Origin of the sequence: Bradyrhizobium sp. WSM1743, assembly GCF_000473065.1 — a bacterium.
GTDB lineage: Bacteria > Pseudomonadota > Alphaproteobacteria > Rhizobiales > Xanthobacteraceae > Bradyrhizobium.
Window position 1 is genome coordinate 1 of record NZ_AXAZ01000055.1, and the last position, 56,381, is coordinate 56,381.

At 61.0% G+C, this 56,381-nt stretch carries 51 protein-coding genes and 6 pseudogenes; 35 read left to right on the top strand and 22 right to left on the bottom strand.

Annotation, left to right across the window (positions count from 1 at the left end; translation table 11 throughout):
* Window positions 1–273 (top strand): annotated as a pseudogene (locus tag YU9_RS46235) (transposase); the annotation flags it as partial.
* 135 nt (window positions 274–408) lie between these two features.
* Here YU9_RS46235 and YU9_RS0127250 read toward each other — a convergent pair.
* The gene (locus tag YU9_RS0127250) at window positions 409–1,059 is read right to left on the bottom strand and encodes a uridine kinase (RefSeq protein ID WP_027575642.1); all 651 of its coding nucleotides are present in this window, start codon (window positions 1,057–1,059) and stop codon (window positions 409–411) included.
* Window positions 1,060–1,347: 288 nt separating this feature from the next.
* Here YU9_RS0127250 and YU9_RS51165 point away from each other — a divergent pair, with 288 nt between their 5' ends.
* The 4 genes and pseudogenes from YU9_RS51165 to YU9_RS42635 all read left to right on the top strand — a co-directional run bounded on the left by YU9_RS51165 (window position 1,348) and on the right by YU9_RS42635 (window position 3,591).
* Window positions 1,348–1,824, top strand: a complete 477-nt coding sequence (locus tag YU9_RS51165) for a 2'-5' RNA ligase family protein (RefSeq protein ID WP_371259206.1) — start codon at window positions 1,348–1,350, stop codon at window positions 1,822–1,824.
* 199 nt (window positions 1,825–2,023) lie between these two features.
* A complete protein-coding gene (locus YU9_RS0127260; RefSeq protein ID WP_245266541.1) occupies window positions 2,024–2,437 on the top strand; it encodes an N-acetyltransferase in 414 nt (137 codons plus the stop codon).
* Window positions 2,438–2,486: 49 nt separating this feature from the next.
* On the top strand, window positions 2,487–2,936 hold the full coding sequence (locus YU9_RS0127265; RefSeq protein ID WP_027575645.1) for a GNAT family N-acetyltransferase: 450 nt from the start codon (window positions 2,487–2,489) through the stop codon (window positions 2,934–2,936).
* Between the two features lie 285 nt (window positions 2,937–3,221).
* Window positions 3,222–3,591, top strand: a pseudogene (locus tag YU9_RS42635) (NUDIX hydrolase).
* Between the two features lie 171 nt (window positions 3,592–3,762).
* Here YU9_RS42635 and YU9_RS0127275 read toward each other — a convergent pair.
* Together YU9_RS0127275 and YU9_RS42640 are read right to left on the bottom strand one after the other, a co-directional pair.
* On the bottom strand, window positions 3,763–4,455 hold the full coding sequence (locus tag YU9_RS0127275) for an MgtC/SapB family protein (RefSeq protein ID WP_027575646.1): 693 nt from the start codon (window positions 4,453–4,455) through the stop codon (window positions 3,763–3,765).
* An 83-nt stretch (window positions 4,456–4,538) separates the two neighbouring features.
* Window positions 4,539–4,748, bottom strand: coding sequence for a hypothetical protein (locus tag YU9_RS42640; protein ID WP_027575647.1), 210 nt, complete (start codon window positions 4,746–4,748; stop codon window positions 4,539–4,541).
* Here YU9_RS42640 and YU9_RS50200 point away from each other — a divergent pair.
* From YU9_RS50200 to YU9_RS51175, 10 genes and pseudogenes are all read left to right on the top strand, one after another.
* Entirely contained in the window at window positions 4,729–5,184 is a 456-nt protein-coding gene (locus YU9_RS50200) for a hypothetical protein (RefSeq protein WP_245266542.1), read from the top strand. The genes YU9_RS42640 and YU9_RS50200 overlap by 20 nt on opposite strands.
* Window positions 5,185–5,212: 28 nt before the next feature.
* Window positions 5,213–5,473 carry a PepSY domain-containing protein gene (locus YU9_RS0127290; RefSeq protein ID WP_027575649.1) on the top strand — a complete coding sequence of 87 codons (261 nt, stop codon included), beginning with the start codon at window positions 5,213–5,215 and terminating at the stop codon, window positions 5,471–5,473.
* A gap of 734 nt (window positions 5,474–6,207) precedes the next feature.
* Window positions 6,208–6,521, top strand: a pseudogene (locus YU9_RS50205) (YbaK/EbsC family protein); the annotation flags it as partial.
* 222 nt (window positions 6,522–6,743) lie between these two features.
* A complete protein-coding gene (locus YU9_RS0127300; protein ID WP_027575650.1) occupies window positions 6,744–7,580 on the top strand; it encodes an N-acyl homoserine lactonase family protein in 837 nt (278 codons plus the stop codon).
* A gap of 110 nt (window positions 7,581–7,690) precedes the next feature.
* The gene (locus YU9_RS0127305) at window positions 7,691–8,635 is read left to right on the top strand and encodes an ABC transporter ATP-binding protein (RefSeq protein ID WP_027575651.1); all 945 of its coding nucleotides are present in this window, start codon (window positions 7,691–7,693) and stop codon (window positions 8,633–8,635) included.
* The gene (locus YU9_RS0127310) at window positions 8,632–9,333 is read left to right on the top strand and encodes an ABC transporter permease (RefSeq protein WP_027575652.1); all 702 of its coding nucleotides are present in this window, start codon (window positions 8,632–8,634) and stop codon (window positions 9,331–9,333) included. Before YU9_RS0127305 ends, YU9_RS0127310 begins: the two co-directional genes overlap by 4 nt.
* A gap of 11 nt (window positions 9,334–9,344) precedes the next feature.
* Window positions 9,345–10,943 carry a Gldg family protein gene (locus tag YU9_RS0127315; protein WP_156952150.1) on the top strand — a complete coding sequence of 533 codons (1,599 nt, stop codon included), beginning with the start codon at window positions 9,345–9,347 and terminating at the stop codon, window positions 10,941–10,943.
* Between the two features lie 31 nt (window positions 10,944–10,974).
* Window positions 10,975–12,000, top strand: a complete 1,026-nt coding sequence (locus YU9_RS0127320) for a DUF4340 domain-containing protein (protein ID WP_027575654.1) — start codon at window positions 10,975–10,977, stop codon at window positions 11,998–12,000.
* Window positions 11,997–13,355, top strand: coding sequence for a HupE/UreJ family protein (locus tag YU9_RS51170; RefSeq protein ID WP_084299080.1), 1,359 nt, complete (start codon window positions 11,997–11,999; stop codon window positions 13,353–13,355). Before YU9_RS0127320 ends, YU9_RS51170 begins: the two co-directional genes overlap by 4 nt.
* Window positions 13,352–13,935 (top strand): annotated as a pseudogene (locus YU9_RS51175) (ABC transporter permease). Before YU9_RS51170 ends, YU9_RS51175 begins: the two are co-directional and overlap by 4 nt.
* Before the next feature lie 107 nt (window positions 13,936–14,042).
* On the opposite strand, the gene YU9_RS48175 reads toward YU9_RS51175, so the two are convergent.
* A complete protein-coding gene (locus YU9_RS48175; RefSeq protein ID WP_027575656.1) occupies window positions 14,043–14,288 on the bottom strand; it encodes a hypothetical protein in 246 nt (81 codons plus the stop codon).
* A gap of 565 nt (window positions 14,289–14,853) precedes the next feature.
* Here YU9_RS48175 and YU9_RS0127340 point away from each other — a divergent pair.
* The 6 genes from YU9_RS0127340 to YU9_RS49215 all read left to right on the top strand — a co-directional run bounded on the left by YU9_RS0127340 (window position 14,854) and on the right by YU9_RS49215 (window position 21,677).
* Window positions 14,854–15,678, top strand: a complete 825-nt coding sequence (locus YU9_RS0127340) for a metallophosphoesterase (RefSeq protein ID WP_027575657.1) — start codon at window positions 14,854–14,856, stop codon at window positions 15,676–15,678.
* Between the two features lie 6 nt (window positions 15,679–15,684).
* Window positions 15,685–16,851 carry an ABC transporter ATP-binding protein gene (locus YU9_RS0127345; protein ID WP_027575658.1) on the top strand — a complete coding sequence of 389 codons (1,167 nt, stop codon included), beginning with the start codon at window positions 15,685–15,687 and terminating at the stop codon, window positions 16,849–16,851.
* A complete protein-coding gene (locus YU9_RS0127350; protein ID WP_051380541.1) occupies window positions 16,848–17,777 on the top strand; it encodes a carbohydrate ABC transporter permease in 930 nt (309 codons plus the stop codon). The genes YU9_RS0127345 and YU9_RS0127350 overlap by 4 nt, the downstream gene beginning before the upstream one ends.
* Complete coding sequence (locus YU9_RS0127355) at window positions 17,777–18,652, top strand: carbohydrate ABC transporter permease (protein ID WP_371259203.1); 876 nt, start codon at window positions 17,777–17,779, stop codon at window positions 18,650–18,652. The genes YU9_RS0127350 and YU9_RS0127355 overlap by 1 nt, the downstream gene beginning before the upstream one ends.
* 29 nt (window positions 18,653–18,681) lie before the next feature.
* The gene (locus YU9_RS0127360) at window positions 18,682–19,986 is read left to right on the top strand and encodes an ABC transporter substrate-binding protein (RefSeq protein WP_084299081.1); all 1,305 of its coding nucleotides are present in this window, start codon (window positions 18,682–18,684) and stop codon (window positions 19,984–19,986) included.
* A 71-nt stretch (window positions 19,987–20,057) separates the two neighbouring features.
* On the top strand, window positions 20,058–21,677 hold the full coding sequence (locus YU9_RS49215; protein ID WP_063623755.1) for an inositol monophosphatase family protein: 1,620 nt from the start codon (window positions 20,058–20,060) through the stop codon (window positions 21,675–21,677).
* A 61-nt stretch (window positions 21,678–21,738) separates the two neighbouring features.
* On the opposite strand, the gene YU9_RS0127370 is transcribed toward YU9_RS49215, so the two are convergent.
* The 13 genes and pseudogenes from YU9_RS0127370 to YU9_RS0127445 all read right to left on the bottom strand — a co-directional run bounded on the left by YU9_RS0127370 (window position 21,739) and on the right by YU9_RS0127445 (window position 35,792).
* Window positions 21,739–22,128 (bottom strand): NUDIX hydrolase, encoded by a 390-nt coding sequence (locus tag YU9_RS0127370; protein WP_027575662.1) that lies wholly within the window; start codon window positions 22,126–22,128, stop codon window positions 21,739–21,741.
* A gap of 62 nt (window positions 22,129–22,190) precedes the next feature.
* Window positions 22,191–23,210 (bottom strand): zinc-binding dehydrogenase, encoded by a 1,020-nt coding sequence (locus YU9_RS0127375; protein ID WP_027575663.1) that lies wholly within the window; start codon window positions 23,208–23,210, stop codon window positions 22,191–22,193.
* 138 nt (window positions 23,211–23,348) lie between these two features.
* The gene (locus tag YU9_RS0127380) at window positions 23,349–24,296 is read right to left on the bottom strand and encodes a sugar-binding transcriptional regulator (RefSeq protein ID WP_198028308.1); all 948 of its coding nucleotides are present in this window, start codon (window positions 24,294–24,296) and stop codon (window positions 23,349–23,351) included.
* 97 nt (window positions 24,297–24,393) lie between these two features.
* A complete protein-coding gene (locus YU9_RS0127385; protein ID WP_027575665.1) occupies window positions 24,394–25,923 on the bottom strand; it encodes an alkaline phosphatase in 1,530 nt (509 codons plus the stop codon).
* Window positions 25,920–26,681 carry a glycerophosphodiester phosphodiesterase family protein gene (locus YU9_RS0127390; RefSeq protein ID WP_027575666.1) on the bottom strand — a complete coding sequence of 254 codons (762 nt, stop codon included), beginning with the start codon at window positions 26,679–26,681 and terminating at the stop codon, window positions 25,920–25,922. Before YU9_RS0127390 ends, YU9_RS0127385 begins: the two co-directional genes overlap by 4 nt.
* Before the next feature lie 9 nt (window positions 26,682–26,690).
* Window positions 26,691–27,611 (bottom strand): ABC transporter permease subunit, encoded by a 921-nt coding sequence (locus tag YU9_RS0127395; protein ID WP_027575667.1) that lies wholly within the window; start codon window positions 27,609–27,611, stop codon window positions 26,691–26,693.
* 4 nt (window positions 27,612–27,615) lie between these two features.
* Window positions 27,616–28,653 (bottom strand): ABC transporter permease subunit, encoded by a 1,038-nt coding sequence (locus YU9_RS0127400; RefSeq protein ID WP_084299083.1) that lies wholly within the window; start codon window positions 28,651–28,653, stop codon window positions 27,616–27,618.
* The gene (locus tag YU9_RS0127405; RefSeq protein ID WP_063623757.1) at window positions 28,650–29,981 is read right to left on the bottom strand and encodes an extracellular solute-binding protein; all 1,332 of its coding nucleotides are present in this window, start codon (window positions 29,979–29,981) and stop codon (window positions 28,650–28,652) included. Before YU9_RS0127405 ends, YU9_RS0127400 begins: the two co-directional genes overlap by 4 nt.
* Before the next feature lie 160 nt (window positions 29,982–30,141).
* A pseudogene (locus tag YU9_RS42660) lies at window positions 30,142–31,746 on the bottom strand (FGGY-family carbohydrate kinase).
* A 22-nt stretch (window positions 31,747–31,768) separates the two neighbouring features.
* Window positions 31,769–32,497 carry an SDR family oxidoreductase gene (locus YU9_RS0127425; RefSeq protein WP_027575673.1) on the bottom strand — a complete coding sequence of 243 codons (729 nt, stop codon included), beginning with the start codon at window positions 32,495–32,497 and terminating at the stop codon, window positions 31,769–31,771.
* 25 nt (window positions 32,498–32,522) lie between these two features.
* Window positions 32,523–33,034 (bottom strand): annotated as a pseudogene (locus YU9_RS42665) (sugar ABC transporter permease); the annotation flags it as partial.
* A 333-nt stretch (window positions 33,035–33,367) separates the two neighbouring features.
* Window positions 33,368–34,129 (bottom strand): Crp/Fnr family transcriptional regulator, encoded by a 762-nt coding sequence (locus YU9_RS42670; protein ID WP_051380542.1) that lies wholly within the window; start codon window positions 34,127–34,129, stop codon window positions 33,368–33,370.
* Window positions 34,130–35,036: 907 nt separating this feature from the next.
* Window positions 35,037–35,792 carry a ThuA domain-containing protein gene (locus YU9_RS0127445; protein ID WP_027575676.1) on the bottom strand — a complete coding sequence of 252 codons (756 nt, stop codon included), beginning with the start codon at window positions 35,790–35,792 and terminating at the stop codon, window positions 35,037–35,039.
* 560 nt (window positions 35,793–36,352) lie between these two features.
* On the opposite strand from YU9_RS0127445, the gene YU9_RS51180 reads away from it, so the two are divergent.
* The 7 genes from YU9_RS51180 to YU9_RS42680 all read left to right on the top strand — a co-directional run bounded on the left by YU9_RS51180 (window position 36,353) and on the right by YU9_RS42680 (window position 46,274).
* Complete coding sequence (locus YU9_RS51180; RefSeq protein ID WP_371259204.1) at window positions 36,353–36,763, top strand: hypothetical protein; 411 nt, start codon at window positions 36,353–36,355, stop codon at window positions 36,761–36,763.
* A gap of 351 nt (window positions 36,764–37,114) precedes the next feature.
* A complete protein-coding gene (locus YU9_RS0127455; RefSeq protein WP_027575677.1) occupies window positions 37,115–38,257 on the top strand; it encodes an MBL fold metallo-hydrolase in 1,143 nt (380 codons plus the stop codon).
* A gap of 358 nt (window positions 38,258–38,615) precedes the next feature.
* The gene (locus YU9_RS0127460; protein WP_027575678.1) at window positions 38,616–39,002 is read left to right on the top strand and encodes a cupin domain-containing protein; all 387 of its coding nucleotides are present in this window, start codon (window positions 38,616–38,618) and stop codon (window positions 39,000–39,002) included.
* A 273-nt stretch (window positions 39,003–39,275) separates the two neighbouring features.
* Window positions 39,276–39,728, top strand: coding sequence for an SgcJ/EcaC family oxidoreductase (locus YU9_RS0127470; protein ID WP_027575680.1), 453 nt, complete (start codon window positions 39,276–39,278; stop codon window positions 39,726–39,728).
* Window positions 39,729–40,176: 448 nt separating this feature from the next.
* Complete coding sequence (locus YU9_RS0127475) at window positions 40,177–41,502, top strand: ABC transporter substrate-binding protein (protein ID WP_027575681.1); 1,326 nt, start codon at window positions 40,177–40,179, stop codon at window positions 41,500–41,502.
* 210 nt (window positions 41,503–41,712) lie between these two features.
* Window positions 41,713–42,681 (top strand): ABC transporter substrate-binding protein, encoded by a 969-nt coding sequence (locus tag YU9_RS0127480; protein WP_027575682.1) that lies wholly within the window; start codon window positions 41,713–41,715, stop codon window positions 42,679–42,681.
* A 242-nt stretch (window positions 42,682–42,923) separates the two neighbouring features.
* Window positions 42,924–46,274: an adenylate/guanylate cyclase domain-containing protein gene (locus tag YU9_RS42680; protein WP_051380543.1), complete on the top strand. Its 3,351-nt coding sequence runs from the start codon at window positions 42,924–42,926 to the stop codon at window positions 46,272–46,274.
* Between the two features lie 275 nt (window positions 46,275–46,549).
* Here YU9_RS42680 and YU9_RS50815 read toward each other — a convergent pair whose 3' ends face one another.
* Window positions 46,550–47,137 (bottom strand): very short patch repair endonuclease, encoded by a 588-nt coding sequence (locus YU9_RS50815; protein WP_084299085.1) that lies wholly within the window; start codon window positions 47,135–47,137, stop codon window positions 46,550–46,552.
* Window positions 47,138–47,846: 709 nt separating this feature from the next.
* Here YU9_RS50815 and YU9_RS0127490 point away from each other — a divergent pair.
* Window positions 47,847–48,026, top strand: coding sequence for a hypothetical protein (locus YU9_RS0127490; RefSeq protein ID WP_027575683.1), 180 nt, complete (start codon window positions 47,847–47,849; stop codon window positions 48,024–48,026).
* A 507-nt stretch (window positions 48,027–48,533) separates the two neighbouring features.
* Here YU9_RS0127490 and YU9_RS0127495 read toward each other — a convergent pair.
* Both YU9_RS0127495 and YU9_RS48180 read right to left on the bottom strand, forming a co-directional pair.
* Entirely contained in the window at window positions 48,534–49,052 is a 519-nt protein-coding gene (locus YU9_RS0127495) for a hypothetical protein (RefSeq protein WP_036018265.1), read from the bottom strand.
* Between the two features lie 490 nt (window positions 49,053–49,542).
* Window positions 49,543–49,755 carry a hypothetical protein gene (locus YU9_RS48180; RefSeq protein ID WP_156952151.1) on the bottom strand — a complete coding sequence of 71 codons (213 nt, stop codon included), beginning with the start codon at window positions 49,753–49,755 and terminating at the stop codon, window positions 49,543–49,545.
* A 110-nt stretch (window positions 49,756–49,865) separates the two neighbouring features.
* Between YU9_RS48180 and YU9_RS0127505 the strand changes: the two genes are divergently transcribed.
* On the top strand, window positions 49,866–50,354 hold the full coding sequence (locus YU9_RS0127505; protein ID WP_027575686.1) for a hypothetical protein: 489 nt from the start codon (window positions 49,866–49,868) through the stop codon (window positions 50,352–50,354).
* 1,483 nt (window positions 50,355–51,837) lie between these two features.
* On the opposite strand, the gene YU9_RS0127510 is transcribed toward YU9_RS0127505, so the two are convergent.
* Complete coding sequence (locus tag YU9_RS0127510; protein WP_027575687.1) at window positions 51,838–52,029, bottom strand: CsbD family protein; 192 nt, start codon at window positions 52,027–52,029, stop codon at window positions 51,838–51,840.
* 362 nt (window positions 52,030–52,391) lie between these two features.
* Here YU9_RS0127510 and YU9_RS50220 point away from each other — a divergent pair, with 362 nt between their 5' ends.
* From YU9_RS50220 to YU9_RS42700, 5 genes are all read left to right on the top strand, one after another.
* Window positions 52,392–52,592 (top strand): hypothetical protein, encoded by a 201-nt coding sequence (locus YU9_RS50220; protein WP_036018267.1) that lies wholly within the window; start codon window positions 52,392–52,394, stop codon window positions 52,590–52,592.
* 1,383 nt (window positions 52,593–53,975) lie between these two features.
* A complete protein-coding gene (locus tag YU9_RS0127515; protein WP_156952152.1) occupies window positions 53,976–54,284 on the top strand; it encodes a hypothetical protein in 309 nt (102 codons plus the stop codon).
* A gap of 186 nt (window positions 54,285–54,470) precedes the next feature.
* The gene (locus YU9_RS0127520; protein WP_156952153.1) at window positions 54,471–54,851 is read left to right on the top strand and encodes a hypothetical protein; all 381 of its coding nucleotides are present in this window, start codon (window positions 54,471–54,473) and stop codon (window positions 54,849–54,851) included.
* 226 nt (window positions 54,852–55,077) lie between these two features.
* On the top strand, window positions 55,078–55,296 hold the full coding sequence (locus YU9_RS42695; RefSeq protein WP_036018271.1) for a hypothetical protein: 219 nt from the start codon (window positions 55,078–55,080) through the stop codon (window positions 55,294–55,296).
* 134 nt (window positions 55,297–55,430) lie between these two features.
* The gene (locus YU9_RS42700; protein WP_245266543.1) at window positions 55,431–55,793 is read left to right on the top strand and encodes a hypothetical protein; all 363 of its coding nucleotides are present in this window, start codon (window positions 55,431–55,433) and stop codon (window positions 55,791–55,793) included.
* Between the two features lie 228 nt (window positions 55,794–56,021).
* On the opposite strand, the gene YU9_RS0127535 is transcribed toward YU9_RS42700, so the two are convergent.
* Window positions 56,022–56,381 (bottom strand): ABC transporter substrate binding protein (locus tag YU9_RS0127535; protein WP_027575690.1); only part of this gene is annotated, 360 nt, incomplete at its 5' end.

Genomic DNA, 56,381 nt, shown 5'->3' on the forward strand with positions numbered 1-56,381 from the left:
GTGCCCGGCATTGGCCCGATCATCTCGAGCGCAATGGTGGCCGCGATCGGCACTGGAGATGTGTTCTCGAAGGGCCGCGACTTCGGCGCCTGGCTTGGACTGGTGCCGAAGCAGATATCGACCGGCGACCGCACGATCCTCGGCAGCATCTCAAGGCGCGGCAATCGCTACCTGCGCGCGCTGTTCGTGCAAGCCGCGTGGGTTGTGCTGGTCAAGGTCAGGTGTTGGCAGCGCTATGGCCTCAACGCCTGGATCGAAGATCGCCGTGATCGGCATCGATATCGGCAAGAACTCGTTCCACGTCGTGGGGCGCGATCAGCGCGGTGCGATCGTGCTGCGGCAGAAATGGTCGCGTGGGCCGGAGCACGGCCGGACCATCCCATTAGCCGACCTTGTCGTTTGAACTGCTCACGTCACAATCGAGGGGATCGCAAGGTCGTTGTAATCGAGTACGATCGTGGCCTTCGATTCGGGCTGGCAACTTCGAAGATAGAGCCGCTGTCCCTCAACGTACCGTCGGTTCGATTGAGCCGCAGGGTCGGGCGACGAACCATCCCGCGAAGCGCACCGCGCAACGGATACAGTAAAATCTGTTCGGAGGAAGATCGAAGCGTCCCAGTACGTGAGCAATTCGGGCCGATGCAGAAAGATGCCGTCTATCAGCAAAATGGAAGACGGCGGTGCCTCCAGATCATTGGCAGGTACGATGTCATCGGTCACGTGATCAAAAAATGCTCGACGATACCTGCGGGAACCACCGGGGCTTAGCGGGTCTAGCAGGTATTGCTTCAAAGCCGGGTAATTGTACGAGTCCTCGAAAAAGCCTTCTGGCGAGTGTCGCCCACGCTGATATCTGACCGCCTTGGGATTATGAAATCCGTCCACCGACGCTCGAATGATGGGCCGCCCCTTAGTCGCAACAACGCTTCCGAGTTCGTCGGCGAATGTAGTCTTTCCGGCCCCGTCTACACCGTCGATAGCGACGCGGACGATCCGGTCTGGTGCCGTCATAACAAGCCGATCGGCCAACTCAGACAGCAATTGCTTTCTCTTTTCCATCGGGATTCAGATTCGCTGAGGCCAAGTCAACTTTGAGCCTACAACCGAGCGGTCCTTTTCTGCAATTGGCCCTTAGCGTCGAAGATCAGTTGCTCGCCTTGGTGTCGGCTCTTTGGGGTAAACCCGGCCGTGGCCTCATAGTCAAATCTTGACCCGGAGCTGCGATTCAGACCGTTCGGTGAGCACTGAGTGAGTTGCTGTAAGTGGGGCGGCATTGTTAGTATCGCGCCTATGCCGTTCGCGATTACACTCCGCTTAGATCCCATCAGCGCTGTTCCTGTCGAAGCCATGTGGCGCAAGCTTGCTGCCGATGGAATCGACGCCGATCGCTGCCAACTTGGCTACGCTCCGCATATCACCCTGGCGATCTACCCCGACGAAGCACCCCTTAACAGGCTACGCAACGCGCTTGAGGAGACATGCCGAAACTGGGAGGCCCTTCCTGTTTGCTTGAGTGGATTAGGTGCTTTCCCGGGAGATGGCGCCGTTCTATGGGCGGTGCCCGTTGTGACGGCCGAGTTGCTTGCCCGGCATCAGGCCATACAAACTGCACTTCCCGATCTTAAGGTTCATGCGCATTATCGACCGGGAGCTTGGGTGCCTCACGTGACGTTGTCGGGTGCCTTGCCTGACCCGGGGCTGGCATTCATGGCTCTCCTACCAAATTGGGAGCCAATCACCGGCTTTCTCGACCGGGTCGAGTTGGTACGCTTCCGTCCCGTCGAAGTGCTGCACAGCGCGGCGTGCAGTCGAAGCGATTCATAACTCTGGAAACTTCGCATCGGATCAGGCGGTTCCGTTCGATGATCTGCCCGGGAGATTATTATGACGGTCAGCCGCAAGATGAGCTAATTTTGCAACCTTTCGTAGAAATGGCTATTGTCACGTCATCACCGAAATCCCTATGATTTGCGGTATCGTGGTAGAACCTAACAGGCAAAACTAGATGCGACCAAAGCTCACGATGACCGACGCTCCCGAGGCCGGCATGCGGGAGGCAATCGTGGGTCCTTTGATTGCATTCAACAACAGCCGCGCCAGTCAGCTGGAAAATCATAGGCCCTTGGTAATTATTCTATCTGATCAAGACAGCAGCGAAATCATAGGCGGTCTGTGGGGAGCGACGAATTTTTCATTCATGCACGTCGGTCTCCTGTTCGTGCCAGACAGCCTGCGCGGCATCGGCTTTGGTAGACGAATAATGCTCCAAGCGGAGCAGGAGGCGATTGCCCGGGGCTGTCGTGGGGCGTGGTTGGATACGTACAGCTTTCAAGCACGCGCATTTTACGAGCGGCTTGGCTACAGCGCGTTTGGCATACTCGACGACTACCCACCCGGGCAGCATCGAATATTTATGCAGAAAGCGCTGTCCGGCTAATCAAGGCCTTCCCCGCAATGCCAACCCCTATCGGTCGGTGGATTATTGAATGAACGAAATCATTGTCCGTTCAGCGACGCAACGCGATCTGCCTGACGTGTTGACGCTTTACCAGCATCTTCATCCGCACGAACCTAAACTAGAGGCGGCCACAGCCGAACGCGTTTGGACGACCTTGCTTACATCCGACTTCATGACGGTGATCGTCGCGCAAACAGCAGAACTGCTTGTGTCTTCATGCACTCTCGCGATTGTGCCGAACCTGTCTCGCGGTGGTAGATCGTATGGGGTGATTGAAAATGTGGTCACCCACGCAGAATACCGAAAGCTTGGGCTAGGCCGACGGGTTCTTGCCCGCGCTCTTGATATCGCCGCGCGGGCAGATTGCTACAAGGTACATTTGGCGACAGGTTCGAAGCGTGAGATAACCCTGCGCTTCTATGAAGGGGCGGGCTTCGAACGCGGAGGCAAAACATACTTCGAAGTACGCCGCGCTTAACGGAAGGCAAACGGACGTGACCAATGAGCGGCACGGCAGCGCGGGCGCCCCCAGGCTTTCGCCGTCAAAACTGCCTATTGATGTGTACCCTTCTTGTGGTAGCTTTGGCGCGGGGGTACGCGCTGGCCAGCGAGTACCTCCCTCTGACTTAAACCCCGTCTCCTCTTAGAGGCGGGGTTTTTCCGTGGCTCTTCTGGACCAGGTACGGACTATCGCAGGCCGCGTCGTTGAAGCTCGACAATGGTGAAGTACAATGACGCCGCAACCATTTTGAGTCGAGCCTGGATGGCCAAATCGTCAAAACTAGTCGCCGCGAGGAAAGGGCGCGTGCTCCTTGTCAGGCGCCGGCGCGACAAGCTCTGGATGTTTCCCGGTGGCCGCAAACGCTTGGGTGAAAGCGAGAGGAAATGCCTACGCCGCGAGATCGGGGAAGAGCCGCCCAAGCTCAAACTCGGCGCTGTGAAGCTCTGGAAAGAAGTGAAGGCCAAGAACCGCCGGTCGGGGCGCAGGATGACTGATGCCATCGAAGAAGGTCTCCGGCCCGTTGAAGATTGGCGACAAGCGCGAGATCGACAAGGCGGTGTGGCGCAAGCCGCGTGGCATCAGGCTGACGCCAACATCGCGCTACATTCGTGACAAGCTATTTCCGAAATAACCCGCGCCGCACTTATCACACCCGCGAGATCGACTCAGGCCCCTTGAAAAGAAACCCGCTCCCAAGGGGGAAACGAAGGTGGGAGCGGGATTGAGTCATCGGGAGAATACCGTTGCTCGGTACCCTCAGCGCTGTGGATATCACCCTAGGTAGCGATAAGCCACTCAGGAACTAGTCCCCGGTTGGCGTAATGCGAAACTCAACTACCTCGGGCAAGCCGCGCAAATGCTTGGCAAGTCTTTCCGCATTAGCCCTGTCGCGGCTCTTTATCGTCATCCGGTATTCGAACTGCTGCCCGCCTTCACTGAGGCGGGATGACAGGTTGGCGATCGTAAAGCCGTGAGCCCCGATCATCTTGTGGATTTCGCTTTCGCCCATAACATTGTCGCGGGTGAAGCGCAGCATGTGGTGGGCGTAGAACTCACTGGGCAATCGAGCCTCGATGACTCTGAATAACGCGAGCACCATCAGGGTCGCAACGGCGCCGACGAACGCCGCGAACCAGAATCCGATTCCAACCAGAATACCGATAGCTGCCGTGACCCAGATGGACGCGGCCGTTGTCAGTCCCCGGACAGTCAGCCCCTCCTTGAAGATGACGCCGGCGCCTAGAAAACCGATGCCGGTCATAATTCCCTGCGCCATGCGGGTTGGGTCAGTCCGGATGGCGTCGTGTTCAAGCAATGTCATCCACTGGTGCTGATACACCGTGACGATCATCAGTATGGCTGAGGCGATGCAGACCAGCGAGTGGGTTCTAAAGCCAGCTGGCCTGCCGTGAAACGAACGCTCAAATCCAATCATCGCGCCGATCAGGAGGGCACCAGCCACTCTGACGATAATCACAAGTTCGTCGTGGCCCATGGCCCACCTCTACTTGACGCTTGGCCGCGCTGGGAGCGCACTAGCGCAAGGGCGGTTTTGCCCCTTTCGCCAGTGTGCGTGCCTCACCTCAATGAGGCGGGCTGGGAGGCTTCAGACGGAAGTAGTCTGGTCTGGCGGATCCCTGCCCGTTCGCGCATCATCAGTTCGAAGAACCCGGCAGCCACGGCGGCCAAAGCCAAGCCAAACAGCCACGCCTCAGTGGAAGGCAGAGGCTGGGCGAAGCGATTAAGGTAGCTTTCACGGTCGAGCGTCGTGGCGAAGGAATACGCCAAGAAACTTATCCAGCTTATCCAGCTTGTAATTCGCAAAACCACCCACGCCCCAACTGCTGCGTTCTTCATGACCGGCGTTCCTGCTAAGCGCGGCGCCTGCTTGCCAAAGCTGACAAAATGGCAGGCTACACCTCCGGAAAATTATCCTCAATTCCCATTCGGCCCGTCCTGGTGTTATGATTTCTGCGGCATCGGGCCATTGGTCCCGGCCTCGAACAAACTTTCTCGCACTCTGCGAGGGGCGGAGCGTGCGATGGCGAAGGAAGCCAGGTTTTTCCGGAAACAGGCAGAAACGGCTGAGCGTATGGCGCGGACCTACTCTGATGCCGAACTCTCGCAGAACTTCCTAGCTATGGCCAAGGCTTATCGCAGCCAAGCGGACGCGCTCAAGGCTAAGGAAAAGTCGAAAGCCAAGAAAAAATCGGACAAGAAGTGAGGCTCGGTAAGATAACAGGAGTTTTGCCATGAATAGAGCGACTGCTATTTTCGCCATGTCCCTTTCAGTCGGTGCGCTGGACTTAGCGAGAGCCGATCAGCCGGGGCCAGACTGGATGCCGGCTCAGGAAGTGATCGAGAAGGTTCTTAAGTCGGGCTACACGCAGGTGACCAAAATAGAAGCCGACGACGGCCGATGGGAAGGTGAAGGCGTCAAGAATGGCCAGAGGATGGAATTTCGCGCCGACGCCAAGACCGGCGCGATCACGTCGGAAAAGCTCGATGACTAGCGAGCGCGTCGGGACTAGGGGTTCAAGACCCGCTATCGTTGCACAACATGCTCGACTTCTTCGACATCCTGCAGGAGTCCAAGTTCTGGGCTGCGTTGGCCTTTGGACTGGCTCCGATGGCAATGGGCATCCTCATTTTGTGGTTACGCCGATGAAGTTCGCCGGGCAAGGAGAGATTCTCCCGGCGGCGGTGTGAATGTCGCCCATTGGCCCATCAGCACAGTTGAGACACCTACCGCTGGGGTCCGCCTAGCTGGTCGGTACGGACCTTGATTGCTCAGGCCAAGTTTTTCGCATTCCACGGTGACGTCGCGCGCGACGCGTATTCCGACCTGATCACTGCTGTCGTCTCCTTTTGCGTGCCAGTCGCGATTCGGCGCGGCTGCGTGAATTCGACATTTCGGTCGAGGACCTGCCGGTCGGCGATTAGCAACAAGCCCTTCCGGCGCTGTCTGCATGTCAGCTATTGGTCGATTCCACTGAAAAAGACGGCCGTAACCCGATGTATCGGCGCCAGCGCCGATGTTGCGCTGCCAGGCAAGGTGATAGGACATTACCGGGACCTTGTTGGCCGCTACATCCACATCGTCCTCGCTTCGCTCCTTGCAACGACTGTGCTAGACATGCGCATGTCCAACGCCACCCCGCGCAACGCACGCGCTCGCGGTCGCCGGCGTTGTCTTCGCCGTTCACACCGACGACTACGATCCCGTTGCGCGTATTGGAGACTCTAGGCGGTGGTTGACAGGAAGCCGGTCCGAGTCATCGTCCCGTCCGACAAGGAATTCTGAAGAAGCTCGCCGCTGCCGGCGGTGGCAAGTCGGCGTAGATGATGAAGCCGCCCAAGGCGGAACGCGTTGCCGGCTTCAAGATCGGCGGGATCAGCCCTTTCCGGGCATCGAAGACTCGTGCGCACCGTGGTCGAGCAGAGCGCGCCTGGGCAGGAGCAGGTCTATAGCAATGGCGGTCAACGTGGCTTGCAGGTTGGCTCAAAACAGCCGACGTGCGCGACGTTCTCAAGGTAGTCGTGGCCGGCGTGGTCGCCTGAGCAGGAGGGGTCATCAGCGGGACAATTGCACCGCACAAGAATGTCGGGTCTCGCGCAGCCTTATTTTATTCGCCCGCTCGCGTCCATTGAGCCTGCACAGCCGCGTTAGACTATGGTAGGGTGCTGCAATCCGTTGAAAAAGAGTGCGTCGAAAACAGGGAGGACGACATGCGGGTGACTGCGTCGAAGGTCCTTGGCTCTCTGGCCGCAGGACTTTTTTTTATGTCGGCAGCCGCGCCGGCCGCTGAACCGCCCAAGGAGATGAAGCTCTACGTCTTCTCTTCGGGAGCGCTCAATCTCGACAAGTCGATCATTCAGAACGGCAGTAGCGGCAAGGTCCAGATACCTGTCGGCTTCTTCCTGATCCGCCACCCCAAGGGCGACATTCTGTTCGATTGCGGCAACAACGACCGCATCATCAAGGATCCCGACTATTGGGGCCCGTTCGTCAAGGCGCTTGATCCCGGCCGTTCGCCCGACATCGCCATCGACGCGCAACTTTCTAAGCTCAACGTGAAGCCGTCCGACATCAAATATGTCATCCTCGGCCACTTCCACGTCGATCACGCCGGTAACATCGGCAAGTTCTTGGATTCGACCTTCGTGTACCAGCGCGACGAGATGAGGAACGCGTTCTGGCCTGCGCCGGGCTACGCGACCTTCTTCATCACCGACGATTTCGCCATGCTGCGCAACAGCGTCGGCGGAGGAATGCCTTCCAAGTACAAGACCATCGAGCTCGACGGCGATCTCGACCTGTTCGGCGACAACAGCGTCTTCATCCACCGCACCGTGTCGCATACGCCCGGAAGTCAGATCCTGGTCGTGCGCCTGCCGAAGACCGGCACGGTGGTGCTGACCAGCGATGCCGTTTATCTCCAGGAGAACTTAGACAAGAACATCCTGCCGAGCATCGGCAGCGTCTACGATCCGGTCGGCATGCTCGATGCCTACGCTTGGGTGAAGCGGGTTCGTGACACCGAGGGCGCCGACATCATCTATGCCCATGACCCCGATACGTTCAAGGCGCACAAGCATTCGCCCGAATTCTACGAGTGATTGGTCCCGACTTCGGGCCATCGCACACGCGTCTCATCCCGGGCCTTCGCGCCCGGGATTTTGCGCGGTAGTCTTACGCGGTGCCTGCCACAGGGGTGTGTAAAGCTTCCATGCTGTCGGCTGTCTCTCCGGTTGTCGTCGCCGAGCGCGTAACAAAATGGTACGGGCCGCGGCGCGCCGTTGCCGACGTGTCCTTTGCGATCGCGCCCGGCGAGATCGTCGGCCTGCTCGGGCCGAACGGTTCCGGCAAGAGCACGATCTTCCGCATGCTTACCGGCTATCTGGTGCCGACCTCTGGACGGATCGAGGTCGCGGGCCACGATGTCGTCGAAGATTCGCTCGGCGTGCGCCGCGCCATCAGCTATGTGCCGGAAGATGCGCCGCTCTACGACCATATGCGGGTCAGCGAGTTCCTGCACTTCATGGCCGGCATCAAGGGATTGCACGGGCCGAAGGCGAGGGCGGCGGTCGATGAAGCCGCCGAGCGGCTCGACCTTGCCCGTGTCATGAGGCTCACGACCGGAAAACTGTCGCGCGGCTTCCGCCAGCGTGTCTCGATCGCGCAAGCGCTTCTGGGCGATCCAAAAGTTCTCGTGCTGGACGAGCCTACCAGCGGTCTCGATCCGCACCAGGTGATCGCCGTGCGCGACTTGATCCAGTCGCTGTCGGGACGCCACACCGTGCTGATGGCTTCGCACATCCTGCCCGAAATCGAGAAGATGGCGTCCCGCGTGATGATCCTGCTCGACGGCGTGCTTCTGACGCCCGATGCGCTGAAGGACGCCGCGCAGGATCTCGCGCTGCGACTGTCGGCAGACGCGACAGAAGATGCTGTGCGCAGTGCGACAAAGACCGTCGCTGGCGTTCGCGAGATTATCGCCGATCCGAGCAGCGCCGGACGTCTTCTGATCATGGCGGAACGGCGTCCGTTGCTCGCGGAGGATCTGGTCTCCGCCCTGGTCGCAGCCCAGATCCCGTTGCGCGAGCTGACCGAGCTGCGGCCCGATCTCGAAAGGGTGTTCCTCGATCTCACCCGGCCGGAGGCGGCCGCATGAGAAGCTTTGCGGTGCTGCTAGGGAAGGAAGCGACGGCACTGTTCTCCTCGCCGATCGCCTACGTGCTGATGACGGTGTTCCTGCTGATCATGGGCTACAGCTTCACGCTCACCCTGTTCCTCAGCCATCAGCCCAGCATGGTGCACATCTTCTTCCAGATGTTCGTGCTGTTCATGCTGACTGTTCCGCTGATCACGATGCGTCTGTTCGCCGAGGAGCGGAAGCTGAAGACGCTGGAGGTTCTGCTGACCGCGCCGGTCTCGGAGGTCGCGATCGTGCTGGCGAAGTTTCTGGCCGCGATGAGCCTGATCGTGGTCATGTTGGTGCTGTCTGGGACCTACGCGGCTGCGCTCGCCTGGTTCGGCGACCCCGATTTCGGACCGATCTACAGCGGCTATTTCGGCTTGCTGCTGTTCGGATCGGCGCTGGTCGGCGCGGGGCTGCTCGCCTCGGCGCTGACGGCCAACCAGGTGATCGCCGCGCTGATCTCGCTCAGCGTGTTCCTGCTGCTCTGGATCATCGACAATTTCGGCTGGCTGCTGCCGAGCCCCGCCGACACGCTGGTGGTGAACCTGTCGCTCTCGGTCCATTTCCGTCCCTTCGCCGTCGGTTCGATCTATCTGTCCGACGTGGGCTTCTTCCTCAGCGTCACCCTGCTGACGCTGCTGTTGACGGTCCGCGCGCTGGCGCGGCGCTGAGGGTGCAGGCGATGAGCGACTCCGCCAGAAACATTGGTCTCCTCGCATTGGCGCCCGCGGCGATCGTCTGCGGCGCCCTGGGCTTTGCAGGATTCGGCGAGACTGCATCGAACAGCCTCTTGTTTGCCGCCTGCGCCCTAGCCTTGCTCGCGCTCTTCATGCTCGCGATCCGGCTTCCCTTGCGCGGCGGCGGCGCGCGCTGGTCGGCCTGGCTTGCGAACGCGTCGATCGCTATTGCTGCGGTCGCAGCCGTGATCGGCGCCAACGTCGCACTGTACCGTCACGACGTGCATTTCGACGTCAGCCGGGAAGCGCGCAACACGCCGCCGCAACAGCTCACCGACGTGATCGCGCAACTGCGCACGCCGCTCGCGTTGACCTATTTCTATAATCCGAGTGACGCCAACGCGATCGCGGTCCGCGACCTCGTTCAGACCGCCGCGCGCAACCACCCGCTGCTCGCCTTCCGCGCCATCGACCTCGACAAGGAGCCCGGCCTTGCCCGCGATCTCGGCGTGCGCGCCTATAATACGGCGGTGTTGCAGGCCGACGACCGGAAGGTTCTGGTCGAAAACGTCATCGATCCCGCCCGCATCGGCTATGCGGCGCTCCGCGTGCTGCGCAAACGCGTGGAGACCGTCTGCTTCGTCACCGGCCACGGCGAGACGTTCCGTCCGCTGCCCTCGCACTTCCACTTCAGCCATGTCGAGACCCTGAAGGGCCACGAGACGCCCGGCGCCGGCGACGTGCTGGAGACTGCGCCCGAAGCGCTCGACCGGCTGCTGCTGGCGCTGAACCAGATCGGCCTCGAAATGCGCGAGCTGGTCACGGCGACCGCGTCCGCCATTCCGTCCGACTGCTCGGTCGTCGCCGATATCGGTCCACGCACGGCTTTTGACGCTCGCGAGACAGCGCTGCTCGGCGATTATGTGAGGGACGGCGGCCGGCTGTTGTTGCTGATCGATCCGCTCTCGCAGGTCGACGGCGATTTTGAGCGGTTGCTGCTCAAGCCCGTGGGCTTGTCGAGTGAGGCTGCGATCGTAATCGATCCGCTCAATCATTTCCGCACCGATGCGGACAAGGTCGCCGTGCCCTATTATCCGCCGCATCCGATCACGAAGCGTCTGGCGCTGACCGTGTTTCCGCAAGCGCGGCCGCTCGCGGTGGCGCAGCTGCCGCCCGGAGTCAGTCTCGTCGTACTGGCCGCGAGCAGCCAGGATAGTTATCTGCGCTCGCCGAGTGCAGCGCCGGCCGCAACTGATGGCGAAGCGCCGAGCGCACGGCGGAGCGCGCAGCCGCTCGCGGTCGCGCTCCAAGGCAGCTGGCCGGGCGCGGCGCCGGACAAGCGCTTCCGCCTGGTGGTGGCCGGCACCAGCAAGGTCGCGAGCAACGAATATTTTCCTTACGTCTCCAATGGCGAACTGTCGCTCGCCATGCTGCGCTGGCTCGCCGAGGACGACACGACGCCGAGCATCGCACCGCAGACATTCAAGCTGCCGGAGATCGTGTTGACCAGCAGCCAGATGCGCAACACCTTCATCGTGCTCGAGGTGCTGCTGCCGCTGAGCACAGCACTGTTCGGTGTTGCAATGTGGTGGAGGCGACGGTGACGTACGGGGCGGCCGCACGCGGAACGGCCCGATGGCTGACGCCGCTGCTGGCTGGTGCCTCGCCGCACTGCTGGCTGTCCTGATCATCAGCGGACAATGGCCGGAGCTGCGCAGCAAGGTCGCTTTTGTGCCGAAGGGTCTTGTGACCATCGCATCCGCGGACGCGCGACGGGTGGAAATCCGTTCCGGCAGCGACAGTGTCGTCCTGGTTCGCAAGGGCGGCGAGTGGACGATCGAGGGGTTGGGCGGCGCCGTGCCGGCCGAGCTCAAATCGCATCTCGAAACCGCGCTACGGCTCGTCATCGTTAGCGAGCCTGCACGCGAAATTCCGGCAAGCGAGCTCACCGCGTCGAGCTTTGCCGCATTTGGTCTCGATCCGCCCGCAACCGTTGCCGTGATCGAGACGGCCGGTGGCTCGGCGACATCGGTGAATGTGGGCACGCTCAACCCGGCGAGCACCTCTCACTATGTCCGGATCGCCGGGCGTCCCGCGGTGTATCTGATGTCGCGCCATGTTGGCGATGAGTGGCGTGTCACGCTCGATATGGCGCGCCGTCTGCGCGGGCCGACCGGACCGGACGCGGCAAGCCGCGGCAGAAGCCTGTTGCTGCCGGTGTCGATGGCGCAGGTGTGGGCGCTCGAGATCCTGTTCGCCGGCAAGCTCACCCGCTTCGAACGCGACGCTGACGGCAACTGGTTCCGTCATCTCGGCCAGCACAACCACGCGGCCGGTAACGTTGTGCATGTCGCCGATCCCGAGCAGGCCCGCATCATCGACGCAGCGCTGCGCGCATTCGATTCGAGCGCGATCGAGACGCATGTTGGACCCGCCGACCTGTCGCAACTGGCCCGCTACGGGCTCAACCTGCCAAGCCTGATCGTGCTGGTCTTTGCGCGCGACGCGTCCGCGCCGCTGGCAAGGCTCGAATTCGGGGCGTCCGCCGACAGCCTCGACCGCTATGCGCGCCTCGCGCCCGATGGCGCGGTGGTCACCGTGGCCGAGTTCGAGATGCGCCGGTTGACGGAGCTGCTGCGCGCGGTCGGAGCGGGATCATGAGCCTGCTCCGCCTCCTGCTGCTCGGCGTGATCCTGCTCGGCCTTGGCGCGCCGGTGCGCGCGCATCAGGTCAATCTCTCGACGGCACGCGTGGCGCTGGCTGCGGACCGCACGGTGGCCGTCGAGGTCGCGCTCAAGGGCGGTGATGTCGATCGCCTCATTGGCACGAAGATTTATGACGCGACGGCGGATGCGGTCGATCCCGCCGCGGTCGATGCGGCTGCGCCGTTGATCCTGGCCTATTTCAAGATGCATCTGGCCGTCGCCGGCAGCGATGGCAGTGGCTGCGCCGCAGGAACGGCCGTGATCCTCGCCGACGGCGACGGCGTGATCTACCGCAACAGTTTTGCGTGCACCGCCGTCACGGGCGACATCATCTACCGGTCCACTGTGCTGACCGAGAAAGATCCGACTGCGCGGCAGGTGGTGCTGGTCGCGCAGGGCGAGTCCGAGGCGCAGGCGCTCCTCGATGCCGGCAACACCACCGTCACGCTCTCGGCGCCGGCGCCGCCGCTGTGGTCGACGATGCAGCGCTATCTCCTCACCGGCATCGAGCACATCCTTCTCGGCTACGATCACATCGCCTTCCTGATCGCGGTCGTGCTGTGGGCGCGCCGGCTCATTCCGGTCGTCAAGATCGTCACTGCCTTCACCATCGCCCATTCGATCACGCTGTCGCTGGCGGCGCTCGACCTCGTCGTGATCCCGAGCCGCATGGTGGAGCCAGCGATCGCGGCCTCGATTATGTTCGTTGCCATTGAGAACTTCTTCTCGCGCGACATAGACAGGCGCTGGCACGTGGCATTCCTGTTCGGGCTGATCCATGGCTTCGGCTTCGCCGGCGCGCTTCATGAGGTCGGCCTGCCGACGAATGCGATCGTGCCGGCGCTTGCGGCCTTCAATATCGGCGTCGAAATCGGCCAAGTCGCGATCGTCGCGATCGTGCTCCCGGTGCTCGGCCTGTTCGACGAGCTGATCACGACTGGACCGCACCAAGCCGATGAGGGCGACTGGGCTGGTCTATGCCGTATCCGCTGTGATCAGCCTGCTCAGCGGCTACTGGCTTTTCATGCGCGTGGTGGAGGCCTGACGCGTCGCGGATTCATCATCCGAGTATTCTGGCGGTGCCTGGCGGCAGCATGGCAAGGATGCGCGCCCAACGGACTTGAGCTCGCGTGCGAGGCCAGTCTGGAAGGTAGAAAACTGGCCATCAGATGCGCCGGCAATGCCAGAAGCTTGTCTTGCCCTCGGCGGCACCCGGTATCAGGCCCTGCTACCAGTCATACGGGACGCGTTGAGAAGCTGCCGATCAGAACAGCATGGCGGCGATCGGCCTTGTTTCCCTGCCGGGGATGATAACAGGCCAGATTCTCGCGGCGTCGAGCCGGCCGACGCGGTAAAATACCAATTGCTGATCATGTTCCTGATCGCTGTCGGGACCGGGCTAGGAACGCTGACCGCTGTCCTGGGCGACGCACAACTGACCGATCATCGCCATCGACTACGTATCGATCGAATTTCCACCGAAGAGTTCGCTGCACGATCACTGCTGGCGGCGCCCGCGTCCTCGGCGCGCACCTCAACTACGGCAATCTGGGCGGCAAGTAAGGCTTGGCCGCGCGCCCTGGGGCAGCTATTTCGAAACTTCGCCGTCGCGCGGCAACGGCTGATCTTCGTGGTACCCGCTTCCTTTGGCCTAATCGTTCTGCTTCTGCTCGGGGCGCTCGCGGGACGCGGCCCTCAACTTCAGCACCCTGCCGTTGGCGCTGACCGGCGGAATCGGCGCGCTTTGGTAAGGAAAATGGGCCACCGTCGAACATTCAACGGGACCCAGCCAGTCTTAGGAAGGAAGCTGACATCCGGCCAGCGGAAGGCTGCCACCCTTCAGTTCGGTTGCGCTGTTGATAACGCCTTGGCCAGCCACGCTCGGACGTAGGGCGCCGCCGATTTCCCTTCGTCGGCGCGCCGCTGCGTAATCCATGTCGGGCGTCGCATTTGACACCTATGGAAATCATCTTCTGATAAGGGCTGCGCACAGGCCGCTCATTGCGCACCCGACACCCACGAGACCGCGAACACCAGAGATGTGTTGTGGGTGACATCGAGCAGATGACCGATCAGGCGCTCAGCCAACCCTGCGAATATGGACGAATACGTGCGTGCCGGCGCGCCGCTGGCCGACCAAGTCAGGCACCAGCGCCAGAATGTAGCGTGAGGGCCATAGACGCAGAAGCCGCAGAAAAATAGCGCGACGATCGCCCAGGGGCTAGACACGGGCAATTCGTACATGATTGCAGCAGCGACTACTGCTGAGGGCACAAAGAGTGCAATTGGCTTCCGTCTTACGGACCCAAACAGTCGGTCCGATATCCAGCCATTCGAAAGGGCACCGAAGCCATCCCGATCGGCAAGGCAACCGCAACCCATCGAGAGCCGCTGCCCAAACCGATTGCACGCGTCGCTTCGAGAAAAATGAACCGGCACCCACACAACCAGGCCGTATCTCGCCGCGTTATTGAAGCCCAGAACTCATCTAACATTGGCACCATGCGCAGACCTCCAACGAGCAGCTCGATGAGGGAAACGCACTCAGGGCCCGGTGTGGGGTAGACCCGTGGCATGCCGAACCTCAATGAGCTGATCGAAACAGCCTTCTTGAAATTACATTTGTCACCATTGGCGATCATATGTATAGTCATTGAAAATGGTTAGCTGCTGGGAGAGCGCCAAAAACCTTAGGTCAAACGATTGAAACGACTGTCCCAATCTCGCCCGGCGAGAAACACGGCATTCGAGCGAGAGACCGCTGCGTGCCCAACGCACGGCATGACACACGACCCAAAGCAGAGGCGTCATGGCCCGAGTTATTCAGATTTCCGATACGCATCTCAGCCCGAGCAAGCAGCACTTCGACGCGAACTGGGCGCCACTTGCCGGTTGGATCGCGCAGCATAAGCCAGATCTCGTCATACATACGGGCGACGTAACGGTCGATGCCGCCGATCAGGAAGCCGATGCAGCCTATTGCGCAACGCAACTGGCGTCGCTCGGCGTCCCGGTCGCGGCGGTTCCGGGAAATCATGATGTCGGCGAGTTTGGCAATCCGCACCAACCGGTGAACGAGGAGCGGCTCGATCGCTTTCGCCGCCACTTCGGTGACGACCGCTGGCTACGCGATGTGGGCGGCTGGCGCCTGATCGGGCTCAATTCGATGATTTTCGGCGGTGGCCCCGAGGAGGCGCGGCAAACCGAATGGCTCGAGGCCGCGATGGCCGATGCTGCGGGGCGTCGCCTTGCCTGGTTCACGCACCGGCCGCTGTTCATGGAGTCGCCGACCGAGGCCGACACCGGTTACTGGTCGGTCAAGCCGGAACCGCGTCGCGCCCTTCTCGATCTGCTGCATCGTTATCGGGTCGAGATCGTGGCCAGCGGACATCTGCATCGCTGGCACGAAATCAGGCTGAACGGCACGCACTACATTTGGGGGCCGGCGGCCGGCTTTCTGGTCGGTGAGAAACTGGCGCCGCCGATGGGCGGCGCGGCGCGGCTCGGCGCAGTGGTCTACGATATCGACGGCGAGAACATCGACGTGAGCATTCGTTCGGTGCCCGGCCTTACCGATTACTGGATCGACGACGTCGTGCACGAAGTCTATCCACCACGCGAAGCTGAGGCGTGATCTGCGATGGCCGGCCTCACATTGCGCGGCATCCATAAGGCTTTCGGGGACACTTCCGTTCTCAACAACATCGACCTCGACATTGCGGACGGCGAGTTTCTGACGCTGGTCGGCCCCTCCGGATGTGGAAAGTCGACCCTCCTGCGCATCATCGCCGGGCTCGAATCGCAGGACCGCGGCTCGGTCTCGATCGGCGGGAGTTCGGTCGACCATTTGCGGCCTCACGAGCGCAGGATCGCCATGGTGTTCCAGAATTACGCGCTCTACCCTCACATGTCGGTGTTCGACAACATCGCGCTGCCGCTCACCATGACGCGCCTCAACCTGTTCGAGCGCCTGCCGCTGCTGCGTCATCTGTCGTCTCGCCGTAGGCGCGTTATGGGCGAGATCGCGCGTGAGGTGCGGGCCGTCGCCGAGCAGCTTCGTATCGAAACTTTCTTTCACCGCCGCCCTGGACAGCTTTCGGGCGGGCAACGGCAGCGCGTCGCACTGGGTCGCGCAATGGTGCGTCATCCGCAGGCTTTCCTGATGGACGAGCCCTTGTCGAACCTCGACGCCAAGCTGCGCGTGCACATGCGCGGCGAGCTGACCGAGCTGCACGCGCGTCTCGGCGTCACGATGATCTACGTGACACACGACCAGATCGAGGCGATGACGATGTCCGATCGCATTGCCGTGATGGATCACGGCGACATACTCCAGCTCGGCACCCCCGCCGATGTCTATGAACGGCCAGCTACGACCGCGGTCGCGCAGTTCATTGGCAGTCCGGCGATCAATCTATTTCCAGCCCATGTGGGGCCGAGCGGCCAGGTCGAGCTGCTCGGCCGGACGCTGCCGATCCATGTCCACAACGCGCCGACGCCGGAACTGACGGTCGGCGTGCGTCCGGAGGCGATGCGGATCGGAGGTGGACCGTGCGTCGTCACGTGCAGATTCCGGCGCCGCGAAAATCTCGGCTCGGAAAGCATCCTTCACTTCGACCTAGTGGCCTCTCCTGAGGTCGCGGTGCTGTGCCGCGTCGACAACAACATGCCGATTCCCGATGGCGAGGTCACGCTCGCCTTCAAGCCACGGGATTGCCACGTGTTCGACCACAACGGCCGGCGCATCGAGATCGAAAGCCGCATGGCGGCCAGCCGCGGTGTGCGCCGCGCGAGCGAGGTCCGATGAACGCCATCATCGCAGAGATCACCCCGCTCGCCGCCGCGCCGCCGGCCAGCCGCCAGCGATGGATCGAGCGGTTTGCGGGCCTGGGCTTTGCGGCACCAGCCTTCATCCTGCTGGTCCTAACGAATCTGGCGCCGCTGGCGGCGCTCGCGTTCCTGAGCTTCACCAATTATGAGCTGGGCGCACTCGACTTCTCGTTCGTGGGTCTGAAGAACTTCGGCACGGCACTTCAGGACCCCGTGATCCGGCGCTCCATTACCAACACCCTGCTCTACGTGGCGATTGTCGTGCCCGGCGGCGTCCTGATTTCGCTGCTGGTCGCAATCCTGATTCACCAGCGCAAGCGCACGCGGAGCCTCTATGAGGTGATCTATTTTCTCCCCGTCACCTCGACGCTCATCGCGATGGCCACGATGTGGCAGTTCCTGCTGCACCCGACACTGGGGCTCATCAATCAGGTTCTCAAGGGGCTGGGCTTCGCCGAGACGGCATTCCTCAGCGAGCCGCGCCTCGTCATTCCAACGCTCGCAGCGATTGGCATCTGGCAGCTCGTCGGGTTCAACATGGTGCTGTTCCTCGCCGGCCTTTCGGCGATCCCCCGCGATCTCTATGAGGCCGTCGATATCGACGGCGCGAGCCACCCCATCGACCGCTTCCTGAAAGTGACGTGGCCGATGCTTGGTCCGACCACGATGTTCGTGACCGTGACCACCTTCATCACCGCGTTCAAGATCTTCGATACGGTTGCGGTGATGACCCGTGGCGGCCCCGGAGGCGCATCCGAGGTACTGCTGTATGCCATCTATCTGGAAGGGTTTCAGTACTTTCATATGAGCTATGCGGCGACGTTGACGCTGGTCTTTCTCGCGTTCACCCTGGTTTTTTCGGTGCTGCAAACCTTCGTCCTTGACCGACGGGTGCACTATTGATGGGCACATCGGTCACGATCGCTCGCCCGCCTGCGCCGGCCGCGATCCGGATGCGGCGCCTCGTGTCGCTCGCTCTCGTCCACGGGGTGCTGATCGGCGGCGCCGTCTTCATGCTGCTGCCGTTCGTCTTCATGCTGACGAGCGCGATCAAGCCGCCGGGCGAGATCTTCGAGGCGACGTTCCGGCTCTGGCCGCGCCAGTTCTTCGGATGGCAGAACTTCGAAGCTGCCCTGAGCACTGCGCCGCTGCTGCGCTTTCTGCTCAACGGTCTCATCGTGTGCGGCGGAATCCTCGTGGTCCAGCTGCTGGTCGCGATTCCCTGCGCCTATGCGCTCGCCAAGCTGAGGTTTCCGGGACGGCCGATCCTGTTCTCGCTGGTCCTGCTCGGACTCTGCATTCCGGTCCAGGCGCCCTCGCTCCCGCTCTACATCGCATTCGCCGAGCTCGGCATCCTCAACACCTATCTCTCGATGATGATGCCGTTCTTCCTGTCGGTGTTTGCGATCTTTCTTTTCCGCCAGTTCTTCAAGTCCTATCCCGACGAGATCATCCAGGCCGCGCGGCTTGACGGTGTCGGTGAGTTCGAGATCGTGTGGCGCATCGTCGTGCCGAGCGCCTGGCCGGCCATCGCAGCGTTTTCGATCTTCTCGGTCGTGGCGCACTGGAACGATCTGTACTGGCCGCTCATCGTCATTTCCGACACCAAGCTCGCGACGCCGCCGCTCGGCATGATGTATTTCGCCGATTCCGAGTTGGGTTCGAATTACGGCGCGCTCGCGGCTGGCGCCACCATCATCACGGCACCGCTCGTCATCGCCTTCCTGATCGCGCGGCGGCATTTCATTGCCGGCATCACGATGACCGGAATCAAATGACTTCAACCACTGCCAGGGGAGACACCGTCATGCTGCATCGCCGAGACCTCCTGAAGAGCGCCGCTGCCATCGGGACGACCGCGCTTTCAAGCCCGTTTCTGACGCGCCCGGCGCAAGCGCAGGACGTGACGCTGGATGTCCTTTATGCCTTTCCCGCCTTCGCGAAATTCCATGAGCCGATCGCTCAGGAGTTCATGAAGCAGCAATCCGCCATCAAGATCCAATTTCGGGCGCCGGCGGCGAGCTACGACGAAGGTCATCAGACCATGCTGCGGCAGGCCGTCACGAACCAGCTTCCGGACGTCTATTATTCAGGTTATCACCTGCTCGCCGAGCTCGTGCGCACGCTGGTGAAGCGCAACCAGATCACGGAAGTGGCGCCATTGCTGCAGAAGGAGGATGCGGCCTGGCGCAGGGCCAATTATTCCGACGGCATCCTGGCGCTCGGCGCGGTCGACGGCAAGATCTACGGCCTTGCATTCAACGCATCCCTGCCGATCATCTATTTCAACGCACAACTCGTGAAGGATGCCGGTGGCGATCCCGACAAGATGCCCAACAACTGGGCCGACATGATCGCGCTCGCCGTCAACATCAAGGCCAAGGGCGCCGATGTCGCCGGCATCGCCTACAATATTCATGACTGGCCGGACGATTGGCTGTTCCGTTCCCTGATCCTGCAAGGCGGCGGTCAGATGCTCGATGCGTCGGAGACTGCTGCCGGGTTCGGCACTGACGCTGGGCGCAACGCACTCGCTCACTGTCGGAAGTTCGTTGCCGACGCCAAGATGCCGCTGATCGATTGGGATTCTTCGCGCCAGCAATTCATTGCCGGAAAGATTGGCATTTTCGCCGACACGCCGGCCCGGTTGCGCCAGGTCACGGACCTGATCGGCGACAAGTTCACCTTGCGCACCTGTACCTTCCCGATCGACGACAAGCAGAAGGGTGGACTGCCCACCGGCGGCAACGCGGCGATCATCACGGCAAAGGATCCGGCGAAGCAGCGGGCCGCATGGGAGTTTCTGAAGTTCGTGAGTGGTCCGGAAGCGCAGAAGATCGTTGTCGAGACCACGGGCTATATGCCGACCAATTTGCGCGCCTCGGGGCCCGAATTCCTGGCGCCGTTTTATGACAAGAACCCGAACTTCCGTACCGTGTCGCAGCAGATCGAGCGCGCGAAGCCGTGGCAGGGCTATCCGGGCGGACAGTCCGTAAAGATCTGGCGTACCCAGCGCGAGATCATCCATGCCGTCATGCGCGGCGAGACGCCCGTCGAGGCCGGGCTCGATCGCATGGTCAAGGAAAGCAATGCCTTGATGAAGAGCTCGTAGGCAGCAGGCAATCAATTGCGGCAAGCAGCCGGACGCAAGCCGCTACTCTTCTCTTCGGGAGGCAGAATTCTGTGTTCATCATTGCCCAGCTGAGCGATCTGCATGTCCGATCGCCCGGCAAGCTCGCTTACGACGACGTCGATACCAACGCGATGTTTCACAATGCGATCGACGCCGTGCTGAGCCTCGACCCACGGCCCGACTGCGTCGTGGTCAGCGGCGATCTGACGGATTGCGGGCTCGAAGAGGAATACGAGGTTGTCGCTGCCGGCCTGGCAAGGCTGCCGATGCCGGTATTCGTCATTCCCGGCAACCACGACCGGCGCGAGCAACTGATCTCTTCGCTCCGCCCGCGCCACCGCTATCTTCCGCCCGACGGATTCATCAACTTCGTCGTCGACGATTTTCCGCTGCGTCTGGTCTTCCTCGACAGCGTCGAGACTGGAAGTATCCACGGAACCTTCTGCGCCGCCCGGCAACAATGGCTGCGCGACGCCCTCGCGGCCGGGCGCGGTAAGCCGACGGTCGTCGTCATTCATCACCCGCCGTTCCTGGTCGGGGCCGACGGGATGGATGATCTGCGGCTCCTTGGGGCCGAGGCGCTCGATGCAATCATCAAAGACCATCCCGAAATCGAACGCGTGCTGTGCGGCCACTATCACCGCTCGATCACGGCGCACTACGCCGGCACCGTAGGCTACGTCATCCCCAGCACCGCGCACCAGGTTGCGCTCGACCTGCGGCCCGGTCGCAGCAACCGCTTCATCATGGAGCCGCCGGGATTTGCGTTGCACGTTTGGCGGCCGAACATGGGCATCAGCAGCCACCTCGTTCCCGTTGGAGACCACGGGTCCCCGTTCGAGATCGCGACCGATCAGGATCATCCGGGAACGGACCGGGACAATGGCCTTCCGGCCCTGCTCGTCCGCGCCGGCGCCGTCGTCAATGAGGCCGCGGCCAAGTTGGTCGCGATGCAAACCACGCCGCTGCGCACCGAGCGCAAGGACCATCTCGACATCGTTACCGAGGCCGATCTCGCCTCAGAGGCGATCGTAGTTGCGGGTTTGAAGGCGCTGACGCCGGATGCCGGCATCCTGGCGGAAGAGAGCGGCGCGAGTCCCGGGGACAACGGCGCGCGCTGGATCATCGATCCGCTCGACGGCACCATCAACTACGCGCGGGGGCTGCCGTGGTTTTCCGTGACGGTCGCCTACGAGGTCGGCGGCGAGACGAAGCTTGGCCTGATCAACGCGCCCGATATCGGAATGACGGCACGCTATCTCGCTGGGGAAGGCGCGACGATCGATGGCGTGCCGGCATGCGTCTCCACGACGCGCTCGCTGTCGGACGCGGTCATTTCGGTGATTCTGACCTCGCATTTCTCGCCCGAGGAGGTCCGGCGGACGACGCGCGTCATTGAACTGCTCGGCAGAGTGGTGCGCGGCGTGCGTATCGTCGTCTCCGGCGCCCTGGAGACAACGATGGTCGCCTCGGGACGTCTGGACGGCTTCGTTTCACTGAAGGCCGACATCGTCTCGCACGCGGCCGCGATGCCGATGGTGTGGGCCGGCGGCGGGCAGGTCACGACGCTGACGGGGCGTCCGTGCCGCAACGACGATCTCGACAAGATCGCTTCCAACGGATTGATCCACGAGGAGTTGCTCGCTCTCCTGCGCCAGGCGCTGCAATGACGAGCAGTCTCAGACCCGCATGACGGGCGATCTTTCACCGGAAGGAACCGTTTGAAGCGACCTAGCGGCGGCCTCGCCTGGGAAACAGCTTATCGCGGATGTAGCGCGAGGTCGGCGTCAGTCTGGCGCCGCGCGGCTTGCGCCAGACTGCTCGATCGATCTCCTTCTTGTCGCCGACCTTCAGCCGCCCCGACACTTTCTTGGCCAGGAAAATTGCATCGCTCATCCGCCGGCCGGTTCGGCTCTTCCTCGCTTTCACTTCCTTCCAGAGTTTCAACGGCCCGAGCTTCAGCTTGGGAAGCTCCTCCTTGATCTCGCGGCACAGGCAGCTTCTGTCGCTCTCGCCTGCCCGCCTTCGGCCGCCTGGAAACATCCAGAGCCCGTCGCGCCTGCGTCTCACCATCAGCACGCGCCCCTTTCGGGCGACGACCAACTTGGACGATTTCGCCATCACGACCGGCCTTTTTTCTATGCCTGCTTCCTTTGCCCGGGCCTTTGGCGAGATGCGCTCAATTACGGGAAAATGATCGCCTTGATGATCCCATCGCGCCGCGCCACCTGCTGCTCGAACGCAGCGGGCGTCTGGTCGAGCGAGAAGCGATGCGTGGCCAGCGGTGCCAGCTTGACCTGCCCGCCTTGCGCTAGTGCGATGGCGCGCGGATAGACTTCCGGCATGCGGCGCGAAAACTTGATCGACAGGCCCTTCCGGCGCGATTCCGCGCCGCTCAGGATGTACTGGTTGTTCTCCGGAATGCCGACGAGGATGACCCGGCCGCCGATGCGGGCGCAGCGCGCGGCGTGCTCGAAGCCGTGCGATGAGTCGGTTGCCTCGATCACCAGATCGACTCCGCGGCCCTCCGTGGCGTTGCCGACCTCGGCATAGCTGCGGCATGCCACGTCCGCCCCGAGGTCACAGGCCAGTGCGGTGCGCTGCTCGACGGGGTCGATCGCGATGATCTTTCCGCTCCCCGCGAGCCGCGCCAGTTGCACCAGCAGCAATCCCACCGGCCCGCAGCCCAGCACCGCGACGCTTTCCAGAAGCCGCGGGCGGGCCAGATCCATCGCATGGATCGCCACCCCAAGCGTTTCCAGGATCGCAGCGCCTGCCGGATCGATGCTGTCAGGCACCAGATGCACGGCGGACCGGGGCACGCAAACGAACTCGGCCATGGCGCCGTTGTGAGGCGCGTAGCCCAGGAACTTCACGTTTGGGCAGAGATTGGTGTGCCCGCGGTGACACCACTCGCAATGGCCGCAGGGAACGGAAGGATCGACCGCCACCAGCGCGTCGGCCGAGAACCCCGCCTTGCGCGCCGAGTCCGGCGTGAGCACGCCTGAGAATTCGTGTCCCAGAACGAACGGCTTGACGCTGGTCGGACCGGTTGTTCCGCCCTCGAGATAGGAATGCAGGTCGCTGCCGCAGACGCCGACAGCCTTGACGCGGACGATGAGGTCGTCCTCCGCGAGCGGCCTTGGTTCGGGGATATCGAGGACGCGGATATCACGAATGTCCTGGAGCACCGCAGCGCGCATGTCGACGCCATCCTTCTGAGCAATCGTCTCCCTCATATTACATATGTAATATCGAAGTGACAAATGCTTTTCGTTCGGCGCACACGGGGGCTCGCGCCCTCGGTGCCGCGGATCCCCTCTCCGTTTGCGCGAATGCGGCTATTTCTGCTTGTCGATCAGTTTGAGCGCGGCGACGGCGGTGTTCTCGTCCGTCACCAGCACCTTGCCGATCCGGCCGCGCAGGACCGCCGCGATGATTGGCGCCTTGTTGAGCCCCCCGGCGATCAGCATCGACGTCGGCACGCGCGCCAGCTTCTCGAGCGGCAGCGCGATGGCGCGGCTGTTGATGTTATGATCGATGGGCCGGCCGGCCTTGTCGAGAAATTGCGCCAGGACATCGCCGACGGCGCCTGCCGCCCGCAGGTGCTCGGTACGGACATCCGGCGGAAGCCCATGCCGCATCAGCAGCGAGCGCGGCGTCAGATCTCCCATGCTCAACAGCGCTAGATCGATTTTCTCGACGCTGCTCAGCACCTCCTGATAGACCTCCTGAGCCAAAAAGGTGTCGCGCGAGCGCCGGCTGCTGACAAAAATCGGCGCGGCCAGATAGCTGCACTGGGCGTGTAGCCGGTGCGCGAGCTCACCGGCAATCTCGAAGGTGTTGAGCTCGAGGCCGCGCGACAGCCCTCCCATCATGGAGACGATGGACAGTTCGGGATAGTCGGCCGGTGTGACGTAACGGATGGTCTCGCGCAAGGTCGCGCCCCAGCCGATGCCGATGATGCGCGGCCGCTTCTGTTCGAGGAATTTCGATAAATACGCTCCCGCCGCCATGCCGATCAGGCTGCCGACCTGCTCCGGATTCTCCGGGCTCGGGATGACGACCGCATCCTCGAGGCCGCATTCCCGGCGCAAGCGATGCTCCAGCTCGGTGCAGCTGGCAAAGGCGGAGTTGAGGCGGATGTTGACGATACCCGTCTGCCGGGCATCCGACAGCATGCGGTTGACGCGGGCGCGGGTCAGCCCCAGACGCTCACCGATCTCGGCCTGGGTCAGGTTCTCCATGTAGTAGAGCCAGGCGACCCGCAGGATGGTTTGGTCAGTCACGGCGCAGCCCCCCGCAGCGGCCTCAAGGCACAGTCAGACGTCGGAGCATATGAGGCGATCTTTCCGTGGTCGTCAAATCTGTGCCGTGCGGATCTCGTCATGCGGCCTTCGCGCCCGGCACGCCATCCTCGACCACGAAGCTCGTCAGCCGGCGCACGGCGCTTGCGGCGTCCTTGACGTCGTCGAGCGCTTCGAATCCCACATTGCAATGCCGGGTGTCCAGCTCGACCGTCACATAGCCACGCTTGTCGCCACGCGCATAGAGCAGATGCGGATTCTCCGCCAGCGCCTTGCGTACGCTGCCCTCGCTTGGCCCGTCCGAGGTGATCGACGTGCCGACGAACTCAGTCGCAATGGTCGGGCCATCCGGGCGGGCGAAATCATGTTTCAGATCGGCGGTAAAGAAGGCGTGAGGGTCGCCGCCGATCACGATCTGATTGCGCCGGCGATGCGCTACGAGCGAATCGAGGAGCCGGCGGCGGGCGTTGGGATAGCCGTCCCAGCCATCCATCCAGAAATGCGCGCCGTCATCCCCTTCCCGCTTGTTTTGCGCCATCAATGTCTGCTGTGCGATGATGGTCCAGCGGCCGCGACAGTCGCGCAGACGCACATTCAACCATTGCTCCTGTTGCTGGCCCAGCATCGTCCGCGCCTCGTCGGTGCGGCCCGCACAGTCGGTCACCCAGGTCGGCCGCCCAGTTCTGACACACGCCGATGCCGAGCGATATTGCCGGTCCTCGAGCAGCAGCACGTCGAGCATCTCGCCGAAGCGATAGTGCTCGTAGATCGTGGCATCCGCGCCGCGCGGCCGCGCCGAGGGTGGTAGCGGCATGTGCTCGTAATAGGCCTGATAGGCCGCGGCGCGGATCTTCAGGAACTGACCGGGATCGCGCACGGTGTAGGAACGATCATTGGCATAGTCGTCCATCACCTCGTGATCGTCCCAGATCGAAAGCCAGGGAAAGACAGCGTGCGCCGCTTGCAGATCGGGATCGCTCTTGTAGAGCGCATAGCGGTTGCGAAATTCCTCGAGCGTCGTTGGAATTCCGACCCCGTGCTGGCGGACATGGCGCGATCCCCAGGATTTCTCGTAGATGTAATCGCCGAGATGCACGACGAGGTCGAGATCGCGCGCGGCCATGTCGCGGTAGGCGGCAAAATAGCCCTGCTCGTATTGCTGGCAGGATGCGAAAGCAAAACGGAAGGGCCGCGCCGACCCGGCCGGCGCGGTTCGCGTGCGTCCAACCGGGCTGAGCGCCGGACCGGCGCGGAAGCGGTACCAATAGACGCGGTCCGGCAGCAACCCCGTCGCCTCGGCATGCACGGAATGCGCAAGCTCGGCGGTCGTCCGCACGACGCCGTGGGAGGCGATGCGCGAAAAGACCTCATTCTCCGCAACCTGCCATTCAACCTCGACGGGGGCATCCTTCATACCACCGCCGTCGAGCGGCTCCGGCGCAAGGCGGGTCCACAGGATGATGCGATCCTCGCGCGGACATCCGGAGCCAACGCCGAGCGTGAAAGGATCTGCGCTGAATGAGAGCGGCGCTCCTCGCACGAACCCGGCGGGCGCGGCGAGCGCAGCGCTCGCAAGAGATCCCACGAGAAAGCGACGGCGGGGAATCATGGGCGCGCCGGCATCGCTTCGAGCTGGCGGCGAATGCTGACGGCGAGATCCGGCCGATCGGTCGTGATCTGCCGCACCGGTTGGGCAAGCCAGTAAGCGATCTCCTCCGGCTCGTTGGTGACCCATGCACCGAGACGCTCGGATCCGAGCAGCCTGAGGGCGAGCGGCAACGCGAGCCCCAGGAGCGATTTTTCGACCGCGACGATGCAGCGGGGAATGCCAGCCAATTGCGTCAGCGCAGGCTCAATTCCGCCCATCATCTCTGCCGAACGACGGTCGAGTGAAACGAGCACCCGCACCTCCGACCACAGCCGGCGCACGGTCTCGATCACGCCGGGCACGAAACAGGTGATAACGGTACGCCGTTCCAGGCCCCGGCGCTTGATCTGATCGATCAGCCGTGCCTCGAGGCCTGAATAGGCATTTCCAAGCGCATCCGTCTTGATCTCGATGTGGAGCTCGAGCGTGGTTTCGCTGAATATATCGAGCACCTCGTCCAGGGTTGGAATGCACTCGTCGCCGGCCTCGCGAAGACGCGTTGCCGTCAGTTGTCGCAGGCTGCGCTCGCCGACCGGCCCGCTCTCGAAGGTGGTGCGGTCGAGCAGCGGATCGTGGATCACGACGACACCGCCATCCGTGCTCTGATGGACGTCGAACTCGACCGCATCGACGCCCTCCTTGCACAGATTGCGAAAGCCCGTCAGGCTGTTCTCCGGCCAAAGATTGCGTCCGCCGCGATGCCCGGCGATGAAAACCATGATCAGTCCCTATTTGCTGCTGTCGACAAGACCCTTGATGAACCAGCGCTGGAACAGCAGGACGACCAACACCGGCGGCAGCATCGTGAGCAGCGCACCACTCATGGCGATGTTCCAGGCCGGCTCGCTGTCGGAGCGGGGGATCAGGCCCTTCAGCGCAATGACCGCCGTCGCCATGTCCTTGTCGGTCGTGAACAGCAACGGCCAAAGATACTGATTCCAGCCGAACAGGAACAGGATGATGGCGAGCGCCACCATGTTCGGAACGGACAGCGGCAGCAGGATGCTCCAGAAGAAGTGCAGCGGCGAGGCGCCGTCCAGCCGGGCCGCCTCGCACAGCTCCTCCGGAATCGTCAGGAAGAACTGCCGGAAAAGGAAGGTGGCGGTGGCCGAGGCGATCAGCGGGAGGATCAACCCGGGATAGGTATTGACCATGTTCCATTCCAGCGCGATCGCAACCTCGTGCCCGCTGATCCAGCGCCAGAGATCGGCCACATGCAGCGTGTCCAGGAGCCATTGCAGGGGCAGCGCCGCATTTGCCACGGCTTCGAAGGTCGGCACGATCCGGACCTCGATCGGCAGCATCAGCGACATGAAAATGAGCCAGAATGCGAGCATCCTGTAACGGAACCGAAAATAGGTGATGGCGAAGGCCGAGAGCAGCGATACCGCGATCTTGCCGGCCGCAATGCCGAGCGCCACGATAATCGAATTGGCGAAGGTGCGGCTGAAATTGCCCTTGCTCCAGGCCAGTTGCAGATTGTCGAAGAACTGGCCTCCCGGCAGCCATGGCAACGGCACCTTCTGCACCTCGGCCACCGTGAGCGAGCCGGCCACGAACGCGAAGTACAGCGGTATGCAGACCGTCAGTGCGCCCGCGATCAGGAGCGCGTGGCAGACCATGTTGAGGATCGGTGAGCGCTCCACCATGCAGCTAGACCCCGTAATTGACCTTGCGGTCGAAGTAGCGGAATTGCAGCAGCGTGCAGATCAGCGCAAAGCTCATCAAAAGAACCGACTGCGCCGCCGAAGAGCCGAGATCGAGATTGACGAAGCCATCGACGAAGACCTTGTAGACCAGAATGTTGGTCGCACCGGCCGGGCCGCCTTTGGTCACGGCATCGATGATGGCGAAGGTTTCGAAGAAGCCATAGATGAAGTTCATCACCGTGAGGAAGAAGATGGTGGGCCCGAGCATCGGCAGCGCGATCGAGACGAAGCGGCGGATCGGTCCCGCGCCATCCACGGCGGCAGCCTCCATCAGCGACACCGGCACCGCAAGCAACCCCACCACCAGAAAGATATAGTCGTAGCAGATGTGCTTCCATGACGCGGCCAGCGTCACCAGGATCAGCGCATCGGTCGGATTGAGGTTGGGGTCCCACGCAATACCGAGCCCGTGCAGCACCTGCGCGAGCGGGCCGACCGCCGGATTGAACAGGAAGGCCCACAGGATGCCGGCGATCGCGGGCGCAATGGCATAGGGCAGCAGGATGATGGTGCGATAGGCCGAACGGCCACGCACGATCCTGTCGGAGGCAAAGGCCAGCACGAGCGCGCTGCCCAATGTGAGCACGTTCTGCGCCACCGTGAACCAGAACGTCACCGCGATCGACTGGCGATAGTCGCTGCTCGCCAGCAGCGTCCTGAAATTGTCGAACCACACGAATTGAACGTTGGTTCCGAAGGGATCGCTGAGCAGAACGGATTGCATCAGCGCCCGCAGCGACGGAATGAAGAAGAAGAACAGCAGGATCAGCAATTGCGGCAGCAACAGCAGCGTCGGCAGGCCGGGACCTTCGCCGAAATTGGCCCGCTTCAGTCCGGCCTCCTCACGCGGCCGCGCTCTGCCCGACCGACGCGAGGTGCCGGTGGCTGCCGCCGGCACGGCCTTGGACCCACCGCCCCCGTGCCTTCGCTGAAGCACGGGTGCGCGTGCCTCGCGCCACGGGACGGACAGGCGCAACGTCATGGACGCTCGGCTTCCGGAGTCTTCCCGGCATTCAGCTTTTCGAACTGCCGCAGGATCTCGTTACCCCGCTTGACTGCGTCGTCCATGGCCTGCTGCGGCGGCTTCTGACCGGCGAACATCGCCTCGACCTCCTGGCGCTGGGCCAGCATCGTCTGCACGAAATTGCCGAAGCGGAAGCCGCGCGAGTTCTCGTTCGGCGTGCCGCGCGAGAGCTGCAGCACCGCGATCTCCCTGGTCGGATGATCCTTGTAATAGCCCCGTTCCCGCGCAAGCGCATAGGCGCGGTTGGTGGCGGGAACGTAGCCGGTCGCGCCGTGCCACCAGACCTGGGTTTCCGGCTGCGCGACGAAATCCAGGAAGGCCGCGACGGCCTCGTATCGCTCCGGCGTGTGGCCCTTCATGACCCAGATGGCCCCACCCCCGATGGTGCTGTTGAGCGGCGGATTAATGTCACTCTCGTGCGGCAGGAAGGTGGCGCTCCAGTTGATGGTCGCATTGCGCTCGATGTTGCCGTGCGACGCGGTCGAATTGACGAAGGTCGAACACCGGCCCGACGTGAACAATTGTTCGGGACTGAAGCCCTGGCCCGCGATCTGCATCACGCCGTCATCGAGCCATTTCTTGAGCCGCGCGACTTGCGACACCACCTTCGTCTTGTTGTAGACGAATTCGGTGCCAAGCCCGTCGAAACCGTTCGCGAGCGTACCGTAAGGCTGGTTGTTGATGGCGCTGTAGTTCTCGAGCAGGCTCCAGTAGAAATCGCCGGGCAGTACCGTGCCGCACTCGCTGATCCCCCTGGACTTGATGGCGTAGAGCTGCTTCTCCAACTCCTGCCAGGTCTCGGCCGGCTTGTCGAAGCCGGCCTTCTGGAAGTGATCCTTGTTGTACCAGAAGATCGGCGTCGACGAGTTGAAGGGCATCGCCGACATCTGGCCCTTGTAGCTCCAGAAGCTTGCCACGGGTTTGATGAAGTCCGAGAAGTCGATCTTGTAACCTTTCTGCTCCACCAGATCCTGCACGGGGACAATGGCCCCTGAAAGCAGCATCGTCATGTAACCGCGCTCGGCGATCTGCACCATTTCCGGCGGCCGCTTGGCGCGATAGGCGGCGATCACTCCGTTCGTCACCTCATCATAGTTCCCCTTGGCGACGGCGACGACCGTGTACTTGTCCTGCGACTTGTTAAATTTCTCGACCAGCTCATTGAGTCGGTCGCCGAGGACGCCACTCATGGCGTGCCACCACTGAACCTCGACCCGCGCCTGCGCCGGACCAACCAATGCCAACGCGCCGAACAAGGCCGCAATGAATGCGACTTTCCTACCCATGGGCAGCCCTCCCTCGCCGGGCAAAAAGGGCCCGGTCTATACATTTGTATTTCTATCATGACATATGTGTCGCGATGATGAAAGAGGGTCGAGCGCGCTCTCTGACAGGCAAAGCCGACTTGCGCCGCCTGCCCTGGGACGCCGGATCTCGTTGGCAAGGCTACGAAGCGCTTCGAATTGCCCGGCCGACCTTCTGCAGGGCCTCGAAGGCTCCAAAGCGCCGATCGGCCTAGCCCGCCAGAGCGGCCTGGGGTTGATGGATGTCTCCCAAAACCGACATCGCCTGCATCGCCTCGCCGGGATCGGCATGGTCGCCCGATGCAACTGATCCAAGCATCGCGGAGCCGAGCAGGACGGCCTCCGGGGAGGCCGACGCAGCGACCGTCAAGCCCGTCATATCGGCGACGACTTGCCGCACGAGGCGGCTCCCTGCGGCACCACCGCTGACCACGATCGTATCAACCGCAATGCCCTTGTCCTGCTGGGCGCGAACGATCTGCCTGGCACCGCAGCCGAGGCCGCACAGTCCGGCGAGATAAAGCGCCAGCAGACTCTCCAGATCCGAGCGCATATCGAGCCCGGCAATCAGCGCACGCGCATCAGGATCCGCGAATGGGTCGCGATTGCCGAGGAATTCGGGGACGACATGAACCTCGCCGACCAATTGCGGAATCATCTCGGCACCGCCGCGAGATTCGGTTTCCGAGGCAAGCCAATCGGCAAGCGTCTGCTGCTTCTGGCGTGCAGCCTGTGTCGCTTGCGCGGAATGCGGATTTATCTGCAACAGATGCTCGATGGCAGCGCCGGCGGCCGACTGCCGCCTTCATTGAGCCAAAGCCCGGGCACCATCGCGGAGAAATAAGGTCCCCAAACGCCGGGAACGAAGGACGGATCCGGCGTGGTCGTCATGGTACAGGCGGACGTTCCGAACACATAGGCCATGCGCGTCAGCACCGTGCCCGCAGTACCGCGCGCGCCCACCGTGTCGACGCCGCCGGCATTTGCATCGATGAGGCCGGCGGCGACCGCCGTACCGCGGTGAGGCCGAGATCGGCCGCGGCCTCCGCCGTCAGGCCCGCCGCCAGTCTTGTTCCGCCGGGCACGATCTCGGTGCCGATCCTGCGAAACTGCTCGTCCGCCAGCACACCGAGGCCGATCTTGCGGAAGAATTGATCGTCCCAGCGGCTTTCGTGACTCAGATAGCTCCACTTGCACGTCACGGTACAAATAAATGGAGCGGGACAAGCTCCCCGTCGCACCAAGTCCATGAACTGCCACGCACGGGAGAACGTGTCTGGCATGTTTTCGGCAAGCCACAACAGTTTCGGCGTCTCCATCTCGGGTGCGTCCCGCCGATATAATCGAGAACAGACTCGCTCGTTTGGTTGATCCGGCGCGCCTGATCGGCGGCGCGGTGATCCATCCATACGATGACGTCGCGGGCAGGATCGCCGGACGGCCCGACGGGCAGCGGCGCGCCTCCCTCGCCCAGCACCACCAGCGAGCAGGTCGCATCGAAGCCGATGCCGGCGATGCTGTCCGGCGCGACACCGGACTGCGCCACCGCGCCACGCACGCTGCGGCACACGGCACGCCAGATGTCCTCGCTTGAGTGCTCGACGACGTCACCGGCCTCCCGCCAAAGTTCGACAGTGGCGCTGTCACTCGCAAGGAGCAGGCCGAAGCGATCGAACACGCCGGCCCGCGCGCTGCCGGTGCCGACATCGATGCCGAGAAAATGGCGGTTATCGGATTCCTTGGTCATCTGGATCGCCGATCGGAGAATGCTACAGATCGTTGCTCTGCGGCAGAATGACCAGATCGCGGATGGTGACGTTTCTCGGACGGGTCAGCATGAAAAGCACCGCCTGCGCGACTTCCACCGGCTGCATCAAGCCGCCGGCCGCCATCTCCTCCTCGATCTTCGCCTTGGGCCAGTCCTTGATCAGCGCGGTCACGACTGGACCGGGCGCAACGGCGCCGACGCGCAAACCATGTTTGGCGACCTGGCGGCGCAGCGTATGCACGAAAGCCTGCACTGCGTGCTTGGACGCCGTGTAGATCGGCTCCCAGACCACGGGCACCAGACCTGCGATCGAACTGGTGACGATGATGTCGCCGCTCTTGCGCTCGACCATGTGCGGCAGCACCGCATGCACCGACCGGAACAGCGCATTGATGTTCAAATTGAGCATGCGGTCCCAGGCGTCAGGATCGCCGCCAAGCACTTCGCCGCCAACATAAGCGCCTGCGTTGGCATGGAAGATGTCCAGCTGGCCCGCCTTCTCCAGCACCTGCGGCATCATGCCTTGCATACTCACGGGATCGGTCAGGTCGATGCGTAATGGAATCGCCTGGTCGCCCAGTACGACGCTGGCTTTGCTCAGCGCCTCCGCCGCCCGATCGATCAGTACCACCCGCGCGCCCGCGCCGATCAATGTTCTGGCGTATTCGAGACCGATGCCCGATGCGGCGCCGGTGATCGCGGCAACTTTTCCTGCGAGTTCCTGGGCCAAGGCTTGTCCTTTTCTTTTGAGTTCTTCAAGCTCGGCCATGGGAGAGGCGTGAGCACCGTGCCAGCGAATCGACGATGACCGCAATGGCAAGGACCGCGCCCGTGATCATGTACCGTAGCGACGAGGAGAGATCGAGCAGCGTGAGGCCACTCGCGATGGACTGGATGACGATGACGCCGAGCAGTGCGGAATAGGCGCTGCCGCGGCCGCCGAACAGGCTCGTGCCACCGATGACCGCAGCGGCGATCGCGTTGAGGTTCACGTCCCCGGTCCCGGCCTGCTGCCAGCCGCGCGGCGGCAAGAATGCCGCCGGCGGCTGCCAGGGTGGAGCACAGCACGAACGCGGTTAGATAGACCCGGCGAACGTTGATGCCGGCCGTGCGGGCCGCCTCACGATTGCCGCCGACCGCGGACATCGAGCGGCCCCATTTGGTCCGCGTCAACGCGTAATTCATGACCACGCACAGACCGACGAACAGGCCAAACATCCACGGAAACGCCGCGCCCGAGATTGAGATAATAGACGACGAATTCGAGCACAATCTCGTCGGGACCCATGGCTCACCTCTTCCGGACTGAACTTTTGGCCATCAGTTTCGAGGTGGCGGACTTGGCGGCATCATGTGGAAGTAGTCGGGTCTTGGGATCCCGGCCCGTTCACGCATGATGAGCTCAAACAGGCCCGCAGCCACGGCGGCCACCGGTAAGCCAAAGAGCCACGCTTCAGTGGAGGGCAAAGGATTGCCGTAGCTATTGAGGTAGCTTTGGCGGTCAAGAGGGATAGTTTTGACCCGCAGCCAACATCGGCTGACCGCTAAACTCTCTCTTACCTCAGCAACCGGGTTAGTGGCCGGTCGGGCCGAAACGCCCTCATATGGCATCGCCCGATTCAACTCCTGAGACGCGCCACCGCGCGAGATCGGGCATATTGATCGAAAAGATCTCCTCAACTTCGAGGCGCATCGTGCCGTGGCATTCGCACGCTGCCGCGGCGAGCCGCGACCGGTCGATCTCGATCCTGCCTCGTTGCTCAGACCTGATCGCTCCGCGCGCTCGCAGGTTGCGCATCAGGAGCGTCACTGTCGTTCGTCGCACACCGAGTATTTGCGACAGCGCCTCTTGGGTCAGCGGGAGGACGTCGTCGTCAATGCGGTCATGAATGTGGAGCAGCCAGCGAGCCATCCGGGCTTGCACCTGATGCAGCGCATTGCAGGCTCCGCTGCGCTGAAGCTGTACCTGCATCGCCCTGACGTGACACTTGATCATGTGCCGGATCGCGGGGCTCCGGTTAAATGCGGCGTGAAATCGCGGCGCCGGGATTCGTGACGCAGTGCCCGCCGCACGGACGATGGCGGTAAGGGCCGAAGCTAACGGTCCAAACACGGAAAGAGTACCTAATGCTCCCTCGCGCCCGACTACCGACGTAGCTACCGTGTGACCGTCTGCCATGTCGATCATCAGCGAGATGGCACCGCTATGAGGGAACAAGACATAGTCGACTTGGTCACCCTCTCGCGAGATCACCGCGTCCTGATGGAGCGCGACCGTCTCCAGCTCGGGCGCGAGCAGATCCAGGTCAACTTGCGGTAGCGCTGCCAGAAGGCGATTACCAATTCCGCCGGGAGACGTCACTGCGACGAACCCGCGGTGAGGTATGCGCGGCTCTCTCCATCTGGAGCGTCGTGAAACGGCGGTGTAATTAATGCCGCCACCCGCCTATGAAAGCTACCAATCTGTCTGAACGCGTCCTGCCGCTCTGATCCCTCAGGGAGCCGTTGCGCGGCTTCCCATAAGCTCGCTAGTAACCTCGTCATCTCTTTCAATTCATCGGCCTTGGGCATTCCAACTGTGCGTCGGCTCAACGTTAGGTCCTCATTGTACGAAAATGTGAGCGCGGGCGCCGCGCGCGAGTAAAGGAAGAGAGTAAGTGCAAATAGCAGCATCGATGCTGTTGCCGCGCGCAAGCACTGATGCGGCAAAAGGTGCTCTCTTCACAACGTCGCGTAGCACCGATATCGGTCTCCTACTTATGTTTAATGTGAGGATCGACCGGCGCTTGCAGCATGCAGTTCCGCGCGTCATTGGGAATAGCTGCCCTTTCTGACGCGCTTAGCCGAAAATCCGAGAGGAAGCGCGAAAGAATCGCAACTCAATCCGCAAGTCGCTGCATCTCACGCCTGCCGATCCAACGCTCACCGCATACAACGAGGATCATGCCGTCACTTACGTTGGCCTGATCTGATGTTGATGCGGAAGGTGCGTAGGTAACGCTGGTGCGACAGCGCGCGCTCAAGATGTTCCCGCTGCACCCGCGCTGGCTCGTCTGACTCTGGATTTTGACCCAAACCCGAAGTGATAACCAGCATTGAGCGTGCAGTGGCCTATGTTCTTGCCTTTCAGTTCTTTGCAGCGTCGGATACTTCCGATAACCCGACATGCCGGGCGACAGCCAGTCTCGATCAAGGCGAGCGGCATTGTCGATAGCCGCCACAATATTTGCCTGTAGGAAAGGCACAAGCGGCATAGCAATCCGGTTGTACTAGGCCGACCTTCTCGTAGACCAGAGGATAGCGTTAGTGAGGATTTTCTGGCAGCGCGGGTCCTGCCAGACCGACGCCTCGTGGCCAAGCGCCGAATAGAATACTCGCCCCTCGCCGTAAAATCGTGTCCAGGCGAGCGGCCAACCATAGAAGCGTTGATGCACACCGGCCTTATTGAGGTCCACCGAACTTTGGTCGAGGCGCAGGAGCACGCGTGACCCGCGATAGTCGAAGTCGCTGATCTGGTAGATTTCATCGTTCAACTGCAACGAATTCCCCAGAAACGCCACCAGTGGGTCTGCAACATCAGCCACCTCGATGGTCACACCCTGATGCCAGGGATGACCATTGAAGTAGCCGCCGATCAGATCGAGATAGTCTGGCCAAGTGTAGAATGTGTCCGTGGCCGAGTGAACGCCGAGAAAGCCACGGCCCGAGCGCACAAAGTTGAGAAGTGCTATCTTTTGGGCGCCGCTCATCGGAATTTCACCGCTTGTATAGAACATCACAGCGGCGTACCGCTCGAGGCTTCCGGTCGAAAATTCAGACAAGTCTTCCGTTGCGATGACTTCAAAGGCACCGGAATTCCTTCCAAGCTGCGTCAGGATTGCTTCGGAAAGTGGTATGACGTCGTGCCGATAGCCGGCCGAGTATGTGAAATAGAGGACACGTTCTGGCGGGCGCTCTGCACGCGCGCCGAGCGGTCGGATTGCCGCCGCGCTGCTGACGAGTGCGATGAACTCGCGTCGCGTCACAATCCTCTCCCGATGCTTAACCGGCCAGAAAAGCTTAACACATATCAGCGCGCCGCGCGCCCTGCGGCGCCGCCCTACCCCCGCGGTTCAATTGATAGCCTCGACTTGGCAATGTCGCTTAATGGCCCTTCTGAGACATGCCGACCGCGATGATGAGTGTCCGCCCTTTTGGGGTAAAGCGGAAAGCATATGCTCGCGCTGAGTTCTTCTGAGATTGACCCGGAGCGGACTGAGAGCATCGTGCGCTTGAGGAGTGGAATATCGTTCGGGTCTGGCCTACCGTTCATGCATGAAACGCCCGGGAAAGAAATCCGAAAGCAAGAAGCGGACGACCTCGTCGAAGCCCTTTCGGCAGGCTGCCATGCAGCAGATGCTCCGGGACGAAATTGCCGAGCTACGTTCCCTCATAAAGAAGCTGCTGCGAAAGCTAAACTAGCCGTTGGCCCTGATGACTCATTGGAGGACGGACCTTTGCCGATGAAGTGATTTGTTCCACACTAGGAACGGAATATACCCGCTCTGCGTTTAGGATTGGTCGTCAACCGCTCAAGGAGCGCGCTATGAGCCAGCAGCGCCACAGAGTGAAACAGACCCGCTCCCTTGAAGAACGAATGGCCGAACAAGCCGCTAACCTGAAAGAGCAGGCCGCTCAACTGCCTGCCGGGAAAGCCCGAGACGACTTGCTCAAGCGAGCCAAGGTCGCGGAGACAGCTTCACGCATCAATGACTGGATAAATTCTCCGGGCCTGCGGCCCCGGAATAGTCCTGGAACAAATGTCCACTTTGATACTTATCGTGTCACCTTTGGCAGGGTGATTCCCGTGAACTTTTTCAGCAGCGACAGATTCTCAGGACGGGAGACCCGGGGAAAAACAACGGTGCAAATGTGGCGCACAGCCAAAGTTGGTCCATACGATGATGGACTCGGTGCGGGGCTTCACCGTGCGCATGTTCGAATGCAGGTGCGGTGAGCGGACTTGGACCGAGGACAAAGAGTAATGCCGCCTCAAGTCGGCGGCCTATTTCACTCCAGCCCACGTTGACTTCCACTTGTGGCCCATCTGCGAAGTTGCGCCGCGTCTGTCGGAGGTCCGCTCATCGCGATAGAGCGGACCAGATTTGCTCAACCTGAGTTCTTCGCATTTTGCCCCGAACCGGACGAATGTGACTCGCCACATTATCCCCGCGCGGGATAGTATGCATCCAATCCTCGGTGTGCGGGCTGCCAGACGCTGGCGTGTTCGGCACCCAACGCCTCCGCCCTGAGTGCGTTTCCGCGTGACGCCTTGCGGCAGAAGGGCCACGCAGAGGGAGGATTGCTTATGTTAATTTGCCAGTGCAACGCTATTCATCGACGCGACGTGGTGTGCGGTGGCGGTGCTGCCCTGCTCGGCGCAATTGTGGCGACGCTGATCGGCAGCGGGAAGCCGTTGCGCGCAGAAGCGATCTCCGGCAAGGTTCCGGAGGTCGATCGCGTGGCCGTGCGCGTGGTGGTCGATAGCTATCAATTCGCAGTCGCGCCGAGCCGGAAGGTTTCCGGTGTCGAGATCGAACACTTCGGCTGGGGCATCGGCGGTGGCAAGCCACCCGGCAAAACGCTTATCAGCGAGTTCGGACTGTCGATGCACGTCGAGTCGCGGCGCGGCACCGAAACACGAAATGTCCTGATGGATTTCGGCTTCACGCCGGACGCGCTGGTCAAGAATGCCAATCTCATAGGCATAGATCCGACCGTGCTTGACACGCTTGTCCTGAGTCACGGTCATTACGATCATTTCGGTGGTCTCGCCGGCTACCTTAAGCAAAACAACGGCAAGCTGAAAGCCAAGCTGCCCATCTACATCGGGGGCGAGGAGGCATTCTGCTCGCGCGAATGGACAGCTCCACCGGTACGCGGCGATTTCGGAGCCTTGGATCGGAAGGCGCTAGAAGACGCGAATGTGGCGGTGACCTATGCAGAAGGACCGGCACTGGTCGCCGATCACGGCTTCTCCACCGGCCCTATCGGTCAGACGAGCTTCGAGAAGCTGCTCTCACCCAGCGCCATGAAGATCGGCGTGGACCACGGCATCGGATGCTATGCTGAGAAGCTTCCCGAGGACGAACGGACGAAGGCTGTCATCCCGGATCAGTTCCGGCATGAGATCGCCACCGCGTTCAATCTAAAAGGCCGCGGGTTGATCGTATTGACCTCTTGCAGCCATCGCGGGGTAATCAACGCAATCAAGCAAGCCCAGGCGGCTTCGGGCATCAATAAAGTTCATGCAGTGATCGGCGGCTTCCACCTCGCGCCCTATAAGGAGGATTATGTGCGCGACACGATCGCAGCGCTGAAGAATATGGATGTCGACTACGTCATTCCACTGCACTGCACTGGTGAGCCGTTCTACGAGATAGCCAAGGCCGAGATGCCGAACCAGCTCCTGCGCTCCTACACGGGCACACGCTTCATCTTCACGGCCTAGCAAGACGGACACACGCCATTTCGCGCGCGGCCGCGAAACGGAGGCAATCGATGGCTGTAGCAGATGTTGAAGGCTCTAAATTGTCTAGCCACGCCGAACGAGTAGAGCGATGCGGACGGTGCCAATCGTGCTAACAATGTCCGGCGAACGCGAAGTCCAAGCGGTGTCCTCGGTTGTTGGCTCATTGGGGTAGACCGGAAGCAACCGACCGACCTTCCGAACAGCGCTCGTGACCAAACCGCACCGTTTATTGGCGCGGATTTGGCGCGACGCGGAAAAGATAAACCTGCCGAGGCAAGCGAGCGCGATTTAATTCTTCGGCTGGACTTTCGAATATCATTCAGATTGGGGAGTTGAGATGAAACCGATCCTTGGATTGCTTTTTGCATTGTTGCTATCTCAGCCGGCCAACGCTCAGGACTCGCCGTTTCGGAAGGAGTTGAAGCGAGCAGATCTGACCGGCACCAACTTGGAAGTCATCACCAGCATTTCAGAAATCAAGCCGGGCGAATCTTCAACACTCCACATCCACCATGGAGAGGAATCTTTTTATGTTCTCGAGGGCGGGACGATTGAGCGCCCGGACGGCAAACAGGTGCCCTTCCCAACGGCAACGACCGGGATCAACGTTCGAGATATGCCGCACGGTGCGTTCAAAGTGGTCGGTGACGCGGCCATAAAAATTCTGACCGTACATATCGTCGACAAGGGCAAACCGCTTTACGACAGGCCCTCCTCGAAGTAGCTGGCAATTCCTACGAACAACATGCGGAGACCGTCAATATAGGCCTCATCTGCTGAAAAAGTGATCAGCCACGTCCGGTGCTGGCCCGAAGGCGCAGGTCCGACCGGCGTCCCTGTTGTCGGCTCATCGAGGTAGACCGGAAGAAACCGGCGGAGCCGCCAACCGGCGCTCATGACCCTGAGCGGAAGTCGTCGGCGTGGGGTGTTGATTACGACGCGGCGGAAGGACACAAACAGTTGGCCAACCATTCTCTGATGAAATCAGGAGGAGGCCATGCTCGCATTCGGACGAATCTTGTTACTGGCGCTGTTGGTCATAGCTCCAGCTCAGGTTTTGGCAGGTCCCGAGGAAGAGGCGAATGCTTTGTTTGCCCGTTGGAAAGCTGCTTACGACGCCAACGATAATGTCGCCGTCGCTAAGCTGTATGCGACTGACGCGATCCTACACGGCACCAGGAGTAGAGACATAACGTTGGGGCGTGAGGCAATTACACAATACTTTACTGTGGTAGTTGGCACCGGCAACAAGGTCGAGTTCGTGGAGAAGCATCTGAGGGTGATCAATCCCACGACCATACTGGCAGTCGGGTTCAACGATTTCATGCGCAACCGTGAGGGCAAACTCGTGCCCGAGCCTGCACGCTTTACAATGATTCTCGTCAAAGATGGCAACGATTGGGTCATAGCCCATCATCACTCGTCATTGCGCCCACCGCCCAAGCAGTGAAGTTCGGCTTGTGGGCCCATCGCTACAATCTCGGTCCGGCGCCTTGATGTCCGCAATGATTGGTAAACCAGACGCCGCTGTGATCAGGCCGAACCGACGCGATTGACCCAGAACCGCCATCGTCAACGGCAGTGTATTGCGACGCACCATTCGTCCCTTATCTGCGATTGCGTGGCATTGCCATCAACCACAAGCGCGTCAAACGACTAACGCCGCGGCGGCACTGGGTCACCCTTGCGACGCCAGGGGCGTGGTGAAGATACCCGCGCCTGGATTGGAGCTGCGGTTTGGACTGAATAGGCGTATTCTTAGTCGGCGTCACGCCTGGGAGCACTCGGCTGCACGCCCCGCCCTGATGGCCTGGTTGGTTCACGACGCCTCGGAGTGCACACGTGCGCGGCTGAGCAAATGCAAACTCCAGCGCATAACAACAATGGGAGGAGGAAACATGGCGCGCATCACGCGACGTAGAGTTCTCAAATTGTCCGGAGCCGGTGTTGTCGCGGCACAAACCTGCGGCCTACCTGCCATCCTGGCCACTGGACGCGCTCCGGCCTACGCGCAGGGAACGAATATTCATTGGCTGCGCTGGACGGATTTCGTGCCGGCCTCGGACGTGCTCCTCAAAGGCCGGATCACGCAGGAATGCCAGAAGGCGACCGGCATCACGCTCAAGCTTGAAATAATCAACGCCAATGATCTGCAGTCGCGCATCACATCGGCGATCCAATCGGGAACCGGAGCCGACATCACCATGTTGCCCGGTATCCGGCCGCAGCTCTACGCCGAAAGTCTCGCCGATGTCGGTGATGTGGCCGAGGAGATCGGCAAGGCCCAAGGCGGCTACTACGACGTCTCCAAGCATGTCGCCGCCGTCGGCAACAAATGGATCGGCGTGCCGTGGGCCGTCGGAGGCACGCTGATCGCTTACCGCAAGTCGTGGTTCGAAGAGATTGGGTACAATGCCTTTCCAGAAACCTGGGACGCGTTGCTCGACGCCGGCAAGAAACTCAAGGCCAAGGGCCGCCCCATCGGCCAAACCGCCGCACACACGTTCGGCGATGCGCCGGGCTGGTGGTACCCGTATTTGTGGTCTTGGGGCGGGAAGAAGGTCGACGCCGACGGCAAGACGGTGGTCTTGAACAGCCGAGAAACCATCGAATCGGTCAAGTTCGCGGTTGGTTTTTGGAAAGACACCTGCGACGAGGGTGGGCTCGCCTGGGACGACACCAACAACAACCGCGCCTTCCTGTCGGGGACCATCAGCGCCACCAACAACGGCGCCTCGATCTACATTGAAGCCAAGCGCAAACCCGAAGTGCATCTGACCGAGAAGGGCACGCCGATGTGGAAGGACATCCTGCACGCGCGCATCCCGAAGGGTCCGGGCGGCCAGTTTAACCTTCCAGGTCCCTTCACCGATGTCCTAATGGGTTACTCTAACAACCAGAAAGCGGCCAAGGATTTCCTGCGCTGGGTGCACTCTAAACCGGTTTTTGCGGAATGGTTTACCTCGCAGCAGGGGTACTCCAACGGCGCTACCAGGGATTGGGAGAAAGACAAGGTATGGGAAGTCGATCCGGTTCTGCTGCCGTTCCGCGATATCCCGCCATTCGGCCGATTGCCAGGATATGCGGCGCCGCCCAATCGCAAGGCCGCCGAAGTGCTGACCAAACACATCATCACGGACATGTATGCGAAGGCGATCCAAGGCATGCCGGCCGAGAACGCGGTGAAATGGGCACAAGATGAGGTCGCCAAGGCTTACGCGTAGCGGTGTATGCTGCGTTGCATGAGTCAGCAGCTGGCCCATCAGCGAAGTTGCGCCTCGTCTGGCGGAGGTCTGCTCATGGCGCCATAGCCGACCAGATTTGCTCAACCTGAGTTTGCGGAAGTCTGGCACGCCGTTCGCTGCGACGTAAAAGGCCGCCGTGCTCACCAACTATGTGGTAGATTGCCCCTTGTCGGCCCGAGGGCCAAGCCGATGAGACGACGCGAATTCATCGCAGTGGTCGGGGCTGCGGCGGTCGGTTGGCCGTCGGCGACGCGCGCGCAGTCAAGGATATTGCGCGTCGGTAGCGTGAGTGGTCAGCCGAGGTCGGAAAGATTTTGGCAGGGCTTTGAGCAGCGCATGGCCGAGCTCGGCTACCAGGATGGTAAGAACTTCGCTTTTGATCACGTGCAGGCTCGGACTGCCGAAGCATTCGCCTCTGGCTATGAGCAGCTGCTTGCGAACAAGCCGGATATCGTCATAGCTTCAGGTACCGAAATTGCTCTCAAGACAGCCCTTGCAACGACGCGATCGCTCCCGATCGTCATGGTCGCAGTTGATTACGACCCCCTCGCCAAAGGCTATGTGACAAGTTTGGCCAGACCCACCGGCAACGTAACCGGCGTCTACCTTCAGCAGATCGAACTCGTAGTGAAGCGCCTGCAGTTCGTGAAGGACGCGTTCCCGAATATGCAGGCAGCGACCGTCTTCTGGGATCAGATTTCAGCCGACCAATGGAAGGCTGCGAGCGACGCCAGTGCCAAGCTGGGAGTGCGACTTGTTGGCATCGAGCTGCGCGACCAGCCGTACAACTACGAACAAGCGCTCGCCCAAGCCCCAGCTGATCATCGCGGCAATCTCATAGTTATGACATCGCCGTTCTTTTTCCGTGATCGTGCTCGCCTGGCCGAGTTTGCCTTGGGGCACCGTATGGCATCTATGTTTTCTTTCCGCGAGTGGGTCGATGTCGGCGGGTTACTGTCCTACGGCCCGAGCATCACGGGGATGTACCGCCGAGCCGCTGAATACGTTGATCGCATTGCAAGGGGTGCCAAACCCGCGGACCTGCCCATAGAACAGCCCACGAATTTTGAGTTCGTGGTCAATCTCAAGACCGCAAAGGTGCTCGGTCTCACTATCTCGCCAACGCTCCTCGCGGGGGCAGACGAGGTGATCGAGTAATGAGTTCTCATTCGGTGTCGTTGCCCTCGCTAAGGGCCGTTGTTGGCCCGAAGGCGCAGGTCCGACCGGCGTCCCTGTTGTCGGCTCATCGAGGTAGACCGGAAGAAACCGGCGGAGCCGCCAACCGGCGCTCATGACCCTGAGCCGACATGCCCCCCTCTGCGGGGCTGCAATAAGTCGGCGCGCGTGGTAGACTTTCTGTCGGTCCGGACCGGATAGCGCAAAATCCGTAGGGGGCCGCGATGCAGCAGGTTGCCGACTGGCTCGAAAAGCTCGGCATGTCCGAGTACGCCCAGCGTTTTGCTGAAAACCGCATTGATTTCTCGGTCCTTCGTGAACTGACCGATCAGGACCTGAAAGATCTCGGGGTCGTCCTCGGTGATCGCCGAAAAATATTGCGCGCGATTGCCGACATCGACGGTATCGAGAAGAACGCACCAGCCGCGCCCGCCAGGGCAACTTCAGCACCGCCTCGCACACCCATCGCGTCAAAGCCAATCCCGACCGCAGTACCACCGCCGGCCTTGGCCGCGGCGGAGGTCGGCGGCGAGCGCCGCTATGTCACAGTTATGTTCTGCGATCTCGTCAACTCGACCAGCATTTCCGCGCAGCTCGATGCCGAAGAGTGGCGCGACCTCGTCAGGGCTTATCTCAATGCCGCCTGCGCCGCCGTGACCGAGATGGGCGGCCATCTCGCCAAGAAGTTGGGCGACGGGGTCATGGTGCTGTTCGGCTACCCGATGGCGCAGGAGAACGACGCCGAACGCGCGGCACGAGCGGCGCTCTCGATCCAACGGGCGCTCGCCGAGGTGAACCGCAGGAATACTGAGGTTGGCAAGCCAACACTTAACGCGCGCGTCGGGATTGAAACCGGGCCGGTCGTGATCGATGCGGCGGGCGAGATTTACGGTGACGCGCCGAACGTTGCGGCGCGGGTGCAGGCGTTAGCGGAGCCAGGAACGGTCGTGGTGACGGCGCGGGTGCAGCATCAGGTTGCCGGTCTGTTCGTCGTTGAGGAACGCGGCAGCCATGAACTTAAGGGCGTGCCAGAGCCAGTGACGCTGTACCGGCTTGTGCGGGCGAGCGGGGGCGGACGCCGTGCGGGACAGCGCCATCTCACGCCGCTGGTGGGTCGCGAAGAAGAGATCGCGATGTTGATGCGGCGCTGGGAGCGGGCGCGGCGGGGCGACGGTCAGTTGGTGATAATTGTGGGCGAGCCGGGATTGGGAAAATCCCGCCTGATCGAGGAATTCCATCCCCGGCTGCGCGAGGTGCCGCACACTTGGGTCGAATGGAGTTGCTCGCAGCTTCTGCAGAACACGCCGCTGCACCCGATCGCCGATTGGGGCCGGCAGCGCTTCGGCGGCGCCGACATACCCGCCGAGCGGCGTCTCGCGGACCTGGAGAATACGCTGGCGCTGGTCAAGCTCGACCCGGCGGCGAATGTCACCTTACTCGCGCCATTATTGGACATCCCCTTGCCGCAGGACCGTGCGCCGACTTTAGAGCCGGAAGAATTGCGGCGCCGACAGCTGACAGCGCTCACCAACTGGGTCATGGCCGGCGCGCGAACTCAGCCCGTGGTGCTGGCACTTGAAGATGTGCACTGGGCTGATCCGACCACGCTCGAGCTATTGCGCGGCATCGCCGAACGCGGTGCGCTGGCGCCCTTGCTCGTTCTCATCACCGCCCGGCCGGAGTTCCGTCCGCCATGGGGCATGCGCTCGCATCACAGCACAATCTCCCTGGCTCCGCTCGATCGCTTGCAGGTGCGCCAGATGGTCGGCGAGCTTGCCTCTCGCTGTGCGCTGTCAAGGGAAGTGGTTGACGGCGTGACCGAGCGCACCGGCGGCGTGCCGCTGTTTGTCGAGGAGATGACACGGCTCTTGCTGGAGAGCGGTGGGCGGGGCATCCAGGCGATTCCGCCGACCCTGCAGCAATCGTTGACGGCGCGGCTCGACCGGCTTGGCCCGGCGCGCGAGGTGGCCCAGATCGGCGCGGTTATCGGCCGTGACTTTTCCTACACACTCCTTCGCGCCGTAACGGCTATGGAGGACAGGCCGCTACAGATTGCGCTGGAACGGCTCGCCGAGGCGGACATTCTGCTGGTGCAGGGCCTACCGCCCGATGCCGATTATCGCTTCAAGCACGTGCTGATCCAGGATGCCGCTTATGAGAATTTGCTTAAGAGCCGACGCCAGGTTTTGCACCGCCGCGTCGGCGAAGTGTTACGCGATGATTTTGCCGCCACCGCTGCGGTCGAGCCGGAACTATTGGCACATCACTTCACAGAGGCCGGGCGCAGTGATGCCGCGGTCGAGTATTGGCAACGGGCGGGGGATTTGGCGATGGTGCGCTCGGGCCACGCCGAGGCTATTCATCACTTTTCCGTTGCGCTGGACCTCTTGAGCAAGCTTGCTGAAAAACCCGATCGTGCAGCGAAAGAGCTGGAGTTATGCGTCAAGCTCGGGCCGGCCCTTGTGATGGTGAAGGGCCCCGGGTCACCGGAGGTCGAAGCGATCTACCGCCGCGCCGTGGCTCTTGAGGCGGGAAAAGATAGCGCGGCGCAGTTCAGGGCGCTATGGGGCCTCTACTACTATTCGATGACCTCGGGACGCTTGAGCGAAGCGGCGGCTCACGCCGACGAGCTTCTCAAGCTCGCGCAGCGCTTGGGCGCCGACGATCTCGTCCTTGAGGGGCATCACGCGAAGTGGGCCACGTCACTTTGGTGCGGCAACTTGGCCGCTGCAGACGAGCATTCTCAAACAGGCATTTCACAATACGACTGCACCCGGCATCATGCTCTCGCGTTCGCGTTCAGTGGACATGATCCTGGCGTGTGCGCTCATGGCATCAGGGCGATCAACATCGCGCTGTTGGGCTTCCCTCAAAAGGCAATGAAGTTCGGTGCCGAGGCCGTCACGTTAGCTCGGAGCTTGTCCCATCCCTACAGCCTTGCCATCGGCATGTGGCAACATGCGATCGTCCTTCAGGTCGGCCGCCAGAGGCAAAGCTGCTGTGATCTCGCGACTGAGCTGATCGAACTGTCGCAGGAGCACGACTTTCCCATGATGCGCGGCGCTGGAGTGTTCTTCTTGGGGTGGGCGACGGCGGATGGCGGCGAACTCGAGCAGGGAATCTCTTTGATGGAACAGGGTCTCGCGCTCTTTTCGGCTGTCCGCCAAGTCACCAGACCTTACATGCTGGCCGTTTTGGCAAGCGCTAAAGCGGACCTCGGCACGCCGGACGAAGGGCTCGAATTGTTGAAGGATGCGCTCGCCTTGACAGCAGTGAGCGGTGAAGCTTGGTGGCAGGCCGAAATGCACAGCCTTAGGGGTCGGCTGCTTGCGGCGCGCGGGCAACACGATGAGAGCGAAGCCTGTTTTCGATGCGCAATCGAGGTCAGCCGCGGACAGAGTGCGAGGACGCTGGAACTGCGTGCTGCCACAAGCCTCGCGCGGCTCTGGAGCGACCAAGGCAGGAACGCCGAAGCCCGGGATCTCCTCGCCCCGATCTACGGCTGGTTCACCGAGGGTTTCGGCACGCCCGACTTGAAGGAGGCCAAAATCTTACTCGACGCGCTGGCGCGATGATGCCGCTCATGTCACGAAGTTTGTAAGGAACGTCCGCAGTTGATGCTGTGGACGGCTCCTCCACTGGCACGAGAGCGCCAAGGAGTGGGCGCCGTTTTGAGGCTCCCACGATTCGGAGGAGCAGCCTATGCAGTCAATTTCGACGATCGGCCAATCCTCCCACTCGCGGAAGAAATCGAGAATACGTTGCCACGTTTTCAATCGCGGCAGCGGTATCGTGGCCACCGCGGCAAGTGCCGGCAGATCGGTTCAATCCTGGCGCTCTGCCGCCCTTCTCACCGTGACTTCGTCGACCGAAGAGGGTCGCGGGTTTCGCACTCCCATACAACCAGCACAGCCCAGCCAAGACAGGCCAGCTCTCGCTGCACCGACTTATCACGGACAACATTGCGCGCCAGCTTCGGTAACCAGTAATCCCGGTTACTTTGAGGCTGCCTGCGCCCTAGCGAGCAGTCATGCTGATGCCAAAAGCAGCCATGAACGAGAATGATTTTCCTCTTGGATGGGAAAACGAGATCAGGGGTGCCAGGAAGGTCGCGGCGGTGTAGGCGAAACCGGTGACCTAGCCTGTGCGCTAACTTGCGGACAAGCAGCTCCGGGCGCGTGTCCGTCTTCCGGATGCGCCTCATCTGTGCGCTGATTTGTTCTTTGCTACGCGTGGTGCATTTAAGTGGCTGGCCAGTCCTAAATGATAGTACACTAGGAGCGATCTGGGCTGTTCTAAATTTCCGAGAGGCTGACAGTCCAATCTTTACTCGATCATCACCAACCCGTTCTCGCCGTACGTCGCGATCCTGCCGAACTTCGTGATCCCGAGCGACGGAATCGCGCAGCGGGCCGTTCTGGCTCTCAGGAATCTTCATCGGCCTCTGCTCGCCGGTCTACGGCATCTTGGGTCTCTCCGTGGCGATCATCGGTCGTGCAGGCACGGTCCGAGCTTCGCGTCATCATCTGGAGGGATCACCGACGGCCTATTGGGCTTCGCCGCCGTCAACAGGGCGCGCGATTACGCCAGACGCGTCATTGTCGTGATCGGCCCCAGAGGAGCGGGCGACCGGTACGGCCTGAGCCGCGCCGAGCTGAGGTGCCAATTTGCGAACAGCGGTTGCTAAGCGAGACGGCCACAAGAGGCTTACCAGAGTGATTGAATGACGACCGCTCGGTCTTCCTACATGGTTTGTACAGAATTTGTACGGGCCGATTTTTGGGGGGTCATTTTCCCTTAGGCGAAATCGGTAAAAACATCAACGATTTCAAAATGGTAGCGGGGGAGGGCTACCTACGTTCCCCCCGACAGCATTTACCCGAGTTTTTGGTCTCCGCTGCTTAGTTCTGCCGGTTCCACCAGTTGATTAACCCCAGGGAGCCGGGACCCCCACCTACGTCCCGCCCCTAATCGTCCTCCGCGGGTTTTTCGGCGTGGCCTGTCAGCGCTTTGCTCCGGGGAACAGCACGCCTCATCACGCAGTGAAATAAAACTTGATGGGATAAGTCAAAATCAAGTCTTGATCTTCCATCTTCCTCTACCGGCGCCCCCTGCGATTTGAATGCGATCTGAATAGGTAAGAAGCAATGACAGATCAGCAATTGGCTATTCACGCCATCAGCGAAGCCCAATGCATACTGGACGAATACCTTCAGCCTCGCCCCAACGACAATGAGCGGATGATCCTCGACAAGCTGGTGGAGGTTCTTGAGCGGCCCGATCTGGTGGTCGCCATAGCTCGGCTGCAGCAACGAAGTAGCCCATAGCGCTCAGATGGCAAAACAACTTCCATCAATTCGTTTTGCCACCTGCGTCGCTGCGCTCCTGTTGATTGGACTGCCAACTGCGCAGGCGAAACAACAATGCAGCGCCGAGGTGCCACCAAATGCGCGGGAGTATTGGTCTTGGCGCATCATCGACGGACGAAGATGCTGGTACGAAGGCAGGCCCATGCTTTCGAAGTCATTGTTGGAGTGGCCCGCTCCAGCTTCCACCCAGTCCGATAGAGAACTTGAAGGCGCCCTTACCGAAAAGTCTAGGGATCCGATGGACGCAAAAGCCTGGGCGCCGGCTGACCGAAACACTTTCGATGCCCTTTGGCGCGAAAGGGTGGAGCAGCGCTAAGACCCGCCCCACTCTGTTAACGTCGACGGGCGGCTTCTCCCCTTGTGGGAGATTGTCACTCTATCTACCGCGTTGAAGTAGCAGGGGAAACGGAATCGGTGTCCGTCCAGTGTCCCTTGCGCGGAGTTCCGGTTCGGTATCCCCCCGTGTCATTCGAGCGGAGAGCCAATGGCGTCTGCCGCCTGTTCGATAAGCTCGGCGCAGCGGTGCACAAACTTGTCGTCAACATCTACAAGGAAGCCGACATCAGAGACGTCACCTTCCCCGTCAAAATGATCGCCGTCGGCACGGACCTTGAATTCGAGCTGGCTCGTTCTCGCCAACAGCTCCTGATGGCTTCTGCCCTCGCCATGCTTAAGCACATTTACGGCCAGCCTGTAGTCAACGAAGGCCGAAGCGAGGTCATGCTTGCCGTGCGCACGTAAATAGTCGTCGAGTTGAATGAAGGGCTGGGACCAAGTTAGCTTCGATTGAAGCAGTGCTTCAAACATCGAGAACATTCCAACGGCTAAGACGGCGCGTTGAAGGCGGAATACGCGCAAGGCATTGACCAACTGGGTCGCGCCACTGGTCTCCAATTCTTTGAAAGTCTGCCGCTCCAATTCGTGTGTGTGGCGCAGCGTGAAGTCCATGCACGCGGTGAAAAGCTGAATGTCGGTGAGCGCCATGTGCGTTATTCCGGCAGGTCTATTACCTGATGCAGATTGGTGACGCGGTAACCGGCGGGCCGACCGGCCGTTGAGCTGGACGTTGACGTCAACGATGAAGCCTTTCTTGTTCGTTGGCTTCGCGGACCTCGTGCTTGGCCTTCGCCAGCCCGACCGTCCTTCTGCTCCTGCCGCATCTGGCCCTGCGGCGGGTCGCGAGGACAGGATCGCTGAAATCGATTCGCGTAGAGTCAACGGGCTGTGAATAGGTCGAATAAGCTGCGGTTGTTGGCTGCAGATTCACGCATCGCGGCGAATCTCTTGTAGGTTGGCGGGGTCGGGCGAACTTGATTCGCCTGATGACGAAAAAACCGGGCTAACCCCTTCCCCAAGGAATGCCCGGCTTTCGTGATCCGTTGTCAACTCCCATGCGGCCTCGTGGCCGTCTCTCTTATGACGTTCAGTAATACTGAACGTATGAGTCCGGTCAAGGGGTCCAACACAAAGGACTCTAAAATTGCGGAAGACGAAGTTTACGTTTGACGAAGCTGTGGATGTTTGGTTGCGTTATTGGAGTGGTCAGCTTCAGCACGAGATCGCTGCCGACTACCGCATCAATGCGGGAAGAGTCAGCGAGATTCTGACTGAGAAGGACCACGTCGGAAGCAAGCAGGTCGCAGCGTCTAAGCGCTCTGCGTAAACTCGACACGACGGGCGGCGTCATGCCGCCCGTTTTCCTTTAATGCGTTAGCGCCACTTGCTGGCGACGTTATAATCGGTGCGAGATTCTGCAGGATGATCTAGATAACCGTCAAACCGTTAGAGAGTCGTGAGATGTTCGGATGGGCTGGCTTCAAGTATCAGACCGACGTGATCGTCAATATCCATTCGATTTTGCATTTCGTCCCTGAGCTTAAGAAGCTGCTCAAAACTTTTCCAAAACTAAAGCAAGCCGCCGGTGATTTCAGAAAGGCGGGAAGGAGCGAGCTTGAAGCTGCTGCGTATCTGAGCGTGGTGGTGCTTGAGTCAGTGTTGGCGCATGTGCCGGAAGATGACCGCAACCAAACACTCGCGGAGTTGTTCCGTTTTGAGGGCGACCGCTTCCATTGGTTTCGCGATCAATTGGCCAACGAAAGCGGAACGGCCTCAATATCTACCGAGGTTCTGCCGCTCACTTTCGCACTAGGATTCGCCTTCTGGTACTTGGGCCACTCTGTACGTGAAAACCGATTGCCAGAAATGGTCTATCGGGAATTTCTCACCGATGTAGTTGGGATATTGCAAGGCAAGACAGCGACGGTGGGTGACCAATTTCCAGCCTAGTGCGGAAAATAAACCTTCGTATCGTTCCATGCCCCCTTTGGATGCTCGACGTTTCCCTACGTTCAATTGAGCCGCCAATCGCGATCATCTAGCGAGGATGTGCGGTAGCGCTCCCGCTATCGCTGCCCTCCTTGGGCGTTTCCTCCCTCGACTTGAGCCGCTTGTGGCAACGCAGGCGGCCCTTCTTTCGACTGCAGAGCGGCACGATGTTGTTTTTCATCTATTGGTCCGTGGTGTTGGACCCTGCAATATATCAAGCAGCCCTGGTGCCGTTGCGGCGCGCACAACCAAAGTCCAAGAGTTGCTAAAGGCGCGTACGTGAGCGCTGTTCGAGCCGCCGAATCTCGCCGGGTGTGAGCCTGCGCCGGAAGCGGTTTCTTAGCTTGTTTAGTGGCATTAGCGACAGACGATTACGCAGGAGCCGGTCTAGCGGCTCGGCCCTCTTCCACCGGCCCGATTTCCGCCTGCAAAACTCGTAAATGACAGCCAGTAACGTCGCGAGACCTGTAAGCAGACAAAGGAAAAAATACAGGTTAGGATTGTGTCAACTCATGTTCAGCGCCCGGTAGGGACTATCAATCAAATATCTCAAAAAATGAGACATCTGACAAACCTGCCGATGCTTTCATCGTTAGCCCGGCCTACGCGACATCCTCCGGCGGGCGATCAGAGGCCGCGAATACATGCGCCCCGGATCGCCAGTACATCTGTGGTCGCAGTTCACGTCGGCCAATAGCCGCCCGCTATCGAGGCCCGAACGCAAACCTCTCAACGTCTTCAAGGCTGGCGTCATACTGCCGGGTGCCACAGCCGCTGATCACGACGTTCCTGTGATCGACCACCATTATAGCCGGGGCTATAGAATGCTCGCAGCCAGGACCGCGCGGGCGTCTTGCAAAGGCGCATATCCCGCTTGGCGAGCTGACGACACGGATTTTGATTGAAGCCATAACAATGGATTCCTTCTCGAAGGAAGTTTCCACTGTTGTGGCGATCCCGCTAGCTCGCTTGTGGGTTGGCGAGGGGCGAGGGCAACCTTGGTTGCGCGCACCATCCAGCTAGATCGCTTTCGATCGCTCGTCAAGGCTCGTCGTCAGAAACCTATGGACCCTCAGGGTTCGGCTGTTCAATCAGGCCAGCATCGGCCAGCGCGCGGCCGACAAGCCATTCGACGAACCCGGCGACCGACAGCCCGCGCATCGCTGCGGCGCGCCTCCAGGGCCGCCCTGCGCGAGTGTGGAACTCGAATTCCGACCGCGAAATTATTTTCAGAGCTGCACATTGAGGGCCTCTTTCGAACGCCGAAGGGCGCGTCCTTGAACGAAGCCTTGGCACGAGGCGAAGGTGCCGCAACGGCCAGTTGTTGGACGATGTGCTCAGGTTCTGATGCCCGCTGCATGGCGCCGGCTTCCTTTCCAGAAGCACAAACAAAAACGCCGCCCCGGAAGGAGCGGCGAGTGCGAAACCTACATGTGAGCGGAACTCACTTCTCCATGGCGTCTGCTGCGTCTCTCGCCGCATCCTTAACGTCACCTGCGGCATTATGCACAGCGCCCTTGGCCTTGTCAGTCTTGCCTTCCATTTGCAGGTCCTTATCGCCGGTCAGCTTACCCGCGCCTTCCTTGATGCTGCCCTTGGCCTTATCGGCGACACCTTTCGCATGCTCGCGATCCATAACGCACTCCTTCAATCTGGATGACACCCCAATGCACCAGAAAGTGCAGCGTTCCGAATAGTGTTGGTGAGCAACGCCAATCGGCTGAGTGGACCTCTTATGCGGCAATAAAGTTGACCAAGAATGTTCGTCCTCAGTGGCCATTTTTCATGGCGCCGTGGCACTGAAGGCGTGCAATCCGAGGCGAGTGGTGCTCTCGGTTAGGCGCAAAGGACGTTACACCGCATCTTTGCTGATGAAGCAGAAGTCGCGGGGCGTTGCACATTTGCAACCCGCACAGCCATTCGAGGTAGTAAGCTAGCCCAGCAGAATGACTGAAACATACTTCGTGTTTACTTCGATATAATCAGCGGGGGCGGAAAGTGTTTGATGTCTATCGCAATGAGAAGCGCGACTTTCTCGTTCTAAGCACGGGCTCTGCGATACCCGCAGTTTGCTCTCAGAATAAGTGGCGCAAGAGCAGAAAACGAGTTCTCAAAGTCAGCGACGAGATCAAGTCAGCCGTTCAAAGACAGGGCTATTACGTTCGCAGCTTGCGGATCACCAAGGAGCGGACAATCTAGGTCGAGCGGGTCGGCGGCCTCTCTCAATCGTCGAACCGATCCCATCCCAAGGCAACGGGGGGTGATCCTGACGCCCGATAAGGAGCGCGATGTTTGGATGCGAGCGGCGTGATGTGGCGGGCGATAAAAGAAGGGAGTTGCTCGACTACTCGCTCTTCCTAGTTCTGTCGTCCACTGGACCGGCATTTCGACGCTGCGAGCTGATTTGAGTGGATGGGTCTCACGTCGGAGTTCAATTCGTCACCGCAAAGGCGAAGGCAAACGCAAGCCCACAGAAACGTCTTGTCGGCTCACAATGAGACGGGTCGGATTTACCAAATGAACCCTCAGCAGCCTGACATATGGCCGCCATACCGACGCCGCGCTCAAGCTTGCGCGGGAGATTGGAACAGCGAAAGTTCAAAACGGCCCCAGCCGCAGGTTGGGAGAAACAGCCGGGGCCGGCATTCCCATTCCAATGTGCCGCAATCGGCGGTAATCGGCACGCTTGTTAGCTAGCCACATGAAAGCTAACGAACTGTTTCGAAGGACCCGAATTCGGAGCGAGGCGCCTGATCTCACAAACGCGCTTCGCAACGCAACGTAGCGCCAACGGCCCGTAATTGTACGTTGGGGAGTGCCCCCGGAGCATGTGGATAAAACCCGGCGGCTCGCGTAGCATCGGAAAGGGTCCAACGTCTCGCCGGGATCAGACAAATGAGCCGTTTCCTGCTGTGCTGTGTAGCCGCGACCTGCTTTGCCGGAGCTTTGGTCTTCCATTCCTCCGAAGCGAATGCTGTCTTTTGGCGCGGCATCACCGCGCCAACAAACATCGATATTCATGGGTGGCCGATCATCAAGGAGCCCCCGCCGAGCCCATGCCAGTGGATACGGGTGAGCGGTGGCTACTGGGTCCGACAGTGCGTCTACTAGGCCAGCATTGGCCCATCGCTCAATTCAGAATTTAAGGCCGAGGCGCACTTTGTTCTTCCGCGAACCTGAGGCGATTTAGGTGCGTGGCGTTACTTCTCCTCTTTGGGAAGCGGCTCTTGAGTCGTGCGGCGTAGGAGGGTGTCGAAAGGCGGCGGTAGAGATTTGCTATCGCATGCTCCAGCTCAGTAGCGATGGCCCGGTAGCGCACGAGCAGTCTCGCATAGGTCGCGCTTAGTCTGATTTTTTGCAACAATCTGAAGTCTCTCGCATTCAGCGATTTGCGCGCGGAGCAGGTCTAGTTGGGCTTGCATTTCCTTCATGGCGCCGGAGTTGATATTCCTGCGACACTGGCGTCAATGCGAAAAGTACCCGAAGCGAAGGTCCGCCGGGGCCGAAGGCCGCTCTCCGGCCACATTAAAGAATTCGATTTTCCGACGAGGACGCATGAGCCGAGCGTTCAGGGAGGGAGGGATGAAATTGCAGTTAATTGCACTGAGCCTGCTGATTGCGACCCCGGGCGCGGCCGAGACCTACAAGGACTACGAGTGCCAGTATCTCGGCAAGCTGTTCGACAATTGCGCGGTGCCTGAGAACAAGTGCGATCCTCTTCCACCGGAGCAGCGCGGGGGCGGCATGAGCCGGGCATGGTCCCAGCTCGCAGACGCACACCCGAAGTTTAACTGGGAAAGGCTGAATGCGCTGTGCAAGCGAGTGTGTGACGGCAAGCTCACACCGGACGCGGCGCTTCATCGCTACTGCGCTGTGCGGCCTAAGCTGTAGCTCAGTCCGCCTCCTCACTGGACGCCTTGGCGTAGAGTGTATCCTAGAGGAGCGTCTGCCCGCAACTCACGTGGCCGTCGCAGCTGTGCGCCGCGCAGATCACGATCACTCGCTCACACCTTCGGAGAGGCGGCTAGAGCTGCGGGATCGACAGGAGGCCTTTGATGGGGCAATGGAGAGATGGCGATGAGCAGCATGTTCCTAGTGGTTTACACGTCCGCGCACCTGATCGGGGCGGTCAGCTATCCCCTGACCCCGACGCTGTGCGAGCAGGCTCTGGAACAGTGGAACGACACCAAGCAGGCCGTGATCGATGGCAAACTGGATGGGGAGATTGCAGGCTACACGTTCGCGTGCGAGCGCCACGACGTGCGCCCCAAGGTGCAGGCCAAGATCGATGCGCGGGAGCAGTTCGAGAGCGATTGCTGGAATATCCACGGCGGCATGAAGAACTGCCACCAGTACCCCAACGGGGATGTCGAGATGCACGGTCCCCGCGACCCGGTGAATGGCAGCGTGAAGTCGTGGACCATCAAGTTCAAAGACAGGCTGAGGGGCCTGCCGTAGCCAGAGAGGATGATCTTCGCTTTGATGCTTCGTGCAAAGCCCCATCGGGCCAGCCTGACCCCTTGGGGCTGGAGGGGACAAGTGCGGGGCCAAGCGGTCCGACGGCTGGCGCGTGAGGAAGCGCCATGCAATTCGAAACTAGTCCCGGTCAGGGACATCGCTGTGTTCACTTGTGACCGGGAACAACTATTTGTAATGTTCCTGCATTGGAACATCGAGGCCGCAGATGAAAGTCATGCAGGCTCGGTTGGAGAAGCTAAAGCGAGACGCTGCTGAGTGCGCCCTCATTCGCGACTTGGCGACTGATCCCAAGAAGCGCGAGTTGTTTGCCAGATTGGCTGATCACCTTGACGTGCTCGCATCGGCAGTGGAGCAGGCTATGGGTGAGAGCGGCGGCAGCGAAATCTCTCCTGATCTGCCGCCGAGGCCGTCGCGCCGGGCCTAACGTTTTGAATTGTGTGCCCCGTTCCAATCTCGCAATCAAGCCGCGAATGCCTATTTTTCCCGCATGCGTTCATTTGAGTTTGCCTACCAACCAAGGGCATTTCGGTCCCGAGCGGGCCGGACTGGCTTCACGAGGTGAAGTACGACGGTTATCGCCTTCGCTTGGAGCGCGATGGCGACCGCGTGCGCCTGATTACGCGCGGCGGCTACAATTGGGCGAGCCGCTATCCATGGATTGTGGAAGCCGCGCGTAAGGTCCGCCAAAAGCAATTCGTGCTCGACGGCGAGGCGGTCGTGCTCGGCGTCGATGGCGTCTCGGACTTCAACGCGCTGCACTCCCGCAAACACGATCATGAAGTGCAGCTCTGCACCTTCGATCTCCTTGCCGACGGCGGTAACGACCTTCGTATGCTTCCGCTGTCGATGCGGAAGACGAATTTGGAGCGCCTGCTCGCGCGGCGTCCTGAAGGTGTCTTCGTCAATCCCTTCACGTGGTGAGCTTGGGCCTGATCTGTTTCGGGCCGCCTGCAACATGGGCCTTGAGGGACTGGTGTCAAAAAGAAGAGATCGGCCGTATCAACCAGGGCGGAGCAAGCATTGGGTAAAGGTGAAAAACCGTAGTCATCCAGCGATGGAGCGGGAGCTATGATCGGCAGAGCGGCAGGTCCGATCTGCCACTAATAGCGGACCTCAACGATCGATCGGTCCACCTCGCCTTGGGGCCATCTACTCAATCGTCTGATCAGCGATGGCGAGGAGCCCAGGCGGGAAGGTCAAGCCGAGTGTCTTCGCGGTCCTAAGGTTGACGACGAACTGGAACTTGGTCGGCTGCTGAACCGGCAGATCGGAAGGCTTGGCGCCCTTCAATATCCTATCGACATAGGTGGCGGCGCGTCGATAAAGATCAGCGGCANTTGTGTCATAGGCCATCAAGCCACCGGCCTCAACGACTTGCGCCGAAAACGGGTATATCGCGGGTAGTCGGTAGCGGGCTGCGAGTTCTGTAACTCGCCCGCTGTAGACAACGAACAGACTCTCCGCTGTCGTGAGGAGCCCTTCAGCACGCTCCTTGGCCCCAGCGTCGAA

What these genes read in the sequence shown, in the direction of transcription:
- YU9_RS0127250 (WP_027575642.1), bottom strand. Translation starts at nt 1,059, where the DNA reads ATGGAAAAGAGAAAGCAATTGCTGTCTGAGTTGGCCGATCGGCTTGTT.
- YU9_RS51165 (WP_371259206.1), top strand. Translation starts at nt 1,348, where the DNA reads ATGTGGCGCAAGCTTGCTGCCGATGGAATCGACGCCGATCGCTGCCAA.
- YU9_RS0127260 (WP_245266541.1), top strand. Translation starts at nt 2,024, where the DNA reads ATGACCGACGCTCCCGAGGCCGGCATGCGGGAGGCAATCGTGGGTCCT.
- YU9_RS0127265 (WP_027575645.1), top strand. Translation starts at nt 2,487, where the DNA reads ATGAACGAAATCATTGTCCGTTCAGCGACGCAACGCGATCTGCCTGAC.
- YU9_RS0127275 (WP_027575646.1), bottom strand. Translation starts at nt 4,455, where the DNA reads ATGGGCCACGACGAACTTGTGATTATCGTCAGAGTGGCTGGTGCCCTC.
- YU9_RS0127290 (WP_027575649.1), top strand. Translation starts at nt 5,213, where the DNA reads ATGAATAGAGCGACTGCTATTTTCGCCATGTCCCTTTCAGTCGGTGCG.
- YU9_RS0127300 (WP_027575650.1), top strand. Translation starts at nt 6,744, where the DNA reads ATGTCGGCAGCCGCGCCGGCCGCTGAACCGCCCAAGGAGATGAAGCTC.
- YU9_RS0127305 (WP_027575651.1), top strand. Translation starts at nt 7,691, where the DNA reads ATGCTGTCGGCTGTCTCTCCGGTTGTCGTCGCCGAGCGCGTAACAAAA.
- YU9_RS0127310 (WP_027575652.1), top strand. Translation starts at nt 8,632, where the DNA reads ATGAGAAGCTTTGCGGTGCTGCTAGGGAAGGAAGCGACGGCACTGTTC.
- YU9_RS0127315 (WP_156952150.1), top strand. Translation starts at nt 9,345, where the DNA reads ATGAGCGACTCCGCCAGAAACATTGGTCTCCTCGCATTGGCGCCCGCG.
- YU9_RS0127320 (WP_027575654.1), top strand. Translation starts at nt 10,975, where the DNA reads ATGGCTGACGCCGCTGCTGGCTGGTGCCTCGCCGCACTGCTGGCTGTC.
- YU9_RS51170 (WP_084299080.1), top strand. Translation starts at nt 11,997, where the DNA reads ATGAGCCTGCTCCGCCTCCTGCTGCTCGGCGTGATCCTGCTCGGCCTT.
- YU9_RS48175 (WP_027575656.1), bottom strand. Translation starts at nt 14,288, where the DNA reads ATGTACGAATTGCCCGTGTCTAGCCCCTGGGCGATCGTCGCGCTATTT.
- YU9_RS0127340 (WP_027575657.1), top strand. Translation starts at nt 14,854, where the DNA reads ATGGCCCGAGTTATTCAGATTTCCGATACGCATCTCAGCCCGAGCAAG.
- YU9_RS0127345 (WP_027575658.1), top strand. Translation starts at nt 15,685, where the DNA reads ATGGCCGGCCTCACATTGCGCGGCATCCATAAGGCTTTCGGGGACACT.
- YU9_RS0127350 (WP_051380541.1), top strand. Translation starts at nt 16,848, where the DNA reads ATGAACGCCATCATCGCAGAGATCACCCCGCTCGCCGCCGCGCCGCCG.
- YU9_RS0127355 (WP_371259203.1), top strand. Translation starts at nt 17,777, where the DNA reads ATGGGCACATCGGTCACGATCGCTCGCCCGCCTGCGCCGGCCGCGATC.
- YU9_RS0127360 (WP_084299081.1), top strand. Translation starts at nt 18,682, where the DNA reads ATGCTGCATCGCCGAGACCTCCTGAAGAGCGCCGCTGCCATCGGGACG.
- YU9_RS0127370 (WP_027575662.1), bottom strand. Translation starts at nt 22,128, where the DNA reads ATGGCGAAATCGTCCAAGTTGGTCGTCGCCCGAAAGGGGCGCGTGCTG.
- YU9_RS0127375 (WP_027575663.1), bottom strand. Translation starts at nt 23,210, where the DNA reads ATGCGCGCTGCGGTGCTCCAGGACATTCGTGATATCCGCGTCCTCGAT.
- YU9_RS0127385 (WP_027575665.1), bottom strand. Translation starts at nt 25,923, where the DNA reads ATGATTCCCCGCCGTCGCTTTCTCGTGGGATCTCTTGCGAGCGCTGCG.
- YU9_RS0127390 (WP_027575666.1), bottom strand. Translation starts at nt 26,681, where the DNA reads ATGGTTTTCATCGCCGGGCATCGCGGCGGACGCAATCTTTGGCCGGAG.
- YU9_RS0127395 (WP_027575667.1), bottom strand. Translation starts at nt 27,611, where the DNA reads ATGGTGGAGCGCTCACCGATCCTCAACATGGTCTGCCACGCGCTCCTG.
- YU9_RS0127400 (WP_084299083.1), bottom strand. Translation starts at nt 28,653, where the DNA reads ATGACGTTGCGCCTGTCCGTCCCGTGGCGCGAGGCACGCGCACCCGTG.
- YU9_RS0127405 (WP_063623757.1), bottom strand. Translation starts at nt 29,981, where the DNA reads ATGGGTAGGAAAGTCGCATTCATTGCGGCCTTGTTCGGCGCGTTGGCA.
- YU9_RS51180 (WP_371259204.1), top strand. Translation starts at nt 36,353, where the DNA reads ATGAGCCAGCAGCGCCACAGAGTGAAACAGACCCGCTCCCTTGAAGAA.
- YU9_RS0127455 (WP_027575677.1), top strand. Translation starts at nt 37,115, where the DNA reads ATGTTAATTTGCCAGTGCAACGCTATTCATCGACGCGACGTGGTGTGC.
- YU9_RS0127460 (WP_027575678.1), top strand. Translation starts at nt 38,616, where the DNA reads ATGAAACCGATCCTTGGATTGCTTTTTGCATTGTTGCTATCTCAGCCG.
- YU9_RS0127470 (WP_027575680.1), top strand. Translation starts at nt 39,276, where the DNA reads ATGCTCGCATTCGGACGAATCTTGTTACTGGCGCTGTTGGTCATAGCT.
- YU9_RS0127475 (WP_027575681.1), top strand. Translation starts at nt 40,177, where the DNA reads ATGGCGCGCATCACGCGACGTAGAGTTCTCAAATTGTCCGGAGCCGGT.
- YU9_RS0127480 (WP_027575682.1), top strand. Translation starts at nt 41,713, where the DNA reads ATGAGACGACGCGAATTCATCGCAGTGGTCGGGGCTGCGGCGGTCGGT.
- YU9_RS42680 (WP_051380543.1), top strand. Translation starts at nt 42,924, where the DNA reads ATGCAGCAGGTTGCCGACTGGCTCGAAAAGCTCGGCATGTCCGAGTAC.
- YU9_RS50815 (WP_084299085.1), bottom strand. Translation starts at nt 47,137, where the DNA reads ATGAAGATTCCTGAGAGCCAGAACGGCCCGCTGCGCGATTCCGTCGCT.
- YU9_RS0127490 (WP_027575683.1), top strand. Translation starts at nt 47,847, where the DNA reads ATGACAGATCAGCAATTGGCTATTCACGCCATCAGCGAAGCCCAATGC.
- YU9_RS0127495 (WP_036018265.1), bottom strand. Translation starts at nt 49,052, where the DNA reads ATGGCGCTCACCGACATTCAGCTTTTCACCGCGTGCATGGACTTCACG.
- YU9_RS48180 (WP_156952151.1), bottom strand. Translation starts at nt 49,755, where the DNA reads ATGACGCCGCCCGTCGTGTCGAGTTTACGCAGAGCGCTTAGACGCTGC.
- YU9_RS0127505 (WP_027575686.1), top strand. Translation starts at nt 49,866, where the DNA reads ATGTTCGGATGGGCTGGCTTCAAGTATCAGACCGACGTGATCGTCAAT.
- YU9_RS0127510 (WP_027575687.1), bottom strand. Translation starts at nt 52,029, where the DNA reads ATGGATCGCGAGCATGCGAAAGGTGTCGCCGATAAGGCCAAGGGCAGC.
- YU9_RS0127515 (WP_156952152.1), top strand. Translation starts at nt 53,976, where the DNA reads ATGAAATTGCAGTTAATTGCACTGAGCCTGCTGATTGCGACCCCGGGC.
- YU9_RS0127520 (WP_156952153.1), top strand. Translation starts at nt 54,471, where the DNA reads ATGAGCAGCATGTTCCTAGTGGTTTACACGTCCGCGCACCTGATCGGG.
- YU9_RS42695 (WP_036018271.1), top strand. Translation starts at nt 55,078, where the DNA reads ATGAAAGTCATGCAGGCTCGGTTGGAGAAGCTAAAGCGAGACGCTGCT.